The organism is Nonomuraea sp. NPDC059007, assembly GCF_042740555.1.
GTDB lineage: Bacteria > Actinomycetota > Actinomycetes > Streptosporangiales > Streptosporangiaceae > Nonomuraea.
Window position 1 is genome coordinate 223,636 of record NZ_JBHYJD010000006.1, and the last position, 55,670, is coordinate 279,305.

At 66.7% G+C, this 55,670-nt stretch carries 55 protein-coding genes and 2 tRNA genes (2 of these 57 only partly in view); 26 read left to right on the forward strand and 31 right to left on the reverse strand.

Annotation, left to right across the window (positions count from 1 at the left end; genetic code table 11):
- Nucleotides 1–212, reverse strand: partial view of a PQQ-binding-like beta-propeller repeat protein gene (locus ACFWY5_RS12250; RefSeq protein WP_379631744.1) — the beginning only. The gene continues 694 nt to the left of window position 1, outside the view; the window shows 212 of its 906 coding nt (coding positions 1–212); its start codon is at nt 210–212; the stop codon falls past the left edge of the window.
- Between the two features lie 24 nt (nt 213–236).
- On the opposite strand from ACFWY5_RS12250, the gene ACFWY5_RS12255 reads away from it, so the two are divergent.
- Complete coding sequence (locus ACFWY5_RS12255) at nt 237–449, forward strand: hypothetical protein (protein ID WP_379631746.1); 213 nt, start codon at nt 237–239, stop codon at nt 447–449.
- A gap of 132 nt (nt 450–581) precedes the next feature.
- On the forward strand, nt 582–1,169 hold the full coding sequence (locus ACFWY5_RS12260) for a hypothetical protein (protein ID WP_379631748.1): 588 nt from the start codon (nt 582–584) through the stop codon (nt 1,167–1,169).
- Nucleotides 1,170–1,410: 241 nt separating this feature from the next.
- Here the strand turns inward: ACFWY5_RS12260 and ACFWY5_RS12265 are convergent, their stop codons facing one another.
- The gene (locus ACFWY5_RS12265; protein ID WP_379631750.1) at nt 1,411–2,190 is read right to left on the reverse strand and encodes a MerR family transcriptional regulator; all 780 of its coding nucleotides are present in this window, start codon (nt 2,188–2,190) and stop codon (nt 1,411–1,413) included.
- A 55-nt stretch (nt 2,191–2,245) separates the two neighbouring features.
- Here ACFWY5_RS12265 and ACFWY5_RS12270 point away from each other — a divergent pair, with 55 nt between their 5' ends.
- Genes ACFWY5_RS12270 through ACFWY5_RS12280 form a run of 3 tightly spaced genes read left to right on the forward strand, consistent with a single transcriptional unit; the run spans nt 2,246 to nt 6,079 of the window.
- Nucleotides 2,246–3,523 carry a TIGR04013 family B12-binding domain/radical SAM domain-containing protein gene (locus ACFWY5_RS12270; RefSeq protein ID WP_379631752.1) on the forward strand — a complete coding sequence of 426 codons (1,278 nt, stop codon included), beginning with the start codon at nt 2,246–2,248 and terminating at the stop codon, nt 3,521–3,523.
- 52 nt (nt 3,524–3,575) lie between these two features.
- Nucleotides 3,576–4,769: an FxsB family cyclophane-forming radical SAM/SPASM peptide maturase gene (locus ACFWY5_RS12275; RefSeq protein WP_379615467.1), complete on the forward strand. Its 1,194-nt coding sequence runs from the start codon at nt 3,576–3,578 to the stop codon at nt 4,767–4,769.
- A complete protein-coding gene (locus ACFWY5_RS12280) occupies nt 4,769–6,079 on the forward strand; it encodes an HEXXH motif domain-containing protein (RefSeq protein WP_379631754.1) in 1,311 nt (436 codons plus the stop codon). The genes ACFWY5_RS12275 and ACFWY5_RS12280 overlap by 1 nt, the downstream gene beginning before the upstream one ends.
- Here ACFWY5_RS12280 and fxsT (ACFWY5_RS12285) read toward each other — a convergent pair.
- On the reverse strand, nt 6,039–8,513 hold the full coding sequence (gene fxsT / locus ACFWY5_RS12285; protein ID WP_379631756.1) for an FxSxx-COOH system tetratricopeptide repeat protein: 2,475 nt from the start codon (nt 8,511–8,513) through the stop codon (nt 6,039–6,041). The two genes, ACFWY5_RS12280 and fxsT (ACFWY5_RS12285), sit on opposite strands and share 41 nt — an antisense overlap.
- Before the next feature lie 326 nt (nt 8,514–8,839).
- On the reverse strand, nt 8,840–11,365 hold the full coding sequence (gene fxsT, locus ACFWY5_RS12290; protein WP_379631759.1) for an FxSxx-COOH system tetratricopeptide repeat protein: 2,526 nt from the start codon (nt 11,363–11,365) through the stop codon (nt 8,840–8,842).
- 113 nt (nt 11,366–11,478) lie between these two features.
- Between fxsT (ACFWY5_RS12290) and fxsA the strand changes: the two genes are divergently transcribed.
- The 3 genes from fxsA to ACFWY5_RS12305 all read left to right on the forward strand — a co-directional run bounded on the left by fxsA (nt 11,479) and on the right by ACFWY5_RS12305 (nt 14,589).
- Nucleotides 11,479–11,664 (forward strand): FxSxx-COOH cyclophane-containing RiPP peptide, encoded by a 186-nt coding sequence (fxsA, locus tag ACFWY5_RS12295; protein WP_379615475.1) that lies wholly within the window; start codon nt 11,479–11,481, stop codon nt 11,662–11,664.
- Between the two features lie 61 nt (nt 11,665–11,725).
- Nucleotides 11,726–12,616 (forward strand): SIR2 family protein, encoded by an 891-nt coding sequence (locus tag ACFWY5_RS12300; protein ID WP_379631761.1) that lies wholly within the window; start codon nt 11,726–11,728, stop codon nt 12,614–12,616.
- Nucleotides 12,613–14,589: a tetratricopeptide repeat protein gene (locus tag ACFWY5_RS12305; RefSeq protein ID WP_379631763.1), complete on the forward strand. Its 1,977-nt coding sequence runs from the start codon at nt 12,613–12,615 to the stop codon at nt 14,587–14,589. Before ACFWY5_RS12300 ends, ACFWY5_RS12305 begins: the two co-directional genes overlap by 4 nt.
- Nucleotides 14,590–14,679: 90 nt before the next feature.
- Here the strand turns inward: ACFWY5_RS12305 and ACFWY5_RS12310 are convergent, their stop codons facing one another.
- Both ACFWY5_RS12310 and ACFWY5_RS12315 read right to left on the reverse strand, forming a co-directional pair.
- Nucleotides 14,680–15,618 (reverse strand): carbohydrate kinase family protein, encoded by a 939-nt coding sequence (locus ACFWY5_RS12310; RefSeq protein WP_379615481.1) that lies wholly within the window; start codon nt 15,616–15,618, stop codon nt 14,680–14,682.
- Nucleotides 15,615–16,784 (reverse strand): hypothetical protein, encoded by a 1,170-nt coding sequence (locus ACFWY5_RS12315; RefSeq protein WP_379615483.1) that lies wholly within the window; start codon nt 16,782–16,784, stop codon nt 15,615–15,617. The genes ACFWY5_RS12310 and ACFWY5_RS12315 overlap by 4 nt, the downstream gene beginning before the upstream one ends.
- 269 nt (nt 16,785–17,053) lie before the next feature.
- Between ACFWY5_RS12315 and ACFWY5_RS12320 the strand changes: the two genes are divergently transcribed.
- Nucleotides 17,054–20,194 carry a tetratricopeptide repeat protein gene (locus ACFWY5_RS12320; RefSeq protein WP_379631765.1) on the forward strand — a complete coding sequence of 1,047 codons (3,141 nt, stop codon included), beginning with the start codon at nt 17,054–17,056 and terminating at the stop codon, nt 20,192–20,194.
- A gap of 199 nt (nt 20,195–20,393) precedes the next feature.
- Here the strand turns inward: ACFWY5_RS12320 and ACFWY5_RS12325 are convergent, their stop codons facing one another.
- Nucleotides 20,394–22,538, reverse strand: coding sequence for a tetratricopeptide repeat protein (locus tag ACFWY5_RS12325; protein ID WP_379631767.1), 2,145 nt, complete (start codon nt 22,536–22,538; stop codon nt 20,394–20,396).
- 674 nt (nt 22,539–23,212) lie between these two features.
- Here ACFWY5_RS12325 and ACFWY5_RS12330 point away from each other — a divergent pair.
- Nucleotides 23,213–23,569 carry a hypothetical protein gene (locus ACFWY5_RS12330; RefSeq protein WP_379615489.1) on the forward strand — a complete coding sequence of 119 codons (357 nt, stop codon included), beginning with the start codon at nt 23,213–23,215 and terminating at the stop codon, nt 23,567–23,569.
- Nucleotides 23,570–23,784: 215 nt separating this feature from the next.
- Here ACFWY5_RS12330 and ACFWY5_RS12335 read toward each other — a convergent pair whose 3' ends face one another.
- The 4 genes from ACFWY5_RS12335 to ACFWY5_RS12350 all read right to left on the reverse strand — a co-directional run bounded on the left by ACFWY5_RS12335 (nt 23,785) and on the right by ACFWY5_RS12350 (nt 27,642).
- Nucleotides 23,785–24,426: a hypothetical protein gene (locus ACFWY5_RS12335; RefSeq protein ID WP_379631769.1), complete on the reverse strand. Its 642-nt coding sequence runs from the start codon at nt 24,424–24,426 to the stop codon at nt 23,785–23,787.
- 12 nt (nt 24,427–24,438) lie between these two features.
- Nucleotides 24,439–25,314: a hypothetical protein gene (locus ACFWY5_RS12340; RefSeq protein ID WP_379631771.1), complete on the reverse strand. Its 876-nt coding sequence runs from the start codon at nt 25,312–25,314 to the stop codon at nt 24,439–24,441.
- Complete coding sequence (locus tag ACFWY5_RS12345; RefSeq protein ID WP_379631773.1) at nt 25,311–27,026, reverse strand: hypothetical protein; 1,716 nt, start codon at nt 27,024–27,026, stop codon at nt 25,311–25,313. Before ACFWY5_RS12345 ends, ACFWY5_RS12340 begins: the two co-directional genes overlap by 4 nt.
- A 540-nt stretch (nt 27,027–27,566) precedes the next feature.
- Nucleotides 27,567–27,642: transfer RNA gene (locus tag ACFWY5_RS12350), tRNA-Arg, on the reverse strand.
- A 144-nt stretch (nt 27,643–27,786) separates the two neighbouring features.
- Here ACFWY5_RS12350 and ACFWY5_RS12355 point away from each other — a divergent pair.
- Nucleotides 27,787–28,914, forward strand: a complete 1,128-nt coding sequence (locus ACFWY5_RS12355) for a sensor histidine kinase (RefSeq protein ID WP_379631775.1) — start codon at nt 27,787–27,789, stop codon at nt 28,912–28,914.
- Nucleotides 28,911–29,546 (forward strand): response regulator, encoded by a 636-nt coding sequence (locus tag ACFWY5_RS12360; RefSeq protein WP_379615499.1) that lies wholly within the window; start codon nt 28,911–28,913, stop codon nt 29,544–29,546. The genes ACFWY5_RS12355 and ACFWY5_RS12360 overlap by 4 nt, the downstream gene beginning before the upstream one ends.
- Here ACFWY5_RS12360 and ACFWY5_RS12365 read toward each other — a convergent pair whose 3' ends face one another.
- From ACFWY5_RS12365 to ACFWY5_RS12375, 3 genes are read right to left on the reverse strand one after another with little or no spacing between them, the layout of a single operon-like run.
- Nucleotides 29,547–30,776, reverse strand: a complete 1,230-nt coding sequence (locus tag ACFWY5_RS12365) for a hypothetical protein (RefSeq protein WP_379631776.1) — start codon at nt 30,774–30,776, stop codon at nt 29,547–29,549.
- Nucleotides 30,773–31,249, reverse strand: a complete 477-nt coding sequence (locus ACFWY5_RS12370; RefSeq protein ID WP_379631778.1) for a SigE family RNA polymerase sigma factor — start codon at nt 31,247–31,249, stop codon at nt 30,773–30,775. Before ACFWY5_RS12370 ends, ACFWY5_RS12365 begins: the two co-directional genes overlap by 4 nt.
- Before the next feature lie 39 nt (nt 31,250–31,288).
- A complete protein-coding gene (locus ACFWY5_RS12375; protein WP_184958953.1) occupies nt 31,289–31,744 on the reverse strand; it encodes a MaoC family dehydratase in 456 nt (151 codons plus the stop codon).
- A 272-nt stretch (nt 31,745–32,016) separates the two neighbouring features.
- On the opposite strand from ACFWY5_RS12375, the gene ACFWY5_RS12380 reads away from it, so the two are divergent.
- Nucleotides 32,017–33,198: an AAA family ATPase gene (locus ACFWY5_RS12380; RefSeq protein WP_379631780.1), complete on the forward strand. Its 1,182-nt coding sequence runs from the start codon at nt 32,017–32,019 to the stop codon at nt 33,196–33,198.
- A 103-nt stretch (nt 33,199–33,301) separates the two neighbouring features.
- Here the strand turns inward: ACFWY5_RS12380 and ACFWY5_RS12385 are convergent, their stop codons facing one another.
- Nucleotides 33,302–34,084 (reverse strand): MauE/DoxX family redox-associated membrane protein, encoded by a 783-nt coding sequence (locus ACFWY5_RS12385; protein WP_379631781.1) that lies wholly within the window; start codon nt 34,082–34,084, stop codon nt 33,302–33,304.
- A gap of 6 nt (nt 34,085–34,090) precedes the next feature.
- On the reverse strand, nt 34,091–35,038 hold the full coding sequence (locus tag ACFWY5_RS12390; protein ID WP_379615508.1) for a hypothetical protein: 948 nt from the start codon (nt 35,036–35,038) through the stop codon (nt 34,091–34,093).
- A 200-nt stretch (nt 35,039–35,238) separates the two neighbouring features.
- Between ACFWY5_RS12390 and ACFWY5_RS12395 the strand changes: the two genes are divergently transcribed.
- Nucleotides 35,239–35,748 (forward strand): SigE family RNA polymerase sigma factor, encoded by a 510-nt coding sequence (locus tag ACFWY5_RS12395; RefSeq protein ID WP_379615510.1) that lies wholly within the window; start codon nt 35,239–35,241, stop codon nt 35,746–35,748.
- On the opposite strand, the gene ACFWY5_RS12400 is transcribed toward ACFWY5_RS12395, so the two are convergent.
- Nucleotides 35,702–36,199, reverse strand: a complete 498-nt coding sequence (locus ACFWY5_RS12400) for a MarR family winged helix-turn-helix transcriptional regulator (protein WP_379615512.1) — start codon at nt 36,197–36,199, stop codon at nt 35,702–35,704. The genes ACFWY5_RS12395 and ACFWY5_RS12400 overlap by 47 nt on opposite strands.
- 104 nt (nt 36,200–36,303) lie before the next feature.
- Here ACFWY5_RS12400 and ACFWY5_RS12405 point away from each other — a divergent pair, with 104 nt between their 5' ends.
- Entirely contained in the window at nt 36,304–36,864 is a 561-nt protein-coding gene (locus ACFWY5_RS12405; RefSeq protein WP_379615514.1) for a YceI family protein, read from the forward strand.
- Between the two features lie 132 nt (nt 36,865–36,996).
- Nucleotides 36,997–37,086, forward strand: a tRNA-Ser gene (locus ACFWY5_RS12410).
- Nucleotides 37,087–37,403: 317 nt separating this feature from the next.
- Here the strand turns inward: ACFWY5_RS12410 and ACFWY5_RS12415 are convergent.
- From ACFWY5_RS12415 to ACFWY5_RS12435, 5 genes are all read right to left on the reverse strand, one after another.
- Nucleotides 37,404–38,213 (reverse strand): protein phosphatase 2C domain-containing protein, encoded by an 810-nt coding sequence (locus ACFWY5_RS12415; RefSeq protein ID WP_379631783.1) that lies wholly within the window; start codon nt 38,211–38,213, stop codon nt 37,404–37,406.
- A gap of 3 nt (nt 38,214–38,216) precedes the next feature.
- The gene (locus ACFWY5_RS12420; protein WP_379615518.1) at nt 38,217–39,056 is read right to left on the reverse strand and encodes a sigma factor-like helix-turn-helix DNA-binding protein; all 840 of its coding nucleotides are present in this window, start codon (nt 39,054–39,056) and stop codon (nt 38,217–38,219) included.
- 146 nt (nt 39,057–39,202) lie between these two features.
- Entirely contained in the window at nt 39,203–39,484 is a 282-nt protein-coding gene (locus ACFWY5_RS12425) for a hypothetical protein (RefSeq protein WP_379615520.1), read from the reverse strand.
- Nucleotides 39,475–39,873, reverse strand: a complete 399-nt coding sequence (locus tag ACFWY5_RS12430) for an ATP-binding protein (RefSeq protein WP_379615522.1) — start codon at nt 39,871–39,873, stop codon at nt 39,475–39,477. The genes ACFWY5_RS12425 and ACFWY5_RS12430 overlap by 10 nt, the downstream gene beginning before the upstream one ends.
- A 95-nt stretch (nt 39,874–39,968) precedes the next feature.
- Nucleotides 39,969–40,808, reverse strand: coding sequence for a helix-turn-helix domain-containing protein (locus tag ACFWY5_RS12435; protein ID WP_379615524.1), 840 nt, complete (start codon nt 40,806–40,808; stop codon nt 39,969–39,971).
- Between the two features lie 199 nt (nt 40,809–41,007).
- Between ACFWY5_RS12435 and ACFWY5_RS12440 the strand changes: the two genes are divergently transcribed.
- Nucleotides 41,008–41,877 (forward strand): helix-turn-helix domain-containing protein, encoded by an 870-nt coding sequence (locus tag ACFWY5_RS12440; RefSeq protein ID WP_379615526.1) that lies wholly within the window; start codon nt 41,008–41,010, stop codon nt 41,875–41,877.
- A gap of 142 nt (nt 41,878–42,019) precedes the next feature.
- On the opposite strand, the gene ACFWY5_RS12445 is transcribed toward ACFWY5_RS12440, so the two are convergent.
- From ACFWY5_RS12445 to ACFWY5_RS12465, 5 genes are all read right to left on the reverse strand, one after another.
- Nucleotides 42,020–42,625 carry a hypothetical protein gene (locus ACFWY5_RS12445; RefSeq protein WP_379631785.1) on the reverse strand — a complete coding sequence of 202 codons (606 nt, stop codon included), beginning with the start codon at nt 42,623–42,625 and terminating at the stop codon, nt 42,020–42,022.
- Between the two features lie 938 nt (nt 42,626–43,563).
- A complete protein-coding gene (locus ACFWY5_RS12450) occupies nt 43,564–43,725 on the reverse strand; it encodes a hypothetical protein (protein WP_379615528.1) in 162 nt (53 codons plus the stop codon).
- Nucleotides 43,691–44,425, reverse strand: a complete 735-nt coding sequence (locus tag ACFWY5_RS12455; protein WP_379615530.1) for a hypothetical protein — start codon at nt 44,423–44,425, stop codon at nt 43,691–43,693. The genes ACFWY5_RS12450 and ACFWY5_RS12455 overlap by 35 nt, the downstream gene beginning before the upstream one ends.
- A complete protein-coding gene (locus ACFWY5_RS12460) occupies nt 44,398–44,976 on the reverse strand; it encodes a hypothetical protein (RefSeq protein WP_379631787.1) in 579 nt (192 codons plus the stop codon). The genes ACFWY5_RS12455 and ACFWY5_RS12460 overlap by 28 nt, the downstream gene beginning before the upstream one ends.
- The gene (locus ACFWY5_RS12465; protein ID WP_379615534.1) at nt 44,969–45,382 is read right to left on the reverse strand and encodes a hypothetical protein; all 414 of its coding nucleotides are present in this window, start codon (nt 45,380–45,382) and stop codon (nt 44,969–44,971) included. The genes ACFWY5_RS12460 and ACFWY5_RS12465 overlap by 8 nt, the downstream gene beginning before the upstream one ends.
- A 437-nt stretch (nt 45,383–45,819) precedes the next feature.
- Between ACFWY5_RS12465 and ACFWY5_RS12470 the strand changes: the two genes are divergently transcribed.
- The 6 genes from ACFWY5_RS12470 (at nt 45,820) to ACFWY5_RS12495 (ending at nt 49,668) form a co-directional block, all read left to right on the forward strand.
- On the forward strand, nt 45,820–46,020 hold the full coding sequence (locus tag ACFWY5_RS12470; protein WP_379615536.1) for a hypothetical protein: 201 nt from the start codon (nt 45,820–45,822) through the stop codon (nt 46,018–46,020).
- Between the two features lie 23 nt (nt 46,021–46,043).
- Nucleotides 46,044–46,340 carry a hypothetical protein gene (locus ACFWY5_RS12475; protein ID WP_379615538.1) on the forward strand — a complete coding sequence of 99 codons (297 nt, stop codon included), beginning with the start codon at nt 46,044–46,046 and terminating at the stop codon, nt 46,338–46,340.
- A gap of 49 nt (nt 46,341–46,389) precedes the next feature.
- On the forward strand, nt 46,390–47,175 hold the full coding sequence (locus ACFWY5_RS12480) for a CHAP domain-containing protein (protein ID WP_379615540.1): 786 nt from the start codon (nt 46,390–46,392) through the stop codon (nt 47,173–47,175).
- A 92-nt stretch (nt 47,176–47,267) separates the two neighbouring features.
- Complete coding sequence (locus ACFWY5_RS12485; RefSeq protein WP_379615542.1) at nt 47,268–47,531, forward strand: holin; 264 nt, start codon at nt 47,268–47,270, stop codon at nt 47,529–47,531.
- A gap of 295 nt (nt 47,532–47,826) precedes the next feature.
- Nucleotides 47,827–48,282: a hypothetical protein gene (locus ACFWY5_RS12490; RefSeq protein ID WP_379615544.1), complete on the forward strand. Its 456-nt coding sequence runs from the start codon at nt 47,827–47,829 to the stop codon at nt 48,280–48,282.
- 75 nt (nt 48,283–48,357) lie between these two features.
- Nucleotides 48,358–49,668: an IS701 family transposase gene (locus tag ACFWY5_RS12495; protein WP_379631790.1), complete on the forward strand. Its 1,311-nt coding sequence runs from the start codon at nt 48,358–48,360 to the stop codon at nt 49,666–49,668.
- Nucleotides 49,669–49,759: 91 nt separating this feature from the next.
- On the opposite strand, the gene ACFWY5_RS12500 is transcribed toward ACFWY5_RS12495, so the two are convergent.
- Nucleotides 49,760–50,164, reverse strand: a complete 405-nt coding sequence (locus ACFWY5_RS12500) for a hypothetical protein (RefSeq protein WP_379615548.1) — start codon at nt 50,162–50,164, stop codon at nt 49,760–49,762.
- A gap of 265 nt (nt 50,165–50,429) precedes the next feature.
- Nucleotides 50,430–51,053, reverse strand: coding sequence for a hypothetical protein (locus tag ACFWY5_RS12505; RefSeq protein ID WP_379631792.1), 624 nt, complete (start codon nt 51,051–51,053; stop codon nt 50,430–50,432).
- 245 nt (nt 51,054–51,298) lie between these two features.
- On the opposite strand from ACFWY5_RS12505, the gene ACFWY5_RS12510 reads away from it, so the two are divergent.
- Together ACFWY5_RS12510 and ACFWY5_RS12515 are read left to right on the forward strand one after the other, a co-directional pair.
- Complete coding sequence (locus tag ACFWY5_RS12510) at nt 51,299–52,471, forward strand: Fic family protein (RefSeq protein ID WP_379631794.1); 1,173 nt, start codon at nt 51,299–51,301, stop codon at nt 52,469–52,471.
- Between the two features lie 269 nt (nt 52,472–52,740).
- Nucleotides 52,741–52,983 (forward strand): hypothetical protein, encoded by a 243-nt coding sequence (locus ACFWY5_RS12515; protein WP_379615554.1) that lies wholly within the window; start codon nt 52,741–52,743, stop codon nt 52,981–52,983.
- Nucleotides 52,984–53,746: 763 nt separating this feature from the next.
- On the opposite strand, the gene ACFWY5_RS12520 is transcribed toward ACFWY5_RS12515, so the two are convergent.
- Nucleotides 53,747–54,175 (reverse strand): hypothetical protein, encoded by a 429-nt coding sequence (locus tag ACFWY5_RS12520; RefSeq protein WP_379631796.1) that lies wholly within the window; start codon nt 54,173–54,175, stop codon nt 53,747–53,749.
- A 248-nt stretch (nt 54,176–54,423) separates the two neighbouring features.
- On the opposite strand from ACFWY5_RS12520, the gene ACFWY5_RS12525 reads away from it, so the two are divergent.
- On the forward strand, nt 54,424–54,624 hold the full coding sequence (locus ACFWY5_RS12525) for a hypothetical protein (RefSeq protein ID WP_379631798.1): 201 nt from the start codon (nt 54,424–54,426) through the stop codon (nt 54,622–54,624).
- 1 nt (nt 54,625) lies between these two features.
- Here the strand turns inward: ACFWY5_RS12525 and ACFWY5_RS12530 are convergent, their stop codons facing one another.
- Nucleotides 54,626–55,670, reverse strand: the 3' portion of a protein-coding gene (locus ACFWY5_RS12530) for a hypothetical protein (protein WP_379631800.1). Its footprint extends 2 nt past the window's final position; only the last 1,045 of its 1,047 coding nucleotides appear in the window; its start codon straddles the right edge of the window (only 1 of its three bases is visible, at nt 55,670); it ends in the stop codon at nt 54,626–54,628.

A 55,670-nucleotide genomic window follows, 5' to 3' on the forward strand; every position in this document is an offset into this window, starting at 1 on the left:
TACGATTTGCTGTTGCGGGTCTCGATGGCGGGGTCGTCGTGGCCGGTCAGGTCATAGCTGCCGGTCTGCTCGCTGCTGCCGGGGCCGAATGTTCGCCGCGCCTCCGCCGAGTTCGGGAACATCCAGGCGACCGTGATGGACACGGCCGCGCCGCGCAGGCCGCCCGGCAGCGGCTGTGCCGGGCACGCCGCGCCCTGGCCCTCGCCGAGCACGCCGGCCACCCGGGTGCGGCCGCCGTGCACGCGCTGGCCGCCGCGCGCCACACCGCCGACCTGGCCGCCATCGCCGCCGCGGCCGGCGACCCCACGACCAGCCGGCAGCGGCTGTACGGCGGGCAATCCACGATCGCCACCCTCATCACCACCGCCGACGGCCGCCGCCTGATCCACAAACAACCCCACCCCACCAGGAAGACGAGCGCGCGGAGTGGCGGGTGGTTCTGTCGGTGACAAGTGACAGCGTTTGCCGGTCGCCTGCGACAGCGATCGTTTCCGCAGCTAGCTGATGTCGCTGAGAAGTAAGAGCGCTCCGGGGCTTGCGGTGAGAGCATTGACGTGCTTCCACCGGATGAGGTGGCGTCGGTGCAGCCCAAGACCAAAGTCGAGTTGTACGCGGCGATCCGCCGCGACTCTCGCGCTGGGCTGTCCATCCGGGCCATTCAGAGCAAGCACAACGTGGGCTTCCGCACCGTGGAGAAGGCGCTGGCCTCCGTCTGGCCTGAGCCGCGTAAGTCGTTGCCGCCCCGGCCATCTCGGCTGGATCCGTTCAAGCCGCTGATCGATCAGATGCTGCGGGCGGATCTGGACGCGCCGCCTAAGCAGCGGCACACCGCCAGGCGCATCTTCGACCGGCTGGTGGAGGAGAACGACGCGACCGAGATCTCGTACGGGATCGTCCGCGTCTATGTCGCCAAGCGCCGCCCGCAGATCCGATTAGAGGCGGGCCGGGCGTCGGCGGAGGTCTTCATCGAGCAGAGCCAGCCACGGCCCGCCCGGAACGTCCTCGGCCAGCAACTGACGGCGCGCGCCGTCCAAGGTCTTCTCACTCACGCCCAGCACGTCGGCCACCCAGCAGCGCCGCGCGTAGGCCGGAGCCCGGCCGCCGTCCAGGACACGGGGCATCAACGTCTCGTACAGCGCCCAGGCGGCCACCGCCAGAGCGTCATGTGAAGGCGAGCGCAGCAGGGAACGAGGCACCTGCACATGTCCCCGCGGCACCGATCAAGAAGAGGGCGCGGCCGCATCGCCGCGCGCCGGCTCTTCCTGACGAGCTGCGCCAGACGCCGTCACTTGGCCCCACCCACGCACGGAGCGGCTGCCAAGGACATCAAGATCATTCCGCGAGCGGCGGCATTCTCGGGCCTCGGCTGGCACACCGTGGCATACGCCAAGCGTCAGACAGCAGCCGTCGTCACAGGTCAGGCAAAGGTTCGGACTCGTGCCGCGCCGCGTTGGCGTGGATGGCGTCCCTGATGTACTGGGTCAGTCCCTCGGCCAGTGGCTCGTAGTTGGCCGCGAACCGAGGGTCGGCCACGTACATGTCGCCGAGTCCGCGGTGGATCTCGAAGGTGCAGTCGTAGCACCAGCGGGTGAGGTGCTGCCGGTGTTCCTCGGCCAGGTCCATGGCCCGCGGGCCGTCGGCGGGCGCGCCCGCCTGGTACGCCTCGGCCAGCGCACGGGCCACGGCCCCGCCCTCCTCGGTGAACTTCACCCAGTCGGCCTTCGTCATGTTCGCCATGCGCGTGCGGGACTGCTCGTAGGCCGTGCCGCCGCCCCAGCGCCGCTCCGCCTCCTCGGCGTGGTCCTCGGGGCGGAAGTCCCCGAACACCTCGAAACGCTCCTCGGGCGTCAGGTTGATGCCCATCGTCCGTGCCTCCATCTCCTTCTCGATGGCCGCGGTCAAGTTCTTGAGCCGGTCGATGCGCCGCACGAGCAGTTCGTGCTGGCGCCGCAGGTGCGTCATCGCGCTCGCGTCCGGCCGGTCGAGGATGACCGCGATCTCCTCCAGGGGGAACCCGAGCTCGCGGTAGAACAACACCTGCTGGAGCCGGTCCAGGTCGGACTCGGTGTACCTGCGGTAGCCCGCCGCCGTGCGCTCACCCGGGCTGAGCAGCCCGATCTCGTCGTAGTGGTGGAGCGCGCGCACGGTGACACCGGCGAGCCTGGCGACCTGGCCGACCGAGTAGCTCATGTCAGAAGTCTGCGGCCTCACGCTACGTGAGGGTCAACCGCGTAGCCTGGCCTGCATGCCGTACCGAGTGAGCGTGGTCGTGCGTTACCGCAAGGCGGTGACCTACGGCGTGCACGCGCTGCTGGCCGCGCTCGAGCGTGCGGGGGCGGAGTGCGAGATCCACTTCGGCGCGTCCGCGGCGGAGACGGCGGCGCTGGTCGCGGCGAGCGGCGGCGAGCGGGTGCTGGTCCTGTGGTCGTTCTACTCCCCCGACGCCGAGGCGATGGCCGCCGAGCTCGCGGAGGTGCGCGCGCTGGGCGACGACTCGCGCGCTCTCCACATCGCGGGCGGGGTTCACGCCACCGCCGAGCCGCAGCAGGTCATCGACGCCGGATGGGACCTGGCGGCGATCGGCGAGGGCGAGTCCACGATCGTGGCGCTGGTGGCGGCGCTGCGCGCGGACTCTCCGCTGCGCGAGGTCCCCGGCCTGGCCCTGCGCGACCACGACGGCGTGGCCCTGCGCACCCGCCCGGCCCCGCAGCTCCCGCTGGACGCCTACCCGTCCTTCCCCGACCGGCGGCGCAACTTCGGCCCCATCGAGATCACCCGCGGCTGCCGCTTCTGCCAGACGCCGTTCATGTTCGGCGCGCAGTTCCGCCACCGGTCCGTGGAGTCGGTGCGCGAGCACGTCCGGCTGATGACCGCGCACGGCCTGAAGGACGTGCGCTTCATCACCCCCACCTCCCTCTCGTACGGCGCGCCCGGCCCGGACCCCGACCTGGACCGCGTCGAAGAGCTCCTGGACGGCGTCCGCTCCGAGCTGCCGGCCCACGGCCGCGTCTTCTTCGGCAGCTTCCCCTCCGAGATCCGCCCCGAGCACGTGACGCCGGAGGCGATGCGCCTGCTGAAGCGGTACGTGGCCAACGACAACATCATCATCGGCGCCCAGTCGGGCTCCGACCGCGTCCTCGACGCCTCCGGCCGCGGCCACGGCGTGGAGCCCGTGCGCGCCGCGGTGCGAATCGCCATGGAGTACGGCTTCCGCCCCAACGTCGACTTCATCTTCGGCATGCCGGGCGAGTCGGCGGCCGACCAGTCCGACTCCCTGAAGCTGGCCGCGGATCTGGCCGGAATGGGCGCCCGCATCCACACGCACACGTTCATGCCGCTGCCGGGCACGCCGTGGCGCGACGCCGAGCCCGCGTTCATCCCGATATCCACGATGACCGAGCTCGACCGCCTGGCCCAGCGCGGCGACGCGTACGGCCATTGGCGCAGGCAGGCCGAGCACGCCACCCGGCTGGCGGAGACGGCCAGGTCGTATCCGCGAAGGACGCCGCGCCGCCGTACCTGACGACTGTGTTTTTCGATGCGTCCAAAGTGGTACAGGGGTAAGGTTCGGCCACGTGTCATCCTCGAATGGAGACTGGCCGGGCGGTGTAAAGCCCCAGGTCACGGCGCCGTGGCCTTTGTGTCAGTTCGTCCTAAAAATACATAGTAGATGTGACTTGAGGTGCGATTATTGTTATGTCTACGAAATGGCCGACCAGAGCTGGAAAGAGCAGCCGCGTCGGATTTCGAAAGACGTCATCGCACACACGGCTTCCCGGATCGCTGAGCACGCGCACGCGCACCGGCTGCCCTCCGTCCACCTGATCCTGCACGGCGGGGAGCCGCTGCTGGCCGGTGCCGATCACATCGCCCACGCCGTGCGCTCCGTCCGGCAGGCTCTGGGGCCGGAGGTCCGGCTCAACGTCAGCCTGCAGACGAACGGGATGCGTCTCGACGAGGCCTACCTGAAACTCTTCGACGACCTCGGGATCCGCGTCGGCGTCAGCCTGGACGGCGGCGCCGACGATCATGACCGGCACCGGCGGCGGCGCGACGGACGCGGCAGCCACGCGACCGTGTCCGCCGCGCTCGGGCTGCTCTCCGAGCGCTACCCGCACCTGTACGCCGGCCTGCTCTGCACCGTCGACCTCGACAACGACCCGATCGCCACCTACGAGGCCCTGCTCAAGTCCGAGCCGCCCAGGATCGACTTCCTGCTGCCGCACGGCAACTGGGCCGAGCCACCACCCGGCCTGCCCGCCGAAGGCGGCGCGACGCCGTACGCGGACTGGCTGATCCCGATCTTCGACCGATGGTACGACGCCCCGCGGCAGGAGACCGAAGTACGGCTTTTCGCCGACATCCTGCACCTGCTCATGGGCGGAACGTCATCCAGCGAGTCCCTCGGACTCGGCCCGGCCCGGATGGCGGTGATCGAGACCGACGGCGGCGTCGAGCAGTCCGACACCCTCAAATCCGCCTATCCCGGCGCTCCCGCCACCGGTTTCCACGTCGCCCGCGACACCTTCGACGCCGTGCTGCGGCATCCGGCCGTCATGGCCCGTCAGCTCGGCGCCGACGCCCTGGCGCAGGAGTGCCGGGGCTGCCCGATCGTGTCGGTCTGCGGCGGCGGGCTCTACGCGCACCGCTACGACCCGGCCAACGGCTTCGGCAATCGCTCGGTGTACTGCGCCGACCTGTTCCGCCTGATCACCCATGTTCGCGGCAGAGTCCAGCGCGACGTCGCCACTTTGATGGAAGGCCGCTGATGAACCTCAAGCACCATGTCATCCCGGACGAGCACTTCCTGGCGCTGGGCGCGGGCGAAGGGGGCGCGCGGGCGGCCCGGCTCCTGTCCGACGCCCAGTACAGCAAGCACCTGCTGCTCGTCGCCGGTCTGGCCGACGGCGCCGCGCGGGCGTACCGGCTGCTGGGCGAGGCCCAGCGGCACCGGCCGGAAGCGGCGCAGGCCGTGCTCCGCCATCCCGCGGTCGGCGCCTGGGCCTGGCGCACCTACCACGCGCGGGTGACGGGCTCCGGCGGGCACTCCGCCGCCCGCCTCGCGGCGGTTGCCGCCGCCGCCGCGGTCCGTTCCGGCATGGACTTCGAGGTCGAGCTGCCCACGGAGGCGGGCGGTCTCGTGCTGCCGTCGCTCGGCCGCGCCGTACTCGACGATCCTCTTGTGACGGTACGACGGGTCCGCGGCGGACCGGCGCAGGTGGTCGGCGCCGGCACGGTACGCATCCCCGATGACCCCCACCGCGACGCCCCCGGCTGGCAGGCGATGCGCTACCTGGAAGCCGAGGCCCAGGGCAGAACACTCCGGCTCTGCGTCGACGACCTCGACCCGTACCGGATGCCCGGCGCCAGGCTCGCCGCCGACCGGCTGTCCGCCGACGAGCTGATCGTCTGGCAGGAGGCGCTGCGGCGGGCATGGGACCTGCTGCTGACCCATCACCGGACCGTCGCGGAGGAGGTGTCCGTGGCCACGCGGGTGCTGACGCCCCTGACGCACATCCCCGGTGACCAGATCAGCGGCAGTTCCCGTGAGGCGTTCGGCTGCGTCGCGCTGTCCACGCCGCCCGACGCGACGACGCTGGCCCTGACGTTCGCGCACGAGGTCCAGCACGGCAAGCTGGCGGCGCTGCTCGACGTGATCCCCCTGCTCAGGCCGTCGGCCGGCCGGCGCTACTACGCGCCCTGGCGCAATGATCCCCGCCCGCTGGGCGGCCTCTTCCAGGGAGCGTACGCCTACGTCGGCGTCAGCGGATTCTGGCGCAGGCAGCGCCGCCACGAGCAGGGGGCGGGCGCGCTCGCCGCGAGCGCCGAGTTCTACCGGTGGCGGGAGGCCGCGGAAGGGGCCACCCGGGTGATCGCCGAGAGCGGGTTCCTGACCCCGCCCGGCGAGCGGTTCGTCGCCCGGATGGCCGCGACGCTGGACGCCTGGAGGGACGAGGAGGTCTCCGCCGAGGCCGTGGAGAAGGCGCACCAGGACGCGGCGGCCCACCGGCAGACGTGGGAGGAGCGTAATGGAACGGTCACGCCGTCGACTCCAGGCGGCGTGACAGTTCCTGGATGAAGTCGCGGGCGTCTCCCCAGAAGACGGCGGCGCGCATGTTCAGCCGGGCGATCCGGGCCAGGTGGTAGTTTCTGGCGGCCTCCTCCATCCCGCCGGGGCCCGGATCGTACAGCACCATGACGATGTTCCTCCTGGGGGTGGAAACACCTGACAGGAGGGACATCAGCAGGTCGAACGCCGACGACCGCGGGTTGTAGCCGATCATCAGGAACGGGTTGGTCACCAGCGCCCCGACGATGTCGGCCGACCCTCTGTCGTACTCGACCCGCAGGCACCTCATGCGGTCGGTCTGGGACAACACCAGCGAGCCCGGCTGGTCGTACGATCCGGCCAGGTGGCAGACCAGGGGCCGCTCGGGGGTGGGCGCGATCACGGGCTCGGCCGTGGACAGTTCCGGGCGCCACGGCAGCACCTTCATGACCGGTTCCCTGCCCGCGCGGGCCAGCGACTGGGTGAGCTGGTCATGGTAGCTGGTGGTCAGATAGGACGTGGCGGGCACCTTCGCGAGAAACGCGTGCGGGTCCTCTTCCTCACGCTGCTCCCACGTCGCCCGGAGTCCGGTCAGGATCTCCTCGGCCATGGCCGCCTGGTCCGGCAGCGTCACCGCGTAGTCGAGGATCGACTCGAAGTTCCACGCGTCCGCGAACGGGTAGCCGAGCCGGCTGGCCCACTCCCAGCTCATCGCCCGGATCCGGGCGGCCTTCTCCCAGGAGATGTCGGCGCCGACGATCGGCGTGCAGTCGCCGGTGGTCACCTGGTAGACGAGCCTGGCCCAGTCGTCGCTCTCCATCTCCCTGGCCATCAGCGCCCTGCGGGCCGAGGAGGGGGCGGGCGACGGCGGCGGGGCCGTATCGCCGGGAACGGCGGGGTGCGTACCGGGTTCGGGGGCGACGCCGCTGTAGCGTTCGGCGCTCTCGCCGTCGTTGATCGCCCGGAAGTACGTGATCAGCCGGGCGACGAAACCCAGGACGCCCTCGTCCGCCGAGTCGGCCAGGGACGACGCCTCGGCGTGTCCGGCCAGTTCGGCGTATCTGGGGAAGTTCGCCCGGTTCTCCGGGTCTCCGCAGTCGGATCCGGCCAGCAGCCGGTGGACGTCGTGCCGTACCCGCTCCTGTTCCTGGACGGTCATGCGCTCCTTCACCGTCGACTGGAGCAGGCGGTGCACCTGGATCGTGCCCCGGCTGGCCAGCCGGACGAACCCGTAGCGGGTGAGCGCCCTGATCGCGTTGTCGGCCAGCACGGGATCCTGGAACACCGCGGCCGACTCGCCCGGCAGCGGCAGCGACCCCTGGCGAAGCAGGCCGCGCGAGATCGACTCCGGCCGGAGGAACGCGCAGCACCGCAGCAGGTGGAGTCCCTCCGGGCAGGTCTGCCTGAGCGTCTCGAACCCGAGATCCCATGCCGAGGCCAGGCCGCGCCCGTAGTCGACCGGCGGATGCTTGTCCAGCATGCGGCCGGGCTGTTCGTGCAACCGCGCCAGGTAGGCCCCGGGCGCCAGGCCGGAGCCCTTGATGTACGTGATCGCCTGTACGAGGCCCAGCGGCATGTCCTCCAGTTCCCCCGCCACCTGCCCGGCCTCCTCGACGGACATGCCGGGCACGCGGCGCGTGAGCAGTTCGACACTGTCCTCCCGCTCGAACACGCCCACCTCGATGGGCACCGCGACCTCTTCCCAGGCGGGCTCGCGCGAGGTGATGAGCACGTGCCCCGGCCCGGAACGCGGCAGGAACGACCCCACGCTCTCCGGGTGCCCGGCGTTGTCGAAGATGAGCAGCCACGGGCTCCAGCGGGAGTCCTCTCGCAGCATCTTCAGCGTCCTGGAGACGATCTCCGCCTCGCCGATGCCCTCGTCCAGCCGCCTGCCGAGAGAGGCCAGATCGGTCCTGATCAGGCTCGGCTGCTCGGCCCTGACCCACCAGACGGCCATGTACCTGGACGAATGCCGATGGATGTATTCGGAGGCGAGCTGGGTCTTGCCATGGCCACCGGGCCCGACCAGGCACACCGGCCAGTCGGTCTGCGCGACCATCGCGGCGTCCAGATCGGCCAGCAGGCTGGTGCGGCCGGAGAAATGACCCCTGACCGGCGGCGAACCGCCCCCGAGAATCCGCGGCAGGTCCTCCTGCTCCCCCGTCCTGCTCATGGTCGCGGAGACGCTCCGGTGCCGGTCCAGCCACCCCCGTACGCACGCTTCCTCGTCGTCTGCGAGCCCCAGCCCGTTCTCGCGCCCGAAGGCGAGGCAGGCGCGGACGTACGCGTCGACGAGCAGCCACGAGGGCGGCCGCTTGCGATCACCTTCCAGCAGGCTCTGCACGGTGCTGGGGGCCAGCCGCTCGGGATTCAGCCGGCGCAGTTCGCGGTAGGAGGGGCTGCCGACCTGCCGTCGTAGTTCGCTCATGGCGGCGATGAACGCCTGGAGGGGCTCTTCTGGCATCGGCCCTGCCTATCCGAACTCGTCCATGATTATCCACTTTATCGGCGCATTTCCCCAAGGAGGTGTTCCTGATTGTCCAGACTGTTCCGGCATCGATCCGCATCATTGCGGGACACCTCCGCGCCCGGCTTCCCTGAATACAGGACGCATCACAAGGGAGGCACAATGTGGCCCGAAATTGCCCTCTTCCTGTCGGCCGCCGCTTTTCTCGCACAGGCGCTGCGATTCCTGGTCCTGTTCCTGGGGTTCAGGCTCGCGCTCGGAAAGGCACGCCAAAGAGACCACGCGAGCCTGTATCGCGACTTCGCCAAGGCCGTAAGACCGGATCAGATGGGTGGCGGGTCGAAGTCGCAGTCCATTCGCGCGTCCTGCTCCAAGGCCAGCCGGGCGTCCGGGTGATCGGTGCCCATGCCCTCGGCATAGCCTCGCTGGGCCTCGGCGTGCAGCGCGTCCGCCTCCTCCGTCCGGCCGGAGGCGCGTGTGTCGAGGACCAGATTCGTCAGGCAGGCGAGCAGCAGCGGGTACTCGCGCGTGACGATCCGCCGCAGCCTGGTCATAGTCTCGATGCCCGATTGCCGGGCCGATTCGTACTCGCCCAGCGCCGCATGGTCGCTGGCCAGGTTGATGGCGCAGGTCAGGGCGTAGTGATGGTCACGTCCGAGGCGCTCGTCGAGGCCGATCAACGCCCGCTCGTTGGAGCGCCTGGCCGCCTCGGGGTCGCCGCGGAGCCGCTGCAGGATCGCGAGGTTGGTCGCGCAGCCGTACACGTAGGGGTGGTTCTCACCGTAGACGGCCTCGTACATCGCGACCGCCTGCTCGGCGATCGCGTAGGCGGCGGCGATGTCGCCGGTCGCGCGCAGCACGTTGGACAGGTTGCTGGCCGCCGCGACGGTCTCCGGGTGGTGGTCGCCCATGATGCGCTGCAGGCGGGAATGAACGTCCTTGGCGAGTTCGAGCGATCCGTCGAGGTCGCCCGCCCGGCGCTTGGCGATCGACAGGTCGCGGGCCGTGCGCAGCGTCCACAGGTGCTCGGCGCCGAGTTCCTGCACCCCGTAGGCGTAGGCGTCCTCGCCGAGGTCGACGGCCTCTCGCGAGTCGCCCGTCAGGCGGACGGCCCTGGCCAGGCCGTTCCAGCTGTTGAGGACGTCGGCCTCGCCGATCCGCTCCTCGCTCTCGCTCTGCTTGCGGTGCACGGTGTCGTGCAGGCTCCTGGCCGCCTGGTAGTCGCCGTTGAGCCCGTAGTCGATGGCCAGGTTGTTCATGATCTGCAGGGTCGCCGCCGCCTGCTCGCCGAACGCGGTCGTGTGCTGGGACTGCAGCCTCTCGTCCAGTTGCTGCGCCGCCGACCAGTCCCCCATGGCCCGCAGGTCGGCCGCGAACCCGCTGCTGAGCACCAGCGTCTCGCGGTGCTCGGGACCCAGAACCTCGGTCATCTTGGTCAGCGTGGCGCTGTCGAGATCGTAGGCGGCGCGGTATTCGCCCAGCTCGCGGATGATCCCGCCGAGGTGGCGCTGGGCGATCAGCACGTCCGGATGGTCCGGCCCCGACACCTCGGCCCACCGCCGTACGAACTGCTCGGCGAACGAGCGCGCCGACTGGTAGCTGCCCGACCGGTAGAGGTAGTAGATGACGTCGCGCGCCATGCCCCGCACCGCCGGATCGGGGCAGTCCTCCACCTGTGAAGGCAGGATGTGCGCGATCAGCTCGTTGTAGCGCTGCCAGCTGGCCGTCTCGTCGGGCGTTCTCGGAGCGGCTCCGGCCAGCAGGAGATGCACTTCGTGCCGGTACCGGCTGCGTTCGTCCTCGTCCAGTTCGTCCCGCAGGAGCGCCTGGACCAGCCGGTGCACCTGGATCGTGCGCGCCTGCGAGTCGATGGCCGCCAGCGCGAACCTGCCCAGTTCCCTGATCGCCCTGGTCAGCAGGATCGTGTCACCGAAGATGCCGCTCAACCTCAGGTCGGACGCCTGGTGGCCGGCCCGGCGGAAGACGTCGCGCGGGATCGGCTCCGGGCCGAAGAACGCGCAGCAGCGCAGCACGTCGACGGCCTCGGGAAGCTTGCTGCGCAACTGCCCCACCGAGAGCGCCCAGGCGGCGGTCATGGGCATCGGGTACTCCGACGGCTTGCTCTCCGAGAGCAGGGCGCTGGTCTGCTCCTTCAGCAGCCGCAGGTAGTCGTCCACCGAGATGCCGGTCTCGACGTGCAGCGCACCCGCCTGTTCCAGCGCGAGAGGAAGATCACCCAGCTGCTCGGCCAAGCGGTCCGCGTCACTGTCGGACAGCGACGCCCGCCTGGACAGGAACTCCACGCTCTCCTCACGGCGGAAGACGTCCACCGGCACGGTGTCGACGATGCCCTGCCAGCGGTGGTTGCGCGAGGTGATGATCACCTGTCCGGGCCCGCGCGGGATGAGGTCGCTGATCTCCTCCGGCTGGTCGGCGTTGTCGAAGACCAACAGCCATCGGTCGTACGGCTCGCCGCGCCGCAGGGCGTCGAGCACCGCGTCCGCCGCGTCCTCGGCCCCGCTTCTGGTCGCGGCCTGCAGCCCCAGGTGCGGCGCCAGGCCCGCCAGCGACGACTTGACCAGGACGGGCTGGTCCGCCGGGATCCACCAGACCACGTCGTACTCGGACCGGAACCGGTGGGCGTACTCGACCGCGAGTTGTGTCTTGCCCACGCCGCCCAGCCCGTGCAGGGCGTGCGGGACCACGGCGGTCACCTCGGTGGACAGGCCGGCGTGCAACCGCTCCAGCAGGATGGACCGACCGGTGAAGTTGACGTTGCGGGGCGGGATCTTGCCCCAGATCTCGGGAATCCGCCCAGCTCTGACCTTCTCTGGCCGTGAACCTGACATCACGCCTCCGAGGGGGATCGTCCACCCGATAATAGAGGCTTAGCCTTTCCGACTCCTAGGACACATTTGCCGTTATCCTTTTGCGGACAGGGTTCCGGATCGTAAGGGCTTCAATGAGCGATGAGCAGGCCGAGCCAGGCCTAGTCGATGTGAGTGGCTTGTCGCTGGTCGAACTCGACAAACTGGACAAGTCAGCACTTTCCCATGCTCTGCGCGCATTGATGCGGGTGGGCGAAGATGCGATGGGGCCGATCTCCGGGTTCAGCCAGAGCATCGACGGCCACGTCACCGCCAGTTAAAAATAGGGGACATACCTCGTGCTCCACGCCCTCGTCGTGCCAGGAGAGCAGGTCGTCCCCCATGAAGGACTCCGACTGGGCCCGGCTGATCGATCAGCTTCGCACCGGTGACTGCACGCCGTTCATCGGTGCGGGGGCCAGCGGCGGCAGCATGCCGTCCAGCAGAGAGCTGAGCCGCGAATGGGCGGACCGCTTCGGCTACCCCTTCACCGACGACTGCGACCTCGCCCGGGTAACGCAGTACGTCCGCAGCGTCCTGGGCGACTCCGGGCTCAAACACGAACTCAGCCGCCGCCTCACCGCACTCGACCCCCCTGACTTCACCGCGCCGGGCGAGATCCACTCCTCCATCGCCGGCTTCCCCATCCCGGTGTTCCTGACCACCAACTACGACGACTTCCTGGTACGCGCGCTCCGCGGCTCCGGCAAAGAACCGAGTTCGGCCATATTTCCGTGGCACGAGGGCGTGCCGTACGACAGAAACCTTTTCGAGCGCGGCGCCGGCATACGCCCCGACGCCGACCGGCCGATGGTCTACCACCTGCACGGAAGCGTGAGCCTGCCGTCATCCATCGTGCTGACCGAGGACGACTACATCGATTTCCTGGTCCACCTGACAGCGGCCCGCGCGCAGGGCAACCGGCACGTGATCCCCCCGATCATCCTCGACGCCGTCGCGAACCGGCCGCTGCTCTTTCTCGGTTACACCCTTCAGGAATGGACGTTTCGCGTGCTGTTCCACGGGCTCATCAGACGGTATCCGGCCATTCGCCGACGACGTCATGTCAGTGTCCAGCTCACGCCGGAGAACGAGAACGTGAAGCCGGGAGCCGCCCTTCGCGCCATGGAATACCTCGACCGGTATTTCGACGGCTGGGAGGTCTCCGTCTATTGGGGCACCCCGCGCCAGTTCTGCGAGGAACTCGACGAGCGAATGGGGAATCGGTCATGAGCGCCCCGCCGTACGTGGGACTGCGCTCTTATACGAAGGACGACCAGCAGCGATTCTTCGGCCGCGCGGCGAAGGCGTACGAGATCTCCGTGAAGTGGCAGGCGTACCGGTTCACGATGCTGCACGGGCAGTCGGGAGTGGGCAAGACGTCGGTGCTTGAGGCGGGCGTGCTGCCGGAACTGGCCGACAGGCGGGTGGATGTATTGCCGATCGGGCGGCTCTCCCACGGCTCCGCCTTTCCGATGGCCGCCCTGCCGGAACGTAATCCGTTCACGGTGGCGCTGCTGTCGTCATGGGCGCCGGGCGAATCGCTCACGCGGCTTTCCGGGCTCACCGTCCGGCAGTTTCTCCGGCGCCGCGGGCCCAGGTTCGACAAATACGGCGACCCCATTCCCATCCTGGCCGCCATCGACCAGGCGGAGGAACTCTTCTTCGACTTCCCCCACCGCCAGGGGTTCCGCGATCCCTTTATCGCGCAACTCGCCGATGCGCTGGCCGACAACGAGGACCTGTACCTTCTCCTGTCGATCAGGGACGAGTATCTGGCCAGGCTCAAGGCGCACGGGAACCCTCTGATGAACGCCGGCCAGTACACGGAGGTGGTGGTGGACCCCTTCGACGAACAGGAGGCGCTGGCCGCGATCAGCAAACCGCTCGCCGGCACGGGACGCTCCTACGCGCCCCAGGCGGCGGAAACCCTGGTCAGAGAGCTGCGCACGGTCCATCTCCAAGGCATCGGAACCCCGTCCTCCTACACCGTGGACACCATCGAACCGGTGCAGCTCCAGATCGTCTGCTCCGCCCTGTGGAACTCCTGCCCGAGCGATCTGACCGTCATCACCCCGGAATACGTGGAACGGCACACCGACATCGATCGATCCCTGGGCGACTTCCTCGACCAAGCCCTGGCTGAGATCGCGCGCGACCACGAGATCCCTCTCGAACGGCTCAGCGCCTGGCTACGAGAGACGTTCATCACCGAACTCGGCACCCGCGGCACCGCGTACGAGGGCGAGACCCAGACCACCGGCATGCCCAACAGCGTGGTCAAGGCCCTGATCGACCGCCACGTGCTCAAGGCCGAGATGCGCTCGGGCCTGCGGTGGTGCGAACTGCAGCACGACCGGCTGCTTCAGCCGGTACAGCGCGCCTTCGGCGGCGCCCGCCCGCGCCCCGACTCCGGCCAGCCGCCCGTGAGCGCCGCCGAGCACCTGCGCGTGGCCGAACAGGTGCTGGCCGACGGCAACCTCACCCTGGCCGAGACCCACGGCGACAAGGCAAGGCGCGCCTGCGGCGAAGACGACCTGCGCACGCTGGCGGAGATCGAGTCGTTCCTCGGCAACCTCGCCCATACCCGCGGCGACTGGGAGGTGGCCGAGCGCTGCTACAAACAGGCCAGCCAGGTGTACGAACGCCTGCGCGACACCCCTGCCGTAGGCCGCTCACTGGCCTCCGCCGGACGCGTGATCCTGCACCAGGGCCGCCCGGACGACGCCATAGACGAACTGCGATCCGCCGTAGGACGAGTACCGAACGACCTCAACCTCCAGGTAGAACTGGCCATCACCGTATGGCACACCGGCAACCCCCAGGCCGCGCTATCCATCCTCCAAGCCGTCCTGTCCGCGGACGGCGACAGACCCATCGCATTGCAGGCCCGCGGAGAAATCCTCGCCGACCTCGGCTCCCCCATCCAGGCCCTACGAGACCTGGACCGGGTACGCGAACCCACGGAACCGGCCACCATCGCCGCCAGAGCACTGGCATTGGCCGACCTGGACCGCGTCGAGGAGGCGTCAGTCGAGCTGGAGGCCGCCCTGGTCGGCGGGCGCGACCACGGCCTGGTGGCGTACCTGTGCGCCCGCGCCCTGTCCCGCATGGGCAACCGCGCCCGAGCCGCCCAAATAGCCCGCGAAGCCACCCGCCCACCCCTGACGGCCTACCAGCGCAGAATCCTGGCAGACCTGCTGTGAACGGATTCCAGGGGTTGGCAGCAGGCGACAGGCTCGGTGACCAGGCCCCGATGGGGCACCGAGCCTGGTTCGACGCGTACCGCCGAACGTTCATGCGTCGAGGTCCCAGCGGTCAAGAAGCGTGACGACAGGGTGGCTCTCCCGCATCCTGGCCAGTTCCATGGCCGTCAGCGAGGTCGCGCCGGGAAAAGTGTCACCCACTTTCCATCCGGCGTGCAGCACCGCGTCTTCGAGCGCCGCCACGGGGTTCCGGGTGGCCAGCCAACTGTGCAGGAATGACGCGAAGAGCGCGTCCCCCGCCCCCGCGGTGCTCACGACACCCCGTGGCGCCACGGCGGCGACCTCGACCAGGACCCCGTCGGCCAGCCCCATGACGCATCCTCGCCCGCCGAGGCCGACGGCCGCGATCAAGCAGCCCGGATAGCGCTGGAAGATCTTCGCCACCCATTGTCTCGGTGGGCAGGGCAGGCGTTCGTGGCTGCAGAAGATGATGTCGGCGACCTTCAGCCACGGCCGGTTGTACGCGTCGTCCACGTCCGCGATCAGATGGACATCGACCGCGATCGGCACGCCCTCCTCACATGCCGGTTCCAGGAGTGGCCGGACGAACGCGGTGTTGGTGAGCACGGCCAGGTCGGCGCCACGCACGAGACGGCGGAACACCTCGACGGGATACTCCACCGTGTTGACGGCGGCGACGTACGGATGGCCCGAGCGCTGGCCGTTCAGGGCCACCAGAACGACGCCGAGGGAAGACCGCGGCGCTGTCACCACCCCCGGGCCCCACAGCCCTCGGGCGCGCACCGCCGTGCTGATCGTGCCTCCCGCCAGATCCTCCCCGACGAAGGTGCACAGGCGTGCCTCGTCGCCGAGGGTGTGGAGTGTGCTGGCGATGTGGCACGCCGCTCCTGACACCTCTGCTCTCATCCACTCGGGGAAGCGTTCCTGCGCGTACGGCAGCGGGAAGCCCGCCACCGGCATGGCCATGTACAGGCTGGTGACACCTGCCACGACTACCGAACTACTCATGGTCCCTCCTGACGGATCGCGTGGTCGGGCGTACAGATCAGATAGGGCGCGGGGACCGGATCGGCAGGGGGCAGGATGAGGGGCTGAGGCAACCGCATGAGCCGGTACATCAGCCGTCTCATGTTCCGGTCGAAGCGGCCCGGAGCCGAGGTGAGCCGGTTCACGACCTCGGCGTGGCGTGCCGCCGGGCGGCGCGCGGCCGCCGTACGGAGTTGGGCGCACAGCGGCTGGTCAAGCCGTAACCGGGGGGCCGCCGACGCCAGGAGTCCGCCGGCGGACTCCGGATCCACGGCGTCTCGCACGTCGTCGACCAGGGATACGGAGGCACCGCACACCGTGCCGTACACCGCGATGGAACCGTGGTCTCCGACCACGTGGTCCGCAGCGACGAGGACACCGCGCCAGTCCGCCTCGGGAGGAACCAGGGCCAGTTCGTCCCGCAGGCAGTCGGCCAGCCAGTTGCGGATCTGCCAGATGCCGTGGCCGAACCAGATGTTCGGATGGAGAAGGGCGGCGAGGCGGTAGCGGTCGCGGGGAAGCTCGGCCAGCATCCGGCGGAGCAACCCCGTGTGTCTTCCGAAGAGCGAGTCCGATCCCCAGGTGGAGGTCATCACTACGAGCTCGTGCTCGTCCGTGACGCCGAGGGCGCCTCGATAGGCGCGGCGCTCGGGCGAACTGGCGATCAGCCGATCGTGGGAAGCGTCGCCGACGACTTCAGCGACGGCCACAGCCTCTGGGCAGTATCGCGCCAGCCGCTGACGTTCGCTGTCGTGGGCGAGCACGATGGCCGACGGGATCACGGCGCCGTCTCGGATCAGTTCCTGGGCGCTGAGCCCGTACACACCTCGGGACGCGACTGCTCCGCCACCCAGCCGGCGGCTGACGAGCTTGTTGTATCCGGCGCCGTGGGGCATTACCACGAGCGGTGCGTGAACATACTCGATTCCTCCGTAGGCGGCGGAGATGGCGAGGTCGAATTGCTCACGGATCGCCAGATGCCATGGCAGCGTCACGCCGCCTATGCGTCTGAGCAATTCGGTCGCCCCATTGCCGAAGACGTCAGGAGCGATCGTGAAAACCACCTGGACCCGGAGGTCGGCGGAGAGAAGGCGGACGACGTCCAGCAGGCGCTGCCCGGAGGTGACCGTGTGGACGATCACCAACACTGTTCTCTGGCTACGACGCGTCATCCAGCGTGGTGCATCCGGTCCAACCGGAACGCGGTACCCCTCCGAACACGTCATCGGATTTTTGACCCCCTGTCCTGGCCGAATCCCCAAATAGACGGCCTAATCCGATAATGTCTCGGCGTCCTAGACAAAACCTTGCAACAACCGTGAAGTGGCTATGTCTGGACAGCAGGCGGCATATGGACCGTTAACCGAGTTTGCGGGAAACTGGTGGCGAGGGCCCTCTGATCTCTGGAAGGACATTCATGGAGTTCCGGATACTCGGCTCCGTGGAAGTATGGGTCGACGGGGAGGCATGTGAGCTCGGCTCGGCCAAGGAACGGCACGTCCTGGCCGTACTGCTGCTGACTCCTGGGCAGCCTGTGTCCATCGAAAACATGATCAACCGCGTCTGGGATGACGCGCCGCCGTCGAAGGCGCGTGAGAGCGTCCACAGCTACATCGCACGCCTGCGTCGTCGCTTGAACGGGCGAGCCGGCGACCGGGTGGCACGGCTCAACTCTCGATCAGGCGCCTATGTGCTGGAAATCGATCCCCAAACGATTGACCTGCACCGATTTCGACGGCTCAGCGCACAAGCACGGGCCATCTCCGACAGCGGCGACCAGGAGGAGGCGCTGCGGCTCCTCCTGGCAGCGGAGAAGCTGTGGCGCGGTGATCCGCTTTCCGGCCTGTCCGGAGAGTGGGTCACCAAACTGAGGACGAGTCTGGAGAGTGAGCATCGCGCCGCGATCGGCATGCGGCTCGCCATGGAGCGCGACATGGGCCATCACGCCGAACTGGTCGGAGAGCTGTACGGCCTCGTCCACGAGTATCCCTACGACGAGTCGTTCGCCGAGCATCTGATGGTCGCGCTCCGCCGTTGCGGGCGCCAGGGTGAGGCGCTGGAGATCTACCATCGGGCGAGCCATCGTCTCGTCGAGGACCTCGGCGCCGAGCCCGGTCCTTCGCTTCGCGGCACGTACGAGCGCATATTGCGCGGAGATGCGGACCTGACCGCGCCACCTCCACGCAACCGCGTCCCTGTCGGGCCGCTCGCCGACAATCTCCCCCGCGACATTCCGGACTTCACCGGGCGAGAGGCAGAGCTGAGCCACCTGTACGGCGAGCTGGAACGATCTCCTTCGACAGCCGTGATCAAGCCCATCGACGGAATGGCCGGAGTCGGCAAGACCGCGCTCGCCGTCCACATGGCTCACCAGCTTGCGGACCGCTATCCAGACGGACAGTGGTATCTCCATCTCCGTGCCCACGACCCCCATCAACCGCCGATCGACCCCACCCAGGGTCTTGAGGTCTTGTTACGGCTTCTCGGGGAGGACCCCGAGCGGATTCCCGAGGCGCTGGAGCCACGTGCCGCGCTGTGGCGCGCGCGACTCGCCAACCGCCGGATGCTGATCGTGCTCGACGACGCGGCCAGCGCCGACCAGGTTAGACCGTTCCTGCCGGGGAGGCCCGGCTGCCTGGTGCTGATCACGAGCCGACGGCGGCTCACTGGGCTGGAGGGGGCCCGGCCGCTGTCTCTGCCCGCGCTCATGCCCCCTGAGGCGGCGCTGCTTTTCCGCCGGATCGTCGGGCAGGACCGACGGCTCGACGCCGGGGACGTCAATCAACTCGTCCGCCTGTGCGGTCACCTCCCGCTTGCGGTCACGATCATGGCCAACCGGCTTCGCCACCGGCCGGCTCGTGGCGTCGGGGACCTGGTGACGAAATTGTCGCGGTCGAAGGACCGGCTCGCCGAGATGTACGCGGGAGACAGGGATCTCCTCACCGCGTTCGATCTGTCCTATCGAGAACTGTCACCGGAACGGCAGCAGGCATTTCGTCGCCTCGGGCTGCACATCGGCGCCGATCTCTCGGTCGATGCGGCCGCCGCGCTGATCGGCTGCGAGGCCAATCGGGCGGAACACGCCCTCGAGGAACTGATCGACCGCCATCTCGTGGAGGAGCCGGACTCCGGCCGGGTCCGCTTTCACGACCTTCTGCGGGCGTACGCCAGGGAGCGCGCCATCGAGGAAGAATCCGCGGAAGAGCCGCGGCGGGCCGTCCATCGGCTGCTCGACTTTTACCTGTGCGCCGCCGACCAGGCCGACCGCGTACTGTACCCGCACAGACGGCGCGCCAGCGTGAATGTCGTCCACCCGTGCGATGCCGCACCCATGGAGGGGTCACGCTCCGCCGCCGAATGGTTGCGTGCCGAGCGGGCCAACGTGTTGATGTGCGTTCGCTACGCCGCGGAGCACGGATTTCCCACGCATGCCATTCAGCTTTCGCAGGCCATCGCCCTGCATCTCGAACGCTCTGCCCACTGGGAGGACGGCGCACGCGTTCACGATCTGGCCCGCCGCGTCTGCCGGGAGATCGGTGACCGCGCGGGAGAGGCGCGGGTGGAGCTCGAACTCAGCCTGGTGCGAAGTCGCATGAGCCACTACGCCGCCGCCTTCGAGCACGCCGGAAGAGGTCTCGGCATCTTCCAGGCGATCGGCGACCGGCGCGGAGAGGCCGAGACACTGGATCATCTCGCCCGTGTGTCCTGGCTGTCCGGCCGTAACAGGGAGGCTCTGGGATACGCGGAGAGGGCGCTCGAGTTGTTCAGCGCGATCGCGGACCGGCACGGCGAAGGCAACGCGCTGCTCCATGCGGGAATCGCCCTGTCGTATCTGGGACGTGCCGAGGAGGCGGTAGCGGTCTTCGAGGCCGCACTCGAGATCGTGAACGGGACGGGCGACGTCGCCACAAAGGCGATGATCCTCAACAACCTGGGCGAGCTTCATTTCAACCGCGGCGGCTATCCCACCGCGCTCGGACTTTTCCGGAAGGCGCTCGCCATTCTGCGTGAGGCGGGCTGGCGGCAGAACGAGGCTGTCGCACTCAATAATATCGCCAATTGCCATGAGCGAGAGGGCCGTCGTGACGAGGCTCTGCAATTCTATCGCGAGGCGTTGACGATTTATCGGGAGACCGGCGACCGGCGACATGAGGCCGACACGCTGAGCAACATCGGGTCGACCTATTTGGCCATGGATCTTAAAGCCGAGGCGCTGATTCATTTTCAGAAGGCGCTCTCCATCGCGGAGAACATAGGAGATCCATACGAATCGTCGCGCGCGCTCCAGAGGATCGGTGAGAGCCAGCGGCTCAGCGGCCAGTTCGCTCTGGCTCGGAATACCTGCGAGAGGGCGCGGGTCCTCGCCCGCGAACTCGGCGATCCGTTTCTCGAGGCCAATGCCCTTCTTGGCCTGGGTGAAGCCCTTCTGTCCATGCATGGGAGGAAGGTCGCGGCGCGGCCCTGGACCGAGGCGCTAACGATCTTCGAGCGTCTGGGCGCACCAGAGGCGAACACCTTGAGGCGACGCCTCGAAGCGCTGAAGGCCACCGGGGCCTAGTTTTCCAAACTTGTGGCGGTCAGCAATATTTCCGGATACTGTATAACACCTCGGGGGGACATGTCATTATATGTCCGAAAGGGGTAAGTTGTTCCTGAATAGTCTATATATGATACCAACGGCTGTTGCAGGCATCATGATGGGAGTAATTGACATCATGATGGGCTGATCAGCCAAGACATGGCCCTCGGTCGCCGCCTCACCTGGGGCGGCGACCTTCGTTTTCGCCTTGGGTTCTAGGATAACGGTCAAAAGCCTCAAGCCGCTCCTTAATTCTGAAATATCCGATAGACCCGTCTTGTCCAATAGCTTCCAGTGCGGCCTCGTACTTCCGTTTTGCCTCATCCTCACGACCGGTGCGCTCCAGGAGGCGTCCCATCGCCTCTAGGGCTGAGGCCCTGCCCGCGGCCGACCCCAGCCCGGCCATCGCCTCAAACGCGGCACGCAGTTCCTGGTCCGCCTTGTCGTGATCGCCCAGCGCAGCGCACGCATGACCGAGGAAGATACCTACGCGGGCCTGGTTGTACGGGTCGAGGGCACTGGCCAGCAGATGTCGCGCCCGTTCCAAATGGACCACGGCGTCCAGACCACGGTCCTGCGCCAGGAGCACACCCGCGAGGTCGATCAGGGCCAGAGCCGTCTTGCGGTCGGCGCCCAGAGCCTGGAACGCGGTGATCGCGTCCGTGAGGCGGGCGATGGCCTCGCCGTGGTCACCGCGTTCTGCGGCGACCAACCCGAGCCTGCGCAGCGAACCGACTTCCCTCTCCCGCTCCCCCAGCCGCCGCCAGATCACGAGCGCTTCTTCGAATCGTGCGCCGGCCTCATCGTGCCGCCCGAGGGCAAGCAGGCTCAGGCCCAAGCGGTTCAGCATCTTCGCCTCGGCGTACGCGTCGCCGCAGGAACGCGCCGCGGCCAACCCCGTCTCCTCCACCGCGACACGCTCCAAGTGGTGGCCCATGAAGAGGAAGAGCGCCCACATGCTGTCCGTGAGCTGGTACGCGGTCGCTTCGCGCCCGAGCTCGCGCGCAAGGGTGACGGCGGCGCTCAAGTTCGCGCGTTCCGACTCCAGCCACTTGAGCGCGTCTTCCGGACCACCGAAGTCCGTCACCTCGGCGGGAGGCGGTTCGGCGTCACGGGGCAGTTGGGTACGGTGCGGCCGCAGTCGGCGTTCCGCGCACGCGGCGGTGGCGAGATACCAGGACAGCAGGCGGCCAACGGCGAGATCCCGAGCTTCGGGCCGGTCCTCGGCCTCGACCAGATGGGAGGCGTGCAACCGGACCAGCGCGTGGTGAAAGCGGTAGCGCCCGTCGGGCTGGTCGGTCAAAAGGTTCGCGTCCGTCAGTTCCCCCAGCAACCGCCTGGCCTCCATCCTCGGGATTCCGGCCAGCGCGGCCGCCGCGCCATCGGCGAACCTGTCTCCAGGAGCGAGGCTGAGCAGCCGGTAGAGCCTGGCCGCGTCGGGACGGAGGGCCCGATAGGACAGGTCCAGCGCGGAACGCATCGCCATGTCATCTCCGATCGTCAGCACCGCCAGGGTCCTCTGCTCCTCGGCCAGCGCGGAGACCATCTCGCGGAGGGGCCAGCTCGGGCGTACAGCTAGGCGGGCCGCCGCGACGCTCAGGGCCAGCGGCAGCCGCATACACAACTCCACCAGTTCTGAGGCGGCCTCGTGCTGCTGCTCCAGCCGGTCGCTGCCCAACGCGTCGCGCAGGAGAGCAAGACTCGCCTCAGCGTCGAACCGATCGACATACACGCCGCGTACTCCGTGTGTCATCAGGCCCGCCAGCCGGTATCTGCTGGTCACCACGGTGATACTCGCGAACGAGGCCGGGAGCAACGGCCGCACCTGAGCGGCGGTCATCGCGTCATCGAGGAGGACGAGAACCCGCTGGTCCTTCGTCACCGTGCGATACAAGGCCGCACGCTGCGCCAGATTGCCGGGAATGAGGTCCGTCGGGACACCCAGGGATTGGAGAAAGTCGCCAAGAATCTCCTGCGGCGACGCCGGGTCGGCACCGGAATGCCCGCGCAGATCAGCGTACAGCTGCGCGTCCGGAAAATGCGGGCGAATCATGTGCGCCCAGGCCAGGGACAGCGCGGTCTTCCCCACGCCCACAGGTCCCGTCAACAACACGGTGAGCGGGCCCTCGGTCGCTTCCTCCCGCAGCGCGTCGAGCTGGGCGATGGCGGCCTCGCGATCGACCAGGCGCGGCGGGGGCGGAAGCTGGCTCGGCGCGGGCAGAGTGGCCGTGGCCTGGAAATGGATACCACCGAATACATCACGTGCTTGAACCAGCGGACCGTGAATCACTCCCGTGACATCGTTATGCACAATTTCGGACATATTTCGGTTGGCTATCACGTCGTTTCGAAACCAATCCCTTATTGGGCCAGCGAAACATATGCAACGATGACGCATCACCGAGGGGTCCGCAATCCGCCAATGAACGCGATGTCCCGGCACACCAACCACTCAGGGCTATCGCGGCGCCAGCCGTATCGGATCGCCGGGCGTGTGGTGGACTGGAGCAGAATCACGCGAGACCGAGATTTCAGATTCCGTGCCCGGCATGGCCCATGAACGAGTCCGCGGAAACCGATCGCTGCCTGTCCTGACAGCGCCTCATCACGTCTGCCGCCCGAAGGCTGGGCTGATCCCGGCGGAGGACGGGCGTTGCGAGATCACCCTGGCGGTCGTCGATGTGGGCGGCCTACGATCCCGACGAGGAAGGCGAGGAGTGGTAAGACGGCCATGAGGACTCGCTCAGTATCGGCGATACTTCCATGACGACCGCCCTGTCGGCGATCAAGTCAGTGAGGCGATCGACGATCATCGCGTGAGGAAGCTGAGCGACGCCCACGCCGGCTGTTCGCATTGCGCGGCAAAGCGGCACGGAGCACCGCCACTTTGTCGAGAACTGCTAAAGATGTCCGGGCCCGAGCTCATCTGACCAATGGGTTGCGCATCCGCCGGGCGATCGATTCATAATTGGCATCACCCTACCGCTGGAGGAAAGCGTGGACACAGCTTTGGTAACCGAGGTTGTCGCCGCACTTCTCGGCGGCGCCGCCGGCGAGGTGGGAAAGAACGCGTGGGCGTCGCTGACCGCGCTCGCGAAGCGACGCTTCGGGTCCGACGAAGACTCGGTCACTGCTCTGGAGAACGCTGAAACGGCCGACACCCAGCGTGTCGTCACCATCCTCGAGCGAAAGGCAGCCGAACACCCCGAGTTCGCCTCCGAGCTTTCAGCCTGGGCAACGCAGACACAGCAGGCGATCCAGTTCACCTCGACAACCAACATCATCGGCGGAAACGCCACCATTCACGGAAACGCCATTCAAGCCGGCAACATCGGATCCATCACATTCAACTAGCCCCCACGACGCAATAGAGCCGTTGGCCAGCAGACTCGTATCGACAAAGATCGAAAAAGACCCTCTGGGATGATCCCGAAGGGCCTTTGAGCTGTGGCGCGGCCGGAGGTACTCGAAACCCCAACCATCTGATCCGTGGGTCAGTGTGTGATGGTGCATGCACCTCGCAAGATCATCCCACGTATGTGCCGGTACCCGATGATGGCACGATGTTCCTAGGCATGGTCCCACGCTGTGGTGAAGAACTGGAGAGCGTAGTCGTACATCAGGCCGGGGCGGGGTGCCACTATGCAGGGCGAGTCGCGGCCGTGGGCCGCCCGACGGTAGAGGGTGAGGAAGGCGACGCGGTCGGTGATCACTATTCGGTGGAGGTTGGGGAAGTTGTAGCGGCGCAACTCGATGTTGTCCCTGTCAACGGCGACCTCGCTGATGTACCCGGCGTTGATATCGACCTGCTCAGCCAGCATTCCCCGGGAGAAGCCCGGGTCAATGCGCCGGATCTCGTCCTCGCGCCACTCCAGCCATGATGCGGAGGGATGGTTGGTATCGGGAAGCAGTACGTCAACGAACTCTAGGCGACGTCCTTCATCCTCCCACAGAGCGACGAACCCGTCGCGAGTGAGTTCATTCCCTCGGCCGGCCAGCACCCGTACCCACTGGGCTTTGCCGAGCTCTGCCGTGAGATCTTCGGCGGCGCCGCGCTGTCGCGGATGCACCCGAGAGATCCCCAAGCCGGTGAGTCTGGACAGAAGTAGGACCGGCCAGGAGCGCGCCCGCGGTGACAGTGCCATGCCGCCCACTACGGCAAGCGCGGCCGCGACGAGCGAACTCACCACCCCGATCACGAACTCTCCCATCGGGGCTCCCGGTCAGGTGTGATGCGGAAGGTAGGGGATTAGCGCACGCAATACCTCGGCGGCATTCCGGGCAGCGGTCTTCTGCAGAGCGTCATTCTTGTCCTTGTCCGAGTGGTCGGAGACTCCGCGAACAACTACCCAGCCGCGCATCCCAGCCTGATTGCCGCGCTCGTGGAATGCCTGAGCCAGACCGCCGGCTTCCATGTCAACCACTGAGATCTTGTCATTGTAGTGTTTGAGATATCTCCGGACCTCAGATTCGGCGTCTGCGATAACGGCGTCGCCAGTTCCGACGATACAGGGAATGACGCGAAACTCGCCCTCGCCGTTTGTGAATCGCGCCGGTTCACCGTAGTCGGTGAAAAAGCTGTTCACGGCATTTCCCACCATGGCAGACGTCTCACGGTCCTCGCCTCTGCGCTGGATTCCGTCAGCGGTTTCCTTCCGGAGGTCGTAGTAGACCGCTCGCGTTGCTATGGCGACGTCGCCCGCTGAGATGTCCGGTTGGAATCCGCCGCCGATGCCGACAAGTGCGACGACCGCCGGCCGGAACATCTCCCTGAGATTCTCGAACGCGGCCATTGTCGATCGTTGGCCCTGGCCCAGCGATCGAGTCATCACCACTCTGGTGGCGACGCCTCGGAGGTCGATGGTGCCGCACCAGAAGGGAATCCCGTTCACGGGGGCGCCTTCGAGGTTGAGGACATCTATGACTGCCCTTGCCTCCGATTCTTTGATTGTTATCACGCCGACGTCTGCGCGCCTACTGACCACCTCCCCGGTCAGATGATGGTGGACGGCCGTTGCGCCATCGCCGATGGCAGCGCCACTGATGGTCATGAGGCCGCCCTGATTGATTATTCCGCTGTTCTTGAACTGATCGTTCATGCGCGACCCCCGCTGGATGCGCTGCCGAAGCTCTCAGGTAGGTCGAGTTTCATCGAATTGGTGCCGACCGCAGAGTTCTCTACATTCATGGATTCGCCGAAGTTCATGATCCCGGTATTGATGATGCTCGTAGCACGTTCCTCGAACTCCGAGATATCGACCTCTTTTTTGCGCAGGAACTCGGTCGCCGCCTTCAGCAGGCGGTCCTCTATGAGTTTCACGTGGTCGGAGATGAGCGTTCGGTCGAGTTGGGCCGTCTCCCATGGCATGCGTTTTTCTTCGCGCACACTCAATCTTGCCCCGATCTTCACACCGCGTCGGGGATCGAGAACGCGGGTTCGCCGCGCTCGAAGAGCCCCAAGCAGGACGGCCGGGACGTGGATGAGACGCCATGACTGCATGATGTCGGTCGGGAGTTCGGTAAGAGCTCGGACCGCTGCCCGGAGTATCGCAGTGGCTCCAGTCTCGCCATACTCGTCCAGGACATGGTACTCGTCCGGCGTACGCGTCAGCGCACACGCAGCGAAGTCGAGGCTGAGCGCGCTCCCTTTGATTGTGGTGCGAAGGAACACAGTGGTAACCAGCTCCCCGAATACCGATGTACGAATCTCGAGGAAGTGATGAAATCGGTCGAACGGCCGATCGATGATCTCGTCGATTTTGTGCGCAGCAGGCTCGCCCTGTAGCCAGCCGCGCTCTTGGTCGACTTCAGGCTCTGCTATATAGATACGGTCTGCTTTTCCGAAGTCCGGAAGGCTGGTGGCGTCATCCTGCCCGTCGAGCCGTTGCATCTCGTCCTTCAAATAGGCGACCAGCTCATGCGCTTTGAACGGGAGCGGATTAAATTCCCGATCGGCCATGCTCCCTTCGCCTGTCTGCAACAAGTGGATGTTGAGCGGCGGGTTCCAGCGATGAGTCAGCCGCCCGGCTCCCACGAATGGCTTGTGCGAGTCGTCAAGCGCCAGGACGTCGCGGAGCTTTTCCGGCTTCGACTCCTTCTTCGGGGGCCTGCGATAGATGACGAACGTGTGGCCCTGCTGTTCGTCGATTGCCCGATATCGGTGGTTGTCCGGCGAGGGCAGGGGGCCCTTGGCCGTTCGGTGCAACGCGCTGCGTTGAGCAGCACGGCAGCCGCACGCCACAAGGACGGTCAACATTCCCATGATCCCTGTTTGCTGCAGCAGTTGGGAGAGCGGAATGCGGGCCACGCCGGAGATCACCGGAACGGCGACGACCAGAGCGCCACTGCCGATGCAGGCAAGCTTGAGGGAGCGGAGATGCTCAGCGAGGTCGCTCGACTCGCTGCGCCAGCGGCCGCGCCCTAAGAACCGGTCCGCGCGCTCTTTTGCCTTCAGCGGCAGAGCGACCTGCGCGCTTCTGACGGCGATGGCTGCAGACCGGCACAGGCCGAACATCGCCGCGGTTGCAGCAGTCGCGGCGGGCATCCATGTGATGCCGCCGAGGAGAACCGCGAGCATTAGCACCCATGTCAGGGTCTCCAAGCGCCACGCCTGCCAGGCGTGCACGACAACCGGCACCAGATCGAAGCCGTAGGAGGGCGCGACCATGTGCTTGGAGTCGTTGTAGACCCGGCGGATGATCTTCTCTCGGAAGTCGCGATCGAGGTAGACACCGGCACAGAGGTACCGTGTCGCCTTCGAGTCGACTGCCCCCGTGCTCTTCTCGAGACGTACCGTGCTCGATTGGGCCATGAACCCCCCCGATAGCCGTTTAGGTAAATCTGACCATAAGTTCGTCACCACTTGGAGTCAACTAGACCTTTAATGGGGTATGGCCACGAGCAAGACAGTTCACCGACGCCGCCCACCCGGCTCCCTGACCGCAGCCGTGGATCTAGTGATCTTCTGCCCATCGAGCGCGGCGACCAAGGCCTGTCTCCTATGCGATGAGTCGGGTGGTCCTCAGACGAGACTTAGACCCTCCTGCACCCCTGGAACAGTCACTCCACGAAACGGACACCCAGGCTGTTATCGACACTTCGCCGTAACCCTGGTACGCGGTCTACGTCCTGATCCTGGTTCTCGGCCTTCGGCGCGGTGAGGCACCCGGCCTGGCAACTGCCGGATCTCGATGACCTGGACGTCTACACCCAGATCCCGAGCCCCTGAAACCCGGAGGACACTGGATCGGCTGATAGATCAGAACGCCTAGCCCGAAGGCGTTGCTGTGCAACGCTGCTCTGCGCTCACGAAAAAGGCCCTTCGGGATGATCCCGGAGGGCCTTTGAGCTGTGGCGCGGCCGGAGGTACTCGAAACCCCAACCTTCTGATCCGTAGTCAGATGCTCTATCCATTGAGCTACGGCCGCTTGCTTCGTAAGAAAGCATAGCGGACCCCGCGGGGTGCCCAGAACCGGATGGTCGATTCGGCCCTGTGGATACATCGAAGTGTGTATCCACAGGTTGGCCGGGCGAAGGAGGGAAGGGGCGGCCGAGGGTGATGAGATAGGGCAATGAAGCGTGCGGCACTTGGGGCGGTCCTGGCGTTCGCCATGGGCGCGGCGCTGATCGCTGGAGGTGCGCACTTCCAGCGAGGCTCCACGTGGCTGCTGTTCGTGCCGCTGGCCTTCGTGTGTGCCGGGGTCGTGGTGCGGACGCGGGCGCCGATCTGGTCGCTGGCGCTCGGTCTCGTCGGGGTGGGGATCGACATCTTTGTCGGGCCTTCGCTGGGGACCGTGCTGGTGTTCACCGACAATCTGTACTCGGCCGCGCTCTACGGGCCCGCGCGCCTGGCGCGCTGGCTGCTGGGCATCACGGCGACCATCGCCATCACCGCCGGGCTGGGGGCGGGGTTCTTCGTCGACAACCTCTGGCAGCTGGTGGTGATCTCGATCCAGCTCGGGCTGCTGCTGGTCATCCCGGTGACGACGGCCATGGTGCTGCGGCAGCAGCGGGATCTGGCGGCGGCCGAGCGGGCCAGGGCCGAGGAGGTGGTGCGGCTGGTCGAACTGGATCGGCAGGCGGCGATCTCGGCCGAGCGCAACCGGATGGCGCGCGAGCTGCACGACATGATCGCCAACCATTTCAGCGCCATCGCGATCCAGTCCACGGCGGCGTTGTCGCGCCGGGATCTCGACGCGGAGACCATCCACACGATCATGGAGTCGGTCCGGGAGAACAGCGTGAAGGGCCTGGACGAGATGCGCACCATGATCGGGCTCCTCCGGCAGGAAGGCGAGGAGACCGAGGCGATGCGGTTGCGGCTGGCCGACGCGGAGAGCCTGGTCGAGCGGTCGCGGCAGGCGGGCATGGCGGCCGAGCTGGAGATCGTCGGGGAGCCTCGGGAGTTGCCCGCTTCGGTGGATCTGGCGGGGTACCGGATTCTTCAGGAAGCGCTGACGAACGCCCTCAAGCATGGCGATCCGCCGGCTTCCGTGCGCCTTGTCTATCAGGTGAAGCACGTGGTGTTGACCGTCGACAATCCGGTCAACGGGCGGAAGGCGCGGCTGCCGGGGGCCGGGGCCGGGATGGTGGGGATGTCCGAGCGTGCCGCGCTGGTGGGCGGGGAGATCGAGGCGGGTCCGCGTGCCGACGGATGGCGCGTACAGGTGAGACTGCCCACGGCGGAGGAGGCTGGATGAGCAGCGGCATCAGGGTGCTGGTCGCCGACGATCACGCGGCGGTCCGGGCGGGGATCGTGCTGATCCTCGGCGGCACCGACGACATCGAGGTGGTCGGCCAGGCTGCCGACGGCGTGGAGGCCGTGGCGATGGCGCGGGAGTTGCGGCCGGACGTGGTGCTGATGGATGTTCGCATGCCGCGGATGGACGGGATCTCCGCGGCCCGCGAGCTGGCCGGGGTCAGTGACGTGCTGATCCTGACCACGTTCGATCTCGATGAGTATGTCTTCGGGGCGTTGCGGGCGGGCGCGGTGGGGTTTCTGCTGAAGAACACCGACGCCGACGCGCTGGTGGCCGCGGTGCGGCTGGTCGCGAGGGGTGACGGGCTGATCTCGCCGTCGGTGACGCGCAGGTTGATCTCCGCGTTCGCCCAGCAGCCGGAACGGCGGACGCCTCAGGAACTGGAGAACCTGACGCCACGCGAGCGGGAGGTGCTGGCCTGCGTGGCGCGCGGTCTGTCCAACGCCGAGATCGCCAAGGAGCTTGATATGGCAGAGGCGACCACGAAGACCCATGTCAGCCGGGTGCTCAGCAAGCTGGGGCTGCGCAGCCGCGTACAGGCGGCGATCTATTATTCGGAGGGCGCCTCATGATCATCTACGGATGGCCTTCAGGTTGACGACGGTCAGTTCCTTGCCGCCGCCCTTCTCCTCGGTCGTGCACGAGTTGTTCTCGCACTTCTGGACGCCCTCGGCGTCATCGTCCCAGGCGAGGAGGCCGGGCATCGTCCAGTAGCCGAGCTCCTCCTTGCCGAAGGAGACCAGTCGCTCGCTCCCGAGGTCGTAGGCCAGCGGCAGCTTCGAGCCGCCCACGGCGCTGACGACGTCGTCCAGCAGCCGTTCCCCGGCCATGTGCGGGTTCGCCTCAATCGGGAGAACCTTCCGCGAGTCGCCTTGGGGACCCTGCGAGAACGCGCCGCTGTCCCCTGTGCCGATGCACCTGTTCTCGTTGCAGATGACGCCCTTGTCTCCCTCCAGCAGGGAGATGTCCATGGAGCTGCCGGTCTCCAGGTTGACCAGCCGGGTCTGGTTGCGTTCGCCCTGTTTGCCGGGGCCGAAGGCGAATGCCCATGGCCAGGCGTTCAGGTGGAGGTCGTCGGTGCCCTGGATCTTCTCCGGTTCGCCGCCGGTCAGCGGGATCCGGTAGACGCCGCCGGCGCGTACCGACCAGACGACGTGGTCGGCTGTGACGCTCAGGACTTCGATCCGGGCCTGGTCGCCGGTCAGTTCCGTGAGCCGGCGGGGCTCACCGCCAGCCCGCGGCATGACCCAGATGTCGGCCCAGACGTCCTTGTTGTTGGGCGTTTCGCCGTACCAGACGATCTGCTGGTCGTTGGACGCCCATTCCTGGACGAAATATCCGCGCTTGGGTTCGGGCACCTCGCCCAGTTCGCGCGTGGTCTTGGTTGTCATGTCGTAGACGGCCACGCGGCCGGCCTTTTCGAATGACTTGTCCGCGACCAGCAGGATCTCCGTCGGGCTGATCGTGGCGACCGGGCGGTATTTCCACCCGTTGGACGCTACGCGCGGGACCTTGGCGATCGCCTCCGGCCAGGCGGCGGTGACGTGTTGGATCGGGTTCGCTGTGTTGGTCGTGGTGATCTGGGTCGCCGGTCCGGCCTGTCCGCCCCCGCTGGACAGGGCGAAAGCCGTACCCCCGACAAGGACGACGACCGCCGCGGCGGCCAGCGCCATCCGCGCCCACTGCCCCTTCTTGTGCCCGCGGCGGCGTGCCGCCACCGCTTCCGTCAGGCCGCCCGGTAGGGGCTTGGCCTGGTCGGCGGCCGCTCGCAGCGTCCGCACCAGGTCTTCTTCGCTTCTCATCGCGCCTCCTGAAGCACTCGCTTGATGCGGAGCTTGTCCAGGGCGCGGGCCGCCTGGCTGCGTACGGTCCCCCGCGAGACGCCCATGATCTCGGCGATCTCGGCGTCGGCGAGGTCCTCGTAGTAGCGCAACACGAGCACGGCTCGTTGCTTGCGCGGCAGCTCCTGGAGCTCGGCCCACAGGTCGACGTCGCCGTACCTGTCAGACCTGCCCTCTTCCGGTACGTCGGCGACAAGGTCCTCCCTGTGCCGCCGACGCCAGGCGCTGATGTGCAGCCTGGTCATCGTCGTGCGAACGTACCCTTCGGGGTTCTGTTTGTTCTGCACGCGATGCCAGGCGTCACCCAGGCGCGCCAGTGCCTCCTGGACAAGATCCGCCGCGTCCTCCGAGTTTCCGGACAGCACATAGCCGTACCGGAGGAGGGCGTCCCCCCTCGCTCGGACGAACTCGTCGAAATCAGCTGTGTGGTCCACGTATCCAAGGAGCGGCGGGCCGGCGCTTCTGTTGCACGGTCATTCGGGGACGTACAGGAAGAGCACCTCGGCGGTGCAGGCGGGGCGGCGCTCGCCCTCGACCTCGATCGTGACGTTCAGCGTGGTGAGCTGGCCGGCGGGGCTGCCCTTGACCGCGGCCAGCTCGGCCGTGGCGCGCACGCGCGAGCCGACCGGGATGGGCTTGGGGAAGCGGACCTTGTTCAGACCGAAGTTGACCGCCATCGCGATGCTCTGGACCTCGACCAGTTCCTCCAGGAACGACGGCAGCAGCGACAGGCTGAGGTAGCCGTGGGCGATCGTGCCGCCGAACGGGCTCTGCTCGGCCCGCTCGACGTCGACGTGGATCCACTGGTGGTCGTCGGTGGCGTCGGCGAAGAGGTTGACCTGCTCCTGGGTGACGGTACGCCACTCGGTCGGGCCGAAGGTCTCGCCGGCGCTCGCCTTGAGCTCCTGAAGGTTCGCGAAGGTCCGCATGGGTCGGAACGCTATTGGGCGCCCGGCGCGGCTGCCAAGTTCAACCACTTGCTAGCCCCCGGGTGAGTACTTCCTTGCGTCGGGGGTGGTGTTGCGAAGATCTTTACTCGAAAGCATCGCGCAGGTGTTCGAGTGCGCGCTACAGTTCTGGGTATCGAATCGAACACGGGTTCGGCCAGGTGAGAGGGGGTGCCATGCTCGTCCAGACACGCCGTAGCTGTTTCTTCCCAAATCTACGACGACCGCTATACCCGGCAATAAAGTCCGAGAGCGTGGACCCCGTGCGCAATCCCTACGCCCCCGGTGCCGGACAGCGTCCCCCAGAGCTGGCCGGCCGTGATCGAGAGCTGCAGCAGTTCGAGGTGGTGCTGGAGCGAGTCGCCCGCGGCCGCCCCGAGCGCAGCATGGTCGTCACCGGCCTGCGCGGCGTGGGCAAGACCGTCCTGCTCAACACCTTCAAGTCCATGGCGATGCAGCGGCTGTGGGGCACCGGCAAGATCGAGGCCAGGCCCGACCAGTCGATCCGCCGCCCCGTCTCCGCCGCCCTGCACATGGCGATCCGCGAGCTGGCGCCGCGCCACCGCGCGCCCGAGCGCATCGAGGAGTTCCTCGGCGTGCTCAAGGCGTTCGCGATGCGCGACCCGGCCGCCGCCAAGGGCACCTCCCACTGGTCGCCCGGCATCGAGGTGCCGGCCAGCCGCGGGCGGGCCGACTCCGGTGACCTGGAGATCGACCTCACCGAGCTGTTCGTCGACGCGGCCAGTGTCGCCACCGACCTCGGCGTCGGCGTCGCGCTGTTCATCGACGAGATGCAGGACGTGCAGGCCGCCGACATCTCCGCCCTGTGCGCCGCCTGCCACGAGCTGTCGCAGACCGGCGGGCCGCTGATCGTGGTCGGCGCCGGGCTGCCGCACCTGCCGAGCGTCCTGTCGGCCAGCAAGAGCTACTCCGAGCGGCTCTTCCGCTATGCCCGCATCGACAAGCTCGACCGTGACGCCGCGGATATGGCGCTGATCCTCCCCGCCCGGGAGGAAGAGGTGGAGTTCACCCAGGACGCGCTCGACGCGCTCTACGAGGCGGCCGACGGTTATCCCTACTTCGTGCAGGCCTACGGCAAGGTGGCGTGGGACCTCGCGCCGCGCAGCCCGATCACCGCCGACGACGTCAAGGTCGCGGCGCCGGAGGCGGAGGAGGAGCTCGCGGTGGGCTTCTTCGGCAGCCGGTACGAGCGGGCCACGCCGGCCGAGCGCGACTACATGCACGCGATGGCCCAGATCGGCGACGAGCCGGTGGCCACCTCCGACGTGGCCGACGCCCTGGGCCGCAAGCCGTCCAGCCTGTCACCGGCCCGCGACAGTTTGATCAAGAAGGGTCTCATCTACAGCGCCGAACGTGGTCAGATCGCGTTCACAGTGCCGCATTTCGGGAGGTTCCTACGTGCACAACCGATCTAACCGGCACTCCTAGTCCTCTATTGGGTTGTCTAGTGGGGAAGCTAGACAACCCAATAGAGCCACATCATCATGCCGTCCTACCGCTTTATAGGACGGTCTAGCGTCAGGCCGAGACTGGCGTATATTCCGGCATGGAGTCCGTGCTGACCACTGCCATGCGCACGGCAGGCCGGCGTCCGCTGAGGTAGACGGCGAAGACCACGTCGTCGCCCTCCTGGTTCTGGAAGGCGAAGAAACGCCAGCAAAGCTCCCGCCAGCTGTCGTACGGCTCCGCCGCGACGAGCCCGTCGCGGTGAGCCCGCCAGGCGCCACTGGCGCGCAGCCGCGCGAGCGTGTGGCTCTCCTGCGGCGCCGGACGCTGCTCGCACGGCGCCCGATACCGGATCCGGTCGACCGCCTCCTCGATCTCGGGCGAGAGCACGGCCAGCACCGCCACCCCCACGAGGAGGAACCACGACGGGTTCGCGAAGGCCACCCAGCCGGGCACCGGCGCCCATACCGACACCAGCGCCATCCCGGTCAGCACCAGCGTGCGCCCGATCGAGCGGCGGCCCACCGGCGCCGAACTGACCTCGCCGAAGCAGCCGCATCCCGCGTCGGGGCGGCGCCTGCGCAGTTCCATGAGCACGTAGGTGGACAGCGCGAAGAAGAGCACCGTTCCCCAGCGGAACAACGGGTGCGTGGTCAGCACCAGGCCGGTCGCCAGCACCAGCTCACCGACCGCGCAGCACACCAGTGCGGGGGCCTGCAGCTTGTCGGGGACCAGGACGGCGGGACCGAGGCGGCTGAGGGCGCCCGGTTCGCCGCCGGTGTACACCGTGGCGAGTTTGGCGACCGTACCCAAAACGAGGAGGACGATCAGCACCGGCAGCTGCGATTCGAGCATGTGCGGTCACCCCAATCCGATCTGGGCATTGAAGCAGCCCTTGGTCAGTTCGCCCCCCAGTTCCACGAAGGACGAGGGCGACAACTCGGTGATCCGCCCCCGCGGAGAGGTGCCGCACTCCACACACCGGTCACAGAAACGACCGGCCAGGCAGCCGCACGCCACGATCGGCACGTTCGCGCTGCGTGTCGTACACAGGTTCTTGACCTGCAACAACGATCCGATCGCCAGGTACGGCAGGCCGACGCAGGACACCGCCGAATCCGGGCACCCGGCGTCGGAACGCTCCAGCATGGGATAAGCCGCGCCCCGCTCGTCCTCGTCGAAGGCGTCGGCCCAGGTCGCGGTGCCCGAGATGCGCGGCTGCTGCCCGGCGTAGGCGGGCGGCGGCGACGGTACGGACCTGGCCGGATAGGCGGGCTGCGAAGTGGCGGGCAGCAGGGCGTGGCTCTCGCCCTGGTCCCTGATGCCGATGGCGTCGAAGAGGTAGCCGGGCTCGAACTGCGGATGCCGTACCCGCAACCGCCCGGTGGTGCGATACGGGATGACGATGGTGCGGCGGCCGCGATGGGAGCCGCAGTCGAGCTCGACGGACAGGTCCTTGCGGCCGTCGATGGAGACGATGGTGCCGGTCATCCGGGTCACATCACCCCAGATCCGTTCGACGACCCGGCCGTCGCGCAGCGCGCGCAGCATGACCCGGCCGCCCACGGGCAGATCGGCCGGCGCGACGTCGCCGCCCCGCCACGCCGTCGCCCACGGCGCGATGACCAGCCGCTCTTCCTCGCCGTCCACGGTCTCGATGATGATCAGATGCGGGCTGACGTCGAGGATCTCGCCGGCCACGGCGGTTAACGGCGCGCCGTCCCCGGGATCCGGGCCCGGCACGCCCGCCTCCCGGCCCAACGCGGCCGCGGCGAGCGCTCTGCGCCGCTCAACACTCGGAAACCCCACGCGCATAGCCTCACACGAGATCCGGTACGGCAGGCACCGGACACCCCAGATGAGAGCAAAATACGCAACCCCGGGGGAAGGTGTAGACACCCGGTGACGAACAAACCGCCACCGGCATGTCCCGACCTTTATGTTTGGTAGACCGAATCCTGAATTCCGGTTCAGCCCGAACAGGCCCTCACCCTGCGATTCTGGCCACGATGCAGACTGCCAGCCGGGAAGAGGAGTTCCGCGAGTACGTGACGTCTCGCGGTCCCGCCCTCCTGCGCACCGCTCACCAGCTCACCGGGCACGCCTGTGACGCCGAGGATCTGCTGCAGAGCGCGCTGGCCAAGACGTACCTGGCATGGGACCGCATCCAGGACCGCGGCTCGCTCGACGGTTACGTACGGCGGGCCATGGTCAACATCAACATCTCCCAGTGGCGGCGGCGGAAGCTGGAGGAGTACCCCTCCGACGAACTACCGGAGACCTCCTCCGAGACCGAGGCCTGCGGCGAGGTCCACGTGCGGCTCGAACAGGCGCTCGACCAGCTGCCCGCGCGGATGCGGGAGGCGATCGTGCTGCGGTACTACGAGGACATGAGCGAGCCGGACATCGCCAGAGCGCTCGGGATCAGCGTGGGGACGGTCAAGAGCACCGTCTCACGGGCGATGGCCAAGCTCAGGCTGGAGTTGTGCATTCCCGCTCAGCCGCCGCCCCAGCCGTAGCGCCGGGCCGTACGACATCGCGCATTTTGCGCAGTGCGGAGAGAAAGGTCGCGCGCTCGTCGTCGTCGAGGAGCGTGGTGTAGCAGTCGTCGATGTCGGCGAGGTGGCGCGGCAGCACGTCGCTCAGCCGCTCACGTCCCGCGTCGGTCAGCACCGCGTAGGAGGCCCGGCGATCGGTCGGGCACGCCATCCGCGCGACCAGGCTCTCACGCTCCAGCCGGTCCACCACGCGGGTGACCCCGCTCGTGGACAAACCGGTCTGTGCCGCCAGATCGGTCATCCGCAGGCGCTGTTCGGGTGATCGAGACAGCCTGATCAGCGTCTCGAAGTCGATCCAGGACAGCCCAGCCGCCTGGAAGACCGGGTTCATCCGTGCGGACAGGCCGGCATGGACCTCGGCGATCAGGCCCATGGCCGTAAGGCGGGGGTCGTCAAAGGGGCTCACGCTCATACTGTATCTGACGATAGTTGACGCGAGGAATATTCCTCGTGTAGACATTTGTTGGCGCAAGCATCTGTCCGCACCGACTTCGCTCTGACTTCAAGGAGACCCCGATGAGCACTCGTACCTGGGACGGCCTGGACATCCCCACCGCCGGCACCTACAAGCTCGACGCCGCCCACACCAACGTCGGCTTCACGGCCAAGCACATGATGGTCAGCAAGGTACGCGGCCAGTTCGCCGACTTCGACGGCTCGGTCACGATCGCGGAGAACCCGCTCGATTCCACGGCCGAGATCACCATCAAGACCGCCAGCATCACCACCGGCCAGCCCGACCGCGACGGCCACCTGCGCAGCGAGGACTTCCTGTCGGCCGAGAAGTTCCCCGAGCTCACCTTCCGGACCACGCGCGTGACCGGGCACTCCGGCGAGGAGTTCACCGTCGTCGGCGACCTGACGATCCGCGACGTGACCCAGGAGATCGAGCTCAAGGTCGAGTACAACGGCGCCGGCACCAACCCGTGGGGCCAGCAGGTGTGGGCCTTCAGCATCAGCGCCGAGTTCGACCGCGAGACCTTCGGCCTGACCTGGAACCAGGCCCTGGAGACCGGCGGCGTACTGGTGGGCAAGAAGGTCAAGATCGAGATCGAGGGCGAGGCCAATCCTGCCTGAGCCCATGCGCCTCGCGACCCTGTCCACAGGTGTGGACAGGGTTATCCACAGGCGGTGGACAACATGCGTTGCGTAACCGCTTTGCTGCCTCGCCAGAAGGCCGGTACGCTGTCGGAAGCCACGTGGCTACCGGGAGGCTTCGCCTAGTCAGGTCTATGGCGCCGCACTGCTAATGCGGTTTGGGTTTACCGCCCATCCGGGGTTCAAATCCCCGAGCCTCCGCACGGCATGGTCTTGCCCCTCATGCGCGCTTCGCGCGTGGGGGGCAAGGCTGTTTCTCCAGTCGAGCTGAAGCTCGACCCCTAGAGGGCCTCCCTTCGGTCGGACGCCCACTCTGGCCCGCCCGTTGCCCAGCTAAGTGGTTGGGCAGTTGGATCCCGCCCTGGTCAAAGGTGCTCCGCTTCGCTCCGCGCGTCCTTTCTTGAGCTTGCGCGTGGTCATGCCTCGTCATTCCTATGTGTGAGGTTCGATGGCTACCTCGCTCCCGGCAACGTCCCTTCTTACCGCTCGGGAGCTGGCGGGTCCTGAGGCGATACCGCCTACACGAGGCAGTACGCGGCTGTCGCGTCGTCGTATGCCTTGCCACGTGGCCAGCGGTTGCCTTCGGGGTCGGAGCGTTCGGCGTCGCGGACCTGCTTGAGCAGGGCTTGGGGGCCCTTCTTAGCGAGAAGGTCGAGGGTCTGGCGCCAGGTGGTGATGCCGAAGCGGTCGACCGGGCGGGAGGCGCCGTCGCTGAGGAGCGCCACCGCGTGAACCTTGTCTAGCGGCATGCTGCCGGTGAGTGCCTGGTCGGCCGCGTGCGGGTCCGTTGCTGCTACCCAGAAGCCGCCGTCGCGATTGCGGTAGGAGCGCAGGGTCTCGACATAGCGGCGATGAGCTTGGATGTGCTCCGGCGTGCCAGACGGAAGAGAGTCCATTTCGACCCGATGGTAGGCCCCGATCTGGGCTTCACGGTCGTCGCAGATGACCATCGGCTCCCCCACGTCCAGGACAAGCACGGAGTCGGCAAGGACCAGCCATTCCACGGCGTCAGCCGTACGCCGGAGCATGACCACGGTCGCGGACGGAGAGCCTGGATGGGACAGATCGCAGATGCCGTCATGCAGGGAGGCGACCGACTTGATCCCTTCGGCCAGCAGGCCGGCCAAGGCGTCACCGCTCTGAGTCATCGAGGTGAGCAGCGTGGAGCCAAGGGTTCGGGAGTACCAGGCCACGCCGTGCGAACAGCCAGAGTCCGAGCCCGCTGGTGTGCCGGCGCCATCGAGCAGGACAACGGCGTCAGGGGTCGCGGCGACGAAGTCCTCGTTCGGACGGCCGGGGGCGGCTTCGGTGGCGAAGGTGACCCGCACGGGCTATGCCTCCTCATGTAGGTAGAGCGGACTGGCCAGCTCCGCCTTTACGGCTTCCCCAGTGTCGGGGTCGTATTCGGCTCTGATCACCGTGGAGAAGGATTTGTCGGCTACTTGGCCCCACAGGGTGGCGATCTCGGTCTGGAGGAGCTGGACCACGCCGAGCGTCCCCTGTGGGTGGATGCCGGTGAGGACGAGCAGGCTCCCCTTGCCGTCCGGACGCGGGAGCCGTCCGAGGTAGGCGTAATCGACCGGCTGTGCGGGGTCGCTGTCCGAGCCCGACCGATAGGTCTTTCCGGTACGGCTGTCGCGGAGCGTCCACACGTCGTCTTTGACCCATTCGAAGACCGGGTCGGACTCGTACAGGGTCGCCATGACCGGCGAGGGCCTCGGGCCGCAGATGACGATGAGGTTGGGCCGGTTGAGGTTGATCGCTCCGCCGAGCGGAATGTGTTCAAGGTCCGTCGAGAGATCGAAGCCGCGGGCCAGGTCCTCCAGGCGCTTGGCCGCGGTGACGTCTTCCATCGCGACGACTGGCCGGGCGTTGGTCGCCTCTTGCTTGAGCGGAGTTGCCAGGGTGAGGGTCCCCGTACCCAGGAACGCGCCCTCCGGAGCCGGGCCGGTGTGGCGGATCTGGTGGATACGGCCACGCGTGAGGCCGGCTTCTTTGGCGATCTGGGCATACGAGAGCCCTTGGGCGTGAAGCTCCTGGATCACTCGGCGCCGCAGCCGGGACAGCTCGGTGACCTCCTGCTGAGCGGCGTTCAGGCGCTCGGTGGCGACTCTGAGCAGCTGGTACGGGTCTTCGATCGCGGCGATACGCTCAACGTCGTTGGATGGCACGGCTCCCCCACTACTTGCTTGCCGCGAGTCTAGGCCCCTAGACGAAATGACGTCTATCCCCCTTGACAGTACGATGCGTACCGCTTCGCCGGTGATAGAGCTAACTGCGCGGATAGCCGACCGGCGATTGGGGACGCCGCGCGGGCTCATCGGACCAGGCCGAGGGTGAGCGCAGACCAGATCTTCTGGGTCTCCGCCGAGGGTCCGCGGTGGGTCTCGGCGATGATGACGCGCTTCGCGGTCCGCGACGTGCGCCGGATGAAGGTCTGGCCGCCGGCTGCGCACAGCTCGAAGTAGACGGGGCGGCAGTCGCAGGTCCACGCGATTACTCGGCATCGCTCATCGTCGCGTGGCGGTAGCCAGGTGAGGCGGATGGCGTCTGCGCGCGGCTGGCACGGGTATGGCGAGAGGCAGGAGGTCAGGTCCACGGCATCTCCCGACCGGCGATCAGGGTTGCCCAGACAGTGCGGCCGTTCTCGTCACCCCAGATGCCCCAGTCGGCCGACAGTTCGGAGACCAGGAACAGGCCCCGGCCGCCTTCCCCTTCGAGGCTTGGGCGGAAGCATTTCGGCGTGCTGAGGCCGCCTTCGTCCACGACGGCGAGCCAGGCCCGTTTGGGTTGTGCTTGGACGGTGACGATGAAGCGTCCGCCGAACCGGCCGCTGGCGGTGTGGTGGATGGCATTGGTGGCCAGTTCGCTCACGATGAGTTCGGCGGTCTGGGCCATGGGCGAGCGGCCGAGCAGGGCCGTGACGAAGCGACGAGCTTCGGTGACCGATGGGGCCGAGCCTAGGAAGTGACGGGAGAAGGGCGGCATGGACAACTCCAGTGTCTAGGGGTCTATACATCCATGCCATCAGCGTATGAGTGTTCTTCACCATCACTCAAGGTATTCGACGTATAAATGCGCCACTATTCGAATCGAGAGACCAGCTCACGGAAGTCGGCCGCGATGGAGCCGAGCAGCTCCCGCAGCGCATCGCCGTACACAGCGACGGCGGCGAAGGACTCGAAGGTCTCCACGTGAGCCGCCAGTTCCTCTGGTTCGCTCATCGTGAGATCACCGGTCAGGCTCTCCACCACGCTCAACGAGCCGTCATAGATCGTGAACCCATGAAGTGGGAGCCCTGGAGTCGGTAGAGACCACGGCACGATCCCGAGATGCACGTTAGGCAGCGTGGCCACCTGCGCGAGACGATCGAGCTGGGCCAGCATCAACGACGGAGTCCCCGGCCACGTGCGGACAGCACCCTCCGTCAGCACGAAGGAGAAGTCACGCCCTGGCTCGAAGATGACCGCTTGAGTCTCCACCCGTACGGCCGCAGCCTTGGCCGCATCCGTCTCATCCACGTCACTGCCGAACGCCAGGCAGAGCCTGGCGTACTCGCCCGTTTGCAGGAGAGCCGGGATCATGCCCGCCTGGAACGACACCACGCGGCGGGCTGCTCGAATCCGGGCCATGTTCGCCGACTCCCGGCCAGCCAACCCACCCTTCAACCGAGAGACCTCATCACGCAGCCTCAGAACAAGCGCGTCCAACTCGGCACGCAAGGCATCGTCCAGGCGGAGCGCCTCAACCAGCCGATCAACGGTCTCCGGAGTCGGGAGAAGCTGCCCAGTCTCGATCCTCGAAATCGTCGGCTGAGCAATCTGAGCCCGAAGCGCAAGATCCTTACCGGTCAGCCCAGCGTCCTTGCGCCGACGACGCACGAACTCCCCAAGCGCCCGAAGCCGATCCCGACGATCCTCCACACCCAGCGTTCTATCACCCGACTACGCAGACCACTGCCGAATCCTTCTTATATGGATCAAGGACGGCGCTCCGCGCCGCCACGCGGCCCGAGTGGCAGCCCGCACGCTGCGCGTGCGGCCTGGGGGCCGTTCTCACGCGCGGCCTGCCACTCGGGCTACGGTTGCTTTCGAGGCAGTGACAGGCTCTAGTGTATCGACTATGGAGTTACTCTCTCGATTCGGAGTCCCCAGCGATCTCTCGACTAGACAAGGGCTTGAAAGGCTGATTAGCGAACACATTACCGAGACTCGCCACCTTGACTTCAAACGCCAACTGGGGAGCCCGGAAGATCTCGCAGATGACTTAGTAGCCATGGTCAACAGCGGTGGTGGGATTCTTGTCGTCGGCGTAGGCACGGATCGGCATGACCGCGCCTCGTCGCTCTACCCTCAAGCCCTGCGGACACTTGAACAGCAAGTTGTCCAAGCTGCGCGTGAAGGTGTTGATGAGCCTATCCGGGTCGATCCAATACAGATCCCAAGCGAGAGTGATCCATCCTCAGGCTATCTAGTTATTGCAATACCGCCAAGCGATAGGATTCCTCACATAAGCTCCAAGCGTGGGCGCATTCTTCACCGCGTTGGCACGCACAACAAACCCATGACCCGAAGGGAAGTAGGTGCGTCTTTCTGTGCAAGCGGAGCATCATTTGCTCGTGAATTTGGATTGATGACAGCTAGTGATCCCGCACTCATAGTGGGGTTCGTCAATCGAGAATACAATAGCCAGAATGGGTGGATCCGAGTCAAGAATAGCGGTGGATCCACAGCCTTCAATATTACGATCTCCACCACAGCGAGCCCGCTGATGTACAAGGCGCCTCGCAGCCCAGAAGACTCTCCCTTCGGAGACACCAACACCAGTACACCGCCATATCTGCCAATAGCTGCGCTACCTCCCGGAGCGGAGGTTTGCTTCTACGTGATGCGTGAATGGGGGTGTTCAGATCAGGACCTGTTGACTTTTACCTGGGAAGACCAGGCCAACGAGATCCGCCAAGCTCAGCAATCCGTCACATGGGAGTCATAGCAGGATTCTTGGGAAGTTTGCCATCGCGCTCACGTGGTCTACAGATCGGAGGGCGTTAAGCATCAGACTGGCTGTCCAAAGAGAATTCACGTCTAAATTAGCGTGGATTATGTTTTCCTCATCGGTCCAGCCTTTGTGGCATTTACTCGTCGCCAGGCATCCAGAGGGATCGCTCTCCGAGCGGCTTAACGTTTTTGACCCCGAGCAACTCGTTGACATTATCCGCTAACTCCTCTTGCACCATCTTTGAATCTATACCGTGAACCCCGGTCTGATTCTGCGCAAGCCTGACCTTGACTATTTGCATCCCTACTGGGCCAAGAGGGACTTCGTAGACGACCTTAATGAGCGACGCGTACGGATCCGGAAGTACGTGTAGGCGAACTATAAGCTGCCGCACTATCTCTGTCCGCTCTTTCCCCTGCAAGATAGAGGCTTTGGAGTACAACTCGCCCACATGCAACAACTGCGTAACCAGGAAGTCTCGCCGATCTCTATTGTGCTGTTCGCCGAGTTGCTGCAATAGGCGTTTATCTGCTACGGATCGTTCTTCATGCAATCGCCGATCGGCATCAGCTCGATCTTCTGCGCGCTGAAGATCACTATCCCTTCTGTCTTTTTCTCTCTGACTCTTCTCTCGTTTCCAACCAACAATGGCAATGGTTAAAGCTACGAGGACGGCAGCAGCAGTACCCCAACCTTGGAGATGGTCCGTCAAAGGCACATCGTCTGGCTTGGAGTGGGGCATAACCGTAACGGTTACGGTTACGGCAGGCGTCGGGAGCTTCGGCTCTGGGCTGAGGACTGACGTCAAGTAACCCCCACAGTCGTGTCCGTATGCTGAGCGGCAAGGTGTTACGGTCGAGTGATCAAAGGCTTAGCCTAAGGCCCCACCGTGGCACAGGCCACAGACGTTGATAGTTGTACCGCCCTCACGATCGCCTGACGTGGGCTGAGCGCCAGCACTGGCTGGGGGCGATCGAAGGTCCGGGACTTCGTTCCTCAGCCCCGGCCCAGCGAGCATCGACGCGGGCGCCTGTGGGTGTGCTGGACATGCTATTCAGTCGAGCAATACGCCCGCGTAGTCCTGGCAAGCCATGTGCGCCGGAAGCCCTTGCAGGTCAGCAGACTGGGTACCGGTTTCCATCCCCCACCGACACAAACTGTGCCTCCGGCGGGGGCGCTCCGGCTCCGGGATGATCGCCGCACGCGCCGGCGGTTCGTGGGTGGCTGGGGTGGAAACCTGATCATCCCGCCCGCCAGCGACTCGGGACAAGCCGAGCAGGCCAGGGCTATGGGTACCAGATCGTTCGTCCAGTGGGGCGCTCCATCTGGTACCCATGGCCCAGGCCCGCTTCCCCTTCGGGCGGGTCGACGGCAGACGGGATGATCAGCCGGCACGGTGCGCGCTGACGCGAAGGAAGATCGTTGTGGGTTGCAGTTTGGGTTGCAGTTCCGCGTCGTACCACCCCGTTCCAGAACGTTCGTGCGGCCGTGATGGTCCACGTTGAACGTCCTAGGACGGCCTGTCTCCTAGCTGCTAATGCGGTTTGGGTTTACCGCCCATCCGGGGTTCAAATCCCCGAGCCTCCGCAGCTGGAAGGCCCTTTCTCGAAATCATGAGAGAGGGCCTTTCGATCTATAAATGGGCGATGCCGGACCATTGCCGGACCATCCCGCCAACGATCATGTTTTCCGGTTCGCCCGAGGGATGATCGCGATCGTCGCGTTGGCCGCTGCCTGAGCCACATCGGGCATGACCGAGGTGTAGGCGTCCATGGTGAATGAGTAGCGCGCGTGACCGAGAGTCGCACTAACGATCTTCGGGTCGATGCCCGCCGCGAGCATCAGCGACGCCGCGCAGTGCCGAAGGTCGTGGAACCGGATCGGCGGCAGGGTCGGCCGCCGCGGTCACGATCGCGGCAAACCGCTCGCTGACGTACTCCTCCCGCAGGGCAGTGCCGTCCGGGTTGGTGAACATCAGCCCTGTGTCCACCCACGCCTCTCCGGCCGCCAGACGCTCGCGCATCTGCTGCCGGCGCCACGCGGTCAGCAGGACGGCGTTCTCGTCGCCGACCGCGAATGTGCGCCAGGCGCTCTCCGACTTCAGGCCGTCATCGTCCTCTTCGCCGGACTCCAGGAGGCTGATCGTCTTCGCGACCTTGAGTTCTGAGTCCTCCCACCGGGCGCCGCACAGCTCGCCTCGCCGCGGGCCGCGCGTGGCCGTCAGGTGGTAAAGCACATAGAGCCGCTCATCCCGCTCCGCGCAGACGTCAAGGAATCGACCCGCCTGGACCGGTGTCCAGACCATGACCGGGCTCGGTACCCGGCCGGTCGCCTGCCAGCGGGCGACGCGCTCATCGGTCCACACCAGCGGGCGGACCTTCCTCACCTTTGGCAGCTCAACGTGCGCGGCTGGGTTGTGCTTGATCCGCTTCTGCTTGAACGCCGTCCCCAACGCCGATGACAAGGACCGATGCACGCGCTGGATCCGTGACGGCTTCAGCGGCGCCTTCCGCTTCAGGCCCGGCTGGGCTGCGTCCGCCACGGCCGGTCGTGGGGCGTGTCGAGACGCTTACCCTTGCTGTCGCGACCGTATTTCCATGGGGCAGGCGCCCGGGCCGCCAGCAGTCGCTTGAGCATCTCGCTGGGCTCCTCACCCGGCGGCAGGTTGTTGATCTGCCCCATGGCCTCGTACAAGGCGCCCAGGTGGGTCTCGTTCAGCTTCGTCAGGTAGATGTGCCCCAGGCCCGGCTTGCCGTACAGCTTCACGGCCTCGGCGTAGCTCTGGTAGGTGGAGGGCTTCAGGTTCTTCTTTCCGGCGAGCCAGTCGTCCACCCACTGGCCGAACCTCAGCTTGCCGTCGGGCACAATCCCCGCGTCGACGTCGGCGAGCAGTTTGATCAGCTCGGTCTTGGCCTCTCCCTCGGTCCGGTAGGGGCCGGCCCACGGGCGCCGCCGGCTGCCATCAGGGCCCGCGGGGGCTTCGTAGCGGACCCACCACTCGCCATGGGCCCTCCGAGTGAGCTGGGGGCACTTCTGTCCGAGCTTCTTGCCGTTCTCGTCGCGGCAGTTGCATTTCTTGACTGGCTTAGCCATCACGACTCCTGGGGGGAGTGACGCGTCGCATCAGGTGAGTGGACAGCCCGGCAATCTGGTGGGCGGTGAGCCGACGCGCCAGGCCGTGAGCAATGTGCACGTCGGTCTGGCGCGGGTCTACCTCCACGTGAACGAGTTTGTTGCCGGGCATGTGGCGCTCGACGTAGCAGCGGATGATCGGGGGCCTGCCGGGCTCCAGTAATGGCAGGAGGTCGTGGAACGCCTGCTCGCCAGCTTCGGCGAGCGGGTCGAGCAGCGCCGGGTCCGCGCCGGCATGCGGATCGATCCGCAGTTCGATCTGCCCCGATCTCGTAAGGGCCAGATCTGCCTGGCCGCCGATGATGATTTCCGAAGGTCGCGCGAACCGGACGGTCAAGCCGTGGCGCGGGTGGTGCGGGGTGGTCATCTCTGCCTCTCTGGGCGGAGGAGTGTGCTGTGGCGAGTGTGACCACCAGTGTCCGGTTTTTGTTGTCCGCATTTGCGAACAGAAATCATGTTGTTACCTGAGTTACCGTCCAGCTACATAGCGCTATTTACCCAAATGTCGCACCATATCCTCCGCCATGCGGACAAACCGCTCCCTCTCCTCCTCCGACCACGAAGCAGGAACGGAGACTGCCACCCAGTCGTCGCCCTCTCGGTCCTGAAGTGCACCAACCCGCTCCGCGAACCGCGCCCGCTGCTCATGCGTGAGGCCCGCCGGCACCGCGATGGCCACCCATCTATCCCCGGTAGAGAGTTCGGCGACCTCGATTCCCAACCATTGAGCACCCGCCAAATCGGCGAGAAGCCGGACCGGCACCTGCATCGCGGCCGCCAGCGCGCGCAGCCGCCAGACCTCTGGTGCTCGAGACGCCCGGCCTGTGGCTGATGTGCGGCGGCTACGCCTTCTACTCGATCACCGTGGTGGTCGGCCTGGGAATGCACGGCCTGGCCGCCGGGATCATCTCCGGCGCGCTGGCCGTCGGCTGCATGGTCAAGGTCCGACGGATCATGCGCGCGGCCGCGCAGGCCCGCGAGAACCAGGAGAGGGGTGAGGCGTGACGTGGGTCGACGTCCTTGTATCCGTGGCACAAGTCGCCCTGGGCGGTGGCATCGTCCAGGCGGTCATGGCCATCACCCGCCGCCGGCAGTCCCTGCGCCAGCTGGACCGGGAGACCGACTCAGTGGCGGTGGAGACGGCCGACAAGGTCGTCACCATGCTCAGGACGGAGCTGGACACGGCCAAGGCCGAGATCGCCGAACTCCGCCAGGAGCGAGCCGACCAGCAGCGGCAGATCGCGCAACTGGCCGAGCAGGTGTCGGTGCTGCGCGCCGAGCTGGCCGTGGCCAAGGCGGAGATCTCCCGCCTCAGCAACCCCTGACCAAAGGCAAGGAGCGACCGGATGGTGGACAAGAAGGAGGAGGGCGGACATGCCCACGGTTGAGGACGCCGGCCGGGAGCTGGCGCGTCACCTCGGCTACCGCGAGGCCGGCACCAACCTGACCCCGTTCAACCGCGAATTCGGCGCGATCCCCGGCTACCCCCACGGTGGCCTGGGCTACCCGTGGTGCCACACGTTCGTGTCCGTCGGCCTGAAACGGGCCGGGCTGACGGCGAACGAGGACTTCCCCTGGACGGCCGGGTGCGAGACCGGTGTGGCCTGGTTCAAGCGGCGCGGCCGGTTCGGGACGACGCCGCGCCCGGGGGCGCTGGTCTACTACGGGCCGCGCGGCGGCACCCACGTGGAGTGGGTGGAGAAGGTGACCGCGGCCGCCATCGTCACCATCGGCGGCAACACCTCCGGTGCGCTGGCCGGCGCCTACTTCAACGGCGACGGTGTCTACCGCAAGACGATCGCGAGGACGAGTTCCCGCATCTACGGCTACGGCTACCCGATCTACGAGGAGGACGACGACGTGAGCGCGAAGGACGTGTGGAGTCTGGAGATCCCGGTGCCGTTCGGCAGCCCGGGCAACCCGGAGTGGCAGGCCAAGAACATCATGGTCAACACCGCCGCGTGGGTGCGTGAGCTGCGTGAGCGCACGGCACGCCTGGAGGCCAAACTCGACGGCCAGAACGCGACGATCACCGCGCTGGCCGAGGCCCTGGCCGCACAGAACGCGACGCTCGACGTCGAGCAGCTGCTCGCCCGGATCCGGGCCGAGATCGAGAGCGTGACCGTCCGGCTCGACATCCCGGACACACCGACCGCCTGACGTCAGGCGGTCCTGACGGCCCATACATGCCCCGACCAGGGCTCTTCGTGGCCGACTTCTACTTTTGTCACCTCGTTTGAGGGGAGATCATCATGGAGCGGAAACTGCTCAACGCCAAGTTCTGGGGCGACGCGACCGAGCGCATGATCGGCGCCGCGGGAACCGCTGCCCTGGGCGTGATCGGCACTGGCGCGGTTGGCATCCTCGACATCGCCTGGCCGACCGTCGGCTCGATCGCCGGCGGCGCCGCGCTCGTGTCGCTGATCATGTCGGTCGTGGCCGGCACCACCACCGACCCCGCGACCGCGGGGTTCGTGACCCACGCCGATCGGGGAATGCCCCGCATCGTCCGCTGAACCGGCGCTAGCGTGAGCGACATGCCGACCACGATTCCGGCGCTGTTGCTGTTCGTCGTCTTATTGCTGCCGGGGAGACCAGCCGTAGGCCCACCGCCAGGCCTCCAGCGGCAGCACTAAGGCAGCTCCAGCAGGATGCTGGCTGCGATCCGCCTGCGCGCCGTCTACCAGGGCGGCCCGGAGCTGGGACTACTGCGGCGACGTAGGTGTTTTCGCATACGCTCCCGATACAAAGCCCTGTTCGCTTCGACAAGCGCTTCTCGCGCTGCACGGTAGGTGATATCTCTCAGGCTTTATGAACAACTACTTCGGGATCATCACCCGCGACGGTGCCCGTCATCGCGCCAGAGTCGAGGTGCCGAATCAGCCGGATGTGATCGTGGTCACGGACTCGGCCCAGGACGCGGTCCGCGCCACCAGCGACGCACTCGCCAGCCTCCTGGGAATCCCCGCCAGGGACGTGAGCTTGCAGCTCTTCGGATACGAGGGAGACGAAGGCGCTCAGATCTACGCGGGAGCCGCCGTCTTCGACGGCGACCAGTGGCTCACCCAGTTCCCCGCTCAGGAGGACCTGCCGGTGGCGCTGGTGATACCGCCGTCACCAGCTTTCGAGATCGCGACCGCACGAGTACGCACCGCGCTGGCGAGCGCACTCGGCCGCCCCGAAGACAGCCTCGACATCGAGTTCTTTCAGATCACGCCGGACAAGTACCTCGAAAGGCCTGCCGGTACTACATCGGTAGATCTTTGAGCCGTTCACCTGCGTGACCGTGGGTGTATCGGTGATGGTCTGCGAGTGACCTTGTGCCTCACCTACGATCTCGTCGTGTCCTGGGATGCCGAACTCGCGGCAATGACCTCGCGGATCGCTGATCGGTTGTTCAAACGGCCAGAACCGAAGGCGACCTTCGGGGACCTGGTCCGTGGGCTGCTGGCCGATGTGCCGCGCAAGAACTCCTGGCAGTTGGCCGACCATCTCGGACATCCGACCGCCAACCCGATCGAGTGGCTGCTGTCGCGGGCGTCGTGGGACGCCGCGGTGTTGCGTGATGAGGTGCGCGCGTACGTGGTCAAACACCTGGGCAGCCCGGACGGGGTGCTGATCGCCGATGACACGCAAGCGATCAAGAAAGGGGACAAGTCGGTCGGGGTGGCCCGCCAGTACTGCGGGCTGACCGGCCAGGTCGAGAACTGCCAGGTGATGCCGATGCTCACCTACGCCTCCGCGGCGGGACACGCCTTCATCAACCGGCGGCTCTACCTACCCGAAGACTGGGCCGGCGACGCGGAACGGCGCAGGGTGGCGGGCGTGCCGGAGCAGATGGCCTTCGCGACCAAGCCTCAGCAGGTGATCGACATGCTCGCCGAAGAACGGCGGGCGGACACCCCGTTCCGCTATCTGGCCGCGGACTCCGGTTACGGCCGCGATCCGGGCCTGCGCGCCTTCTGCCACACCAACACGATCGCCTACTGGGACCACTACGCCACCGGCGTCGCCGCCGACAACAACAGCCCTCCCGAGCTGGCGCTGAAGAACGCCTTCGGCTGGACCCAGTACGACGGTCACGGCCCCGGCGACGAACTACTCGGCGACCCCGCGACCGCGCTGGAACTCGGCTGCGGACGCGGACACGCCGTCGCCGCGCTCGCCACCAAAGGCGTGGAGGCCACCGGCATCGACCTGTCGCCCGTTCAGGTCGAGGGCGCCAGGGCATTGTGGGGGCACCTGCCCAACGCGCACTACGCCGAGGCCGACGTGATCGAATTCCTCGACGACGCCAACCAGCAGTGGGCAGCGATCTACTCCATCTTCGGCGCGCTGTGGTTCACCGACCCGGCACACCTGCTGCCGCGTATCCACCGGCGACTGGCGCCCGGTGGCCGGCTGGTCTTCAGCCAGGCGCCGGCCGTACCCGGCTCCTACGGCGTCCAAGGCATGTACGGCGCAGGCTTCTGCGGCCCGCAAACGTGGGTGTATCGCTGGGCCTACGAGCCCGAGACATGGGCGCGCATGCTCGCCGCGCACGGATTCGTCGACGTCAGGGCCTGGCACGAGCCCGCGCCCGACCTTGACCACGTGGGCACACTTCTCGTCCAGGCCCATCGACCCATGTGCGGGCCGGCGGGGAACGCCTGACGGGTCAGGCTGCGGGGAACGATCTGGTCAGTATGACGAAGCCCGGCCTCTGGCAGTGCAGAGGCCGGGCTTTCGCATGTCCGGGGAGCGATCAGCAGTTGTTGACCCACAGGTGACCTGTGATGGTCTTCTCCACGGACTTCCCCTTGTCCGGCCCCGAGCTCCACGTTCTGGGGACGTAGCCGACAAACCCCGGCTTGACGCACCACGAACTGCCCGCGCCGCCCTTACGCGAGTAGAACCGGATGTGTGAGTAGCTGCCAGTCCCGGCGTTGAACACGTGGTGGCGCGGGATTTGGGTGAAGCCGTTGCAGTTGTTGCTCCAATCCAGGTCGTCGCCTGCCCACTGGCATTTCCGGCCGTAGGCATCGGTGACGCACACGTACGTCTTCCGGCATTCCCAGAGGTCAGCCGTCTCGGCAGCGGCCACGCCTGCGCCACCCGCCGACATCGCGATGGCGGCTGCGAGTGCCAGTCCAACTCCGCGGAAGTTCATGCAGATCCCCTTTCAGGCGCGATCGACGGTAGAGGAGGCTGCTTTCGATCCGCTTTTGGCAAGGATCTTCGTCGTGCCAACGCCACATCCGACCGATGGGCCTGTGCGTATTCCACGCGTGAGCGTACGGTGACATTGCGCGCCTCGGGAGTGTCCGCGACCGTCGCCGTCAAGGTGGGGTTCGGGCATTGGGCGGCGATGCCCGCCTCAGACTGCTGGGGCGGGCATTGTTGCGTCGCTGCGGATCATGCCGTCGGGCTTGGCCTCACAGCAGATCCTGATCGCGCAGAGCCTTGGTCACGAGCAGCAGCCCGCGCTGCATGCCGACCAGTCGGGGTCCCTCCGTGCGGTAGACATCGAGGACGGCCTCGATGGCGTGCGGAGGTAGCCAGTCACGCAAGTCGACCGCCGCCCTCGAAAAGCCCTTCCGTGCGGCCAAGACGCCCTGGTCGAGATGTTCGGCGGCTGCCGCCGCGAGCGCGCGCGGGTTGTCTCGTAGCGCCTGGTGGGCGCGATAGTCGGGCGGCAGTGCCTCGAACATCCAGGCCACGGCAGAGTCCTGCCAGCTCGGTGTCGTGGGCGGCGCCACCTCAGTCGGCCATCCTGGCGGGCGGTCCGCATCGGGCCCGTCGCCGGCGGGCTGCTCGACGCTCTGCCAGGGCACGGTGGTGTAGTCCTCACCGGGGATGGGCTGGAGGCCGAGGAGGGGCAGCCACTTCTCGCGCTCGGTGAGTCCGCCTCGGAATCCTTCGACGTAGTCGTGGCGTTTGACGAGCGCTTCCTTGGTGCTGCCGTCCTCTCCCATGCACAGCGCCAGCATCCATCCCGCGCTGTTCGGCGGGATGATGACCGGCACGCCGGTTGGTGGCGGGGTCGGTTCGGGCGGCATCTCTTCACCGTAGCTGTCATCGAATGTGATTTCGAGTTGCGGTGCGCCGGGCCCGCGCTGGGTGAGCAGTCCGGCTGGGTGGGCCTGCGCCTATGCGGTGCGTGAGTACACAGTGACGTCATGTCCGAGACTGGCCGGTCCTGCGGCGCGGGGGCTTACAATCTCAGCCTGAGATTGTAAGTAGAATCGCGTTCGCTTTAAATTACAGCGGTGGAATTAAAGTCGTAGCGCCTAGACTGCCCTGCGTGGATCTCGATCTGACGGCGAAGTCTCCAGTGGGCAGCCTGGTGACAATCACGGGCATGGACGCTCGGCGGGGTGTCGAGTTCGAACACAAGGCGTTCCTTCCCCACCCCTTGCCTGACAGGCTTGATCTGGAGCCTGCCACATACAGTGCGCTCATCGACGCCACAGCCGCCGTTGCGCGCCTTGATCAAGCTGCTTTCAGGCTGCCTAACCCGCAGCTACTCGCGCGCCCTGCCATCCGGCAGGAGGCTGTGAGCACGTCAGCACTTGAGGGTACGTACGCAGCGTTCATAGATGTTCTTGAAGCTGAACTGCTCGACGACGGTGGCGAGTCGGCTGCCGTGCAGGAGGTTCGGAACTACATCAGGGCGGCAGACGCTGCCTACGGTTGGATCTCGGACCTGCCAATCACGGTCGGCATGCTGTGCAACCTGCAGTCCCTTCTGGTCAAGGGAACACGCTCAGAGACAGGTGACGCCGGTCGAATCCGAACGATCCAAGTCTGCATCGGAGGTGGGGGAAACCGGCTTGAGGACGCCCGGTTTGTGCCACCTCCGCCAGGGCTTCCCCTGCAGGCCAGCATGCAGGAGTGGGCGGACTGGATCGAAGGCGATTCGTCGATCCCCCTCATCGCGAAATTGGCCCTGGGCCACTACCAGTTCGAGTCCCTGCATCCGTTCAATGATGGCAACGGTCGACTCGGGCGACTCACTTGTGTTCTGCAACTGATGCGTGCGGGCGCACTTCGAGTGCCCGTCCTCAATCTGTCGCCCTGGCTAGAGCGTCGTCGGCGCGACTATCAAGATCATCTTCTGCAGTGCAGTGTGACAGGACGTTTCGACGACTGGATTCGGTTCTTCAGCACCTGCGTGGCCGATCAATCTGCCCGAGCGGTGGAGAAGATCGACGGGCTCCTTGATTGGAAAGCGGCGGCCCTACGGAACCTCACCGACCAGCGCGTCAAGGGGGTCGCCACCACAATCACCGAGGAGCTAATCGGGTTTCCGGTGATCACACCATCGATCGCCGCGAAAGCCTACGGAGTGACGTATCCTGCCGCCAACACGGCGATCAAGCGCCTCGCCGAACTGGGCATCCTAGAGGAGCGGACAGGACGCAGGTACGGACGCCTATTCGCCGCTCCCGGCGTACTGCAGATCATCGAGTCATAGCGGAGTCGTACTCGAAGACTCCCCGGGCTTCAGCCGAGCCGCGACGGAGCCCGGATCGTACGCTGCAGGGCCCTCGTCGTGTCGGTGGTTGGTGGGCCCTCCCGCTGGTGTGGTCTGCGGGAGAGCTCTGGAGGAGAGGTTGCCGCACGCGGCCTCTGTGCCTGATGAGACGCCGAGGACGCCCGGTGGGTTCGCATGGGACTCGCCGTCGGTGCCGTGGACTGCTGATCTGCGGGTATTCCTGCGCCAGGCGTCATACGATCCGTGGTGTGGCCTGGTGGCAGTCCGGGTGGGGGGTGTGGCGCGGCGAGGAGCCGGACCTCACCGCCCCTCCCGCGTACCGGACCGACAACATCACGCAGGCGGCCTCGGATGCGGCCGCGCATTGGGCGCTCGGGGTGGTCCCGGATCACTCGTCCGTGCACATCCGCGACCCGGACGGCGCGGCGAGGTTCGTGGCCGGCATGGAGGAGCGCAGGTCGCGCCGGTGGTGGCAGCGCCTGTCTAGCTGATGTCGCGGGCGCTTTCGCAGTCCACGCTCTTGGTCTGCTCGTCGGTGGCGCGGAACTCCTTGCCGGTGTCGAACGTGCTTTTCTGCCCCGCCCGTTGCCCAGCCAAGTGGTTGGGCAGCTGGATCCCACCCTGGTCAAAGGTGCTCCGCGCGCTTATTTCATCTCGCTTGCGCCCATCAGTCCTACCTGTGAGGGGCACATCGAAAACTGGCTCCCCGGTTGGTGAACCTTGTGGCCTTGTCGCTAGGAGAGGCGGTTGGGGCCGCGGGCGAGCGATCGAGTAGGGCTGTGACGAAGCGACAGGTTTCGGGACCGGTGGGGCCGAGCCTGGGAGCGGCGGGAGAAGGGCGGCATGAAGGCTTCGATGTCCAGGGGTCATCACTCAAGGTCTTCAACGCCCAGTGTTCTACTACCCGAGCACACAGACCACTGCCGAATCCTCGCCTATGGATCAAGGGCGGCGCTCCGTGCGGTCAGATTCCAAATAGCTGATAGGCAGACCGTGTGCTGGTACTTCCAGCAGTGGGAACAGGCCAGTGTCACCGAAGCCCTGCTGGTCGAGCTGTGAGTCAAGGCACGCCGCCAGCGCGTGGGATCGACTCCCAGAACATCAAGAGCGCCGACACAGTCGGCCGCGACAGCCACCTGTCCGGGTCGCGTGGATGCGCCGGCAGCAGGTTCGCCTGCGCCCGCCGCTGCGGGATTGAGCGTCCGCAATGCGGCCTTTCAATACCTACGCGAAGATCGGGCAGAGGCGACAAGATCAGAGCTTGCCCGTGAAGGTGGTGGTGTTGTTGCACAGGTTGCCGCCCAGAAAGCAGCGCCGAGCCTTGATCACTACCGTGTCGGCGCCCTGCTTGGCGGCGACGGAGAAGGCGAAATCTCTGATGCCCTTCTTCCGGCCCGCCTCCACCCGGCCGCCGGTGCCGCCGACCCTCTTGCCCGCCTTGGAGAAGCTGACCTCGACGACCGCCGTCCACAGATCCCACTTGGTGTCGTGCACAGTCCCCGAGGCGGCGACGTAGCCGTCACCGCACGCTTTCCACAGGTATTTGACATGACCGTGCTTGGTCTTGAGCATTGCCCCGCCGCCGGTGCAGCCCCACGCGGCGGCGGTCGCCGGGGCGGGAGCCAGTACGGCGAGAGCGACGGCGGCGACGACGAGCGTCTTTAATCCGGAAGTCTTTCGCATGATCGGCAGCCTAGGAGAACCGCTTGCAACCCACTGTCAGGTGCGCATCCGGGCCACGAGGCCGGTGTCGGAGGACCTGCTCAACGCCGATCGGGTGAGGTCCAGGACAGAGGCCCACGGATGTGTCGACGAGAGCTCAGCCAGGCAGGCGGTTGGCTGGCTGAGCTCGTTGTGTGGGAGGCCGGTTCGGCAGAGGCGGTTGCCAGGGGTCACTCAGCGTCGGAGGATTGAGGCGGGGAGTGACGCTTATGTCGATGAAGGTGTCTGTCAGGGTTGTGGCGGTGTTCGTGGTGGCTGTCGCGGTTGGGTTTGCGGTGCATCGGGTGGTGTTGGCTCAGGCTGACTCCAGGTCTCCTGCCTCGCCGGCCGTACTGGAGAACGACGGGGATCCCGGGCAGGTTCTCGACTACTGGACGGAAGAGCGCCAGCGCGACGCCACCGGAGGGTGAGTCAGCGGTCCTTGACCGTGTTGTAGACGTTGACCGCGGCGTCGCCCAGGTACGGGTCGCGCCACTCGTCGTTGTCGAAGAAGTGCCAGCTGTTGGCGCTGATGATGTAGCCCCAGCCGCGGGGGAACTGGAGATCGTAGAGTACGGGTCCACCGCTGGCCCCGTGGAACATGTCGCAGTGGAAGCCCATGCGGCTGTCCGAGCCCGGCTTCCAGGTGGCGCCGGTGCAGTACCAGAGGCGCTGGCCGTCCATTTCGGGGCGGTCTTCCGGGGCGGCGTCCTCGGGGTAGCCGAAGGCGTGGACCTGGTAGTCGTGCCGGCCGCTGTTGAAGTGGTATCCCTGGGAGCCGGTGATGTCCTGGACGTTGCCCTGGGAGTTCGGGGCCAGGGCTATGGCGCCGATGTCGTAGGCCCAGTCGCCGTTCTCGGTCCAGCCTCTGGGGGACGACGCGGTCCGCCAGCCCCAGGCGCCCAGCGAACTGCCGGCGTCGTAGTCGGGGCGGAACAGGAAGTTCGTGAACCAGCCCTGGGCGCCGCCACCGCCTTCGCGGTGGACGCAGTGTCCGGCGGTCCAGATGGTGTTGCGGTTGTTGGCGTTGATCACGGAGGCGGAGCAGTAGCGGTCCGCGCCCTGGTCGTTGGTGTAGAAGAGTTTGCCGATCGTGGTGGCCGGCATCACGCCGTGGCTGTTCCAGCGCTGCGCCTTGACGATGGCGGCGCGGACGTCGCGGGGGCCCGGACTGGCGGCCCTGGCGGGGCGCGTGCCGGCGGAGGAGAGGGGCGGGAGGCTGGTTTTCGGCACCGAGGTGGTTCTGTTGCCCGCGCCCCGGGTCGTGGGCCGGGTCTCCTTCGCGCCCCTGATGCGGGCCGGGGTCCAGTAGGCGGAGAGTTGCGCCGCGGTCTGACCGGCTTGCTTGACGGCCGCCTGGTCCGGGTCGGCTCTGCTCGCGGTCGCGGCGGTGGCGTTCACTGTGCTCATGGCGAGGCTCAGCACGCCGAGGATGACGAAGAAGCGCTTTCTTGCTGTACCGAAATTGTGGTGAGCC

Coding starts and splice junctions, on each gene's coding strand:
- ACFWY5_RS12355 (WP_379631775.1), top strand. CDS start 27,787: ATGAAGCGTGCGGCACTTGGGGCGGTCCTGGCGTTCGCCATGGGCGCG.
- ACFWY5_RS12325 (WP_379631767.1), bottom strand. CDS start 22,538: ATGTCCGAAATTGTGCATAACGATGTCACGGGAGTGATTCACGGTCCG.
- ACFWY5_RS12300 (WP_379631761.1), top strand. CDS start 11,726: ATGAAGGACTCCGACTGGGCCCGGCTGATCGATCAGCTTCGCACCGGT.
- ACFWY5_RS12430 (WP_379615522.1), bottom strand. CDS start 39,873: ATGCCGCCCTTCTCCCGTCACTTCCTAGGCTCGGCCCCATCGGTCACC.
- ACFWY5_RS12310 (WP_379615481.1), bottom strand. CDS start 15,618: ATGAGTAGTTCGGTAGTCGTGGCAGGTGTCACCAGCCTGTACATGGCC.
- ACFWY5_RS12335 (WP_379631769.1), bottom strand. CDS start 24,426: ATGGGAGAGTTCGTGATCGGGGTGGTGAGTTCGCTCGTCGCGGCCGCG.
- ACFWY5_RS12400 (WP_379615512.1), bottom strand. CDS start 36,199: ATGAGCGTGAGCCCCTTTGACGACCCCCGCCTTACGGCCATGGGCCTG.
- ACFWY5_RS12385 (WP_379631781.1), bottom strand. CDS start 34,084: ATGCTCGAATCGCAGCTGCCGGTGCTGATCGTCCTCCTCGTTTTGGGT.
- ACFWY5_RS12525 (WP_379631798.1), top strand. CDS start 54,424: ATGTCGATGAAGGTGTCTGTCAGGGTTGTGGCGGTGTTCGTGGTGGCT.
- ACFWY5_RS12375 (WP_184958953.1), bottom strand. CDS start 31,744: ATGCGGACCTTCGCGAACCTTCAGGAGCTCAAGGCGAGCGCCGGCGAG.
- ACFWY5_RS12270 (WP_379631752.1), top strand. CDS start 2,246: ATGCCGTACCGAGTGAGCGTGGTCGTGCGTTACCGCAAGGCGGTGACC.
- ACFWY5_RS12340 (WP_379631771.1), bottom strand. CDS start 25,314: ATGAACGATCAGTTCAAGAACAGCGGAATAATCAATCAGGGCGGCCTC.
- ACFWY5_RS12480 (WP_379615540.1), top strand. CDS start 46,390: ATGCCCACGGTTGAGGACGCCGGCCGGGAGCTGGCGCGTCACCTCGGC.
- ACFWY5_RS12500 (WP_379615548.1), bottom strand. CDS start 50,164: ATGAACTTCCGCGGAGTTGGACTGGCACTCGCAGCCGCCATCGCGATG.
- ACFWY5_RS12440 (WP_379615526.1), top strand. CDS start 41,008: ATGGAGTTACTCTCTCGATTCGGAGTCCCCAGCGATCTCTCGACTAGA.
- ACFWY5_RS12320 (WP_379631765.1), top strand. CDS start 17,054: ATGGAGTTCCGGATACTCGGCTCCGTGGAAGTATGGGTCGACGGGGAG.
- ACFWY5_RS12365 (WP_379631776.1), bottom strand. CDS start 30,776: ATGAGAAGCGAAGAAGACCTGGTGCGGACGCTGCGAGCGGCCGCCGAC.
- ACFWY5_RS12460 (WP_379631787.1), bottom strand. CDS start 44,976: ATGGCTAAGCCAGTCAAGAAATGCAACTGCCGCGACGAGAACGGCAAG.
- ACFWY5_RS12305 (WP_379631763.1), top strand. CDS start 12,613: ATGAGCGCCCCGCCGTACGTGGGACTGCGCTCTTATACGAAGGACGAC.
- fxsT (WP_379631759.1), bottom strand. CDS start 11,365: ATGTCAGGTTCACGGCCAGAGAAGGTCAGAGCTGGGCGGATTCCCGAG.
- ACFWY5_RS12280 (WP_379631754.1), top strand. CDS start 4,769: ATGAACCTCAAGCACCATGTCATCCCGGACGAGCACTTCCTGGCGCTG.
- ACFWY5_RS12445 (WP_379631785.1), bottom strand. CDS start 42,625: ATGCCCCACTCCAAGCCAGACGATGTGCCTTTGACGGACCATCTCCAA.
- ACFWY5_RS12465 (WP_379615534.1), bottom strand. CDS start 45,382: ATGACCACCCCGCACCACCCGCGCCACGGCTTGACCGTCCGGTTCGCG.
- ACFWY5_RS12405 (WP_379615514.1), top strand. CDS start 36,304: ATGAGCACTCGTACCTGGGACGGCCTGGACATCCCCACCGCCGGCACC.
- fxsA (WP_379615475.1), top strand. CDS start 11,479: ATGAGCGATGAGCAGGCCGAGCCAGGCCTAGTCGATGTGAGTGGCTTG.
- ACFWY5_RS12520 (WP_379631796.1), bottom strand. CDS start 54,175: ATGCGAAAGACTTCCGGATTAAAGACGCTCGTCGTCGCCGCCGTCGCT.
- ACFWY5_RS12490 (WP_379615544.1), top strand. CDS start 47,827: ATGAACAACTACTTCGGGATCATCACCCGCGACGGTGCCCGTCATCGC.
- ACFWY5_RS12395 (WP_379615510.1), top strand. CDS start 35,239: ATGCAGACTGCCAGCCGGGAAGAGGAGTTCCGCGAGTACGTGACGTCT.
- ACFWY5_RS12360 (WP_379615499.1), top strand. CDS start 28,911: ATGAGCAGCGGCATCAGGGTGCTGGTCGCCGACGATCACGCGGCGGTC.
- fxsT (WP_379631756.1), bottom strand. CDS start 8,513: ATGCCAGAAGAGCCCCTCCAGGCGTTCATCGCCGCCATGAGCGAACTA.
- ACFWY5_RS12345 (WP_379631773.1), bottom strand. CDS start 27,026: ATGGCCCAATCGAGCACGGTACGTCTCGAGAAGAGCACGGGGGCAGTC.
- ACFWY5_RS12505 (WP_379631792.1), bottom strand. CDS start 51,053: ATGCCGCCCGAACCGACCCCGCCACCAACCGGCGTGCCGGTCATCATC.
- ACFWY5_RS12485 (WP_379615542.1), top strand. CDS start 47,268: ATGGAGCGGAAACTGCTCAACGCCAAGTTCTGGGGCGACGCGACCGAG.
- ACFWY5_RS12265 (WP_379631750.1), bottom strand. CDS start 2,190: ATGAGCTACTCGGTCGGCCAGGTCGCCAGGCTCGCCGGTGTCACCGTG.
- ACFWY5_RS12450 (WP_379615528.1), bottom strand. CDS start 43,725: ATGCTCGCGGCGGGCATCGACCCGAAGATCGTTAGTGCGACTCTCGGT.